At 70.3% G+C, this 56,426-nt stretch carries 49 protein-coding genes (1 of these 49 running past the window's edge); 19 read left to right on the top strand and 30 right to left on the bottom strand.

Annotated elements, in window-relative coordinates; genetic code table 11:
• From BM070_RS18670 to BM070_RS18720, 11 genes are all read right to left on the bottom strand, one after another.
• On the bottom strand, positions 1–882 hold an 882-nt coding region (locus BM070_RS18670), incomplete at its 3' end, for a protein-glutamate methylesterase/protein-glutamine glutaminase (protein WP_092940863.1).
• A gap of 59 nt (positions 883–941) precedes the next feature.
• Positions 942–1,451 (bottom strand): chemotaxis protein CheD, encoded by a 510-nt coding sequence (locus BM070_RS18675; RefSeq protein WP_245785298.1) that lies wholly within the window; start codon positions 1,449–1,451, stop codon positions 942–944.
• A gap of 65 nt (positions 1,452–1,516) precedes the next feature.
• Entirely contained in the window at positions 1,517–2,326 is an 810-nt protein-coding gene (locus tag BM070_RS18680) for a CheR family methyltransferase (RefSeq protein ID WP_092940864.1), read from the bottom strand.
• 40 nt (positions 2,327–2,366) lie between these two features.
• Entirely contained in the window at positions 2,367–3,599 is a 1,233-nt protein-coding gene (locus BM070_RS18685) for an EAL domain-containing response regulator (protein WP_092940865.1), read from the bottom strand.
• A 146-nt stretch (positions 3,600–3,745) separates the two neighbouring features.
• On the bottom strand, positions 3,746–4,294 hold the full coding sequence (locus BM070_RS18690; RefSeq protein ID WP_092940866.1) for a chemotaxis protein CheW: 549 nt from the start codon (positions 4,292–4,294) through the stop codon (positions 3,746–3,748).
• Between the two features lie 22 nt (positions 4,295–4,316).
• Positions 4,317–5,969, bottom strand: a complete 1,653-nt coding sequence (locus BM070_RS18695; RefSeq protein ID WP_092940867.1) for a methyl-accepting chemotaxis protein — start codon at positions 5,967–5,969, stop codon at positions 4,317–4,319.
• Between the two features lie 129 nt (positions 5,970–6,098).
• Entirely contained in the window at positions 6,099–7,907 is a 1,809-nt protein-coding gene (locus BM070_RS18700; RefSeq protein ID WP_092940868.1) for a methyl-accepting chemotaxis protein, read from the bottom strand.
• 45 nt (positions 7,908–7,952) lie between these two features.
• Positions 7,953–10,187 carry a chemotaxis protein CheA gene (locus tag BM070_RS18705; protein WP_092940869.1) on the bottom strand — a complete coding sequence of 745 codons (2,235 nt, stop codon included), beginning with the start codon at positions 10,185–10,187 and terminating at the stop codon, positions 7,953–7,955.
• 2 nt (positions 10,188–10,189) lie between these two features.
• Positions 10,190–10,516, bottom strand: a complete 327-nt coding sequence (locus BM070_RS18710; protein WP_092940870.1) for an STAS domain-containing protein — start codon at positions 10,514–10,516, stop codon at positions 10,190–10,192.
• On the bottom strand, positions 10,513–10,881 hold the full coding sequence (locus tag BM070_RS18715; protein ID WP_092940871.1) for a response regulator: 369 nt from the start codon (positions 10,879–10,881) through the stop codon (positions 10,513–10,515). The genes BM070_RS18710 and BM070_RS18715 overlap by 4 nt, the downstream gene beginning before the upstream one ends.
• Positions 10,882–10,918: 37 nt before the next feature.
• A complete protein-coding gene (locus tag BM070_RS18720) occupies positions 10,919–12,076 on the bottom strand; it encodes a methyl-accepting chemotaxis protein (protein ID WP_139222884.1) in 1,158 nt (385 codons plus the stop codon).
• 208 nt (positions 12,077–12,284) lie between these two features.
• Here BM070_RS18720 and BM070_RS18725 point away from each other — a divergent pair, with 208 nt between their 5' ends.
• Together BM070_RS18725 and gph are read left to right on the top strand one after the other, a co-directional pair.
• Entirely contained in the window at positions 12,285–13,523 is a 1,239-nt protein-coding gene (locus BM070_RS18725; protein ID WP_175518547.1) for an AraC family transcriptional regulator, read from the top strand.
• Positions 13,520–14,221, top strand: coding sequence for a phosphoglycolate phosphatase (gene gph, locus BM070_RS18730; protein ID WP_092940874.1), 702 nt, complete (start codon positions 13,520–13,522; stop codon positions 14,219–14,221). The genes BM070_RS18725 and gph overlap by 4 nt, the downstream gene beginning before the upstream one ends.
• Positions 14,222–14,252: 31 nt before the next feature.
• Here gph and BM070_RS18735 read toward each other — a convergent pair whose 3' ends face one another.
• Positions 14,253–14,855, bottom strand: coding sequence for a chalcone isomerase family protein (locus tag BM070_RS18735; protein ID WP_092940875.1), 603 nt, complete (start codon positions 14,853–14,855; stop codon positions 14,253–14,255).
• Between the two features lie 347 nt (positions 14,856–15,202).
• Between BM070_RS18735 and trpE the strand changes: the two genes are divergently transcribed.
• The 7 genes from trpE to BM070_RS18770 all read left to right on the top strand — a co-directional run bounded on the left by trpE (position 15,203) and on the right by BM070_RS18770 (position 21,144).
• Positions 15,203–16,702, top strand: coding sequence for an anthranilate synthase component I (trpE, locus tag BM070_RS18740; RefSeq protein WP_092940876.1), 1,500 nt, complete (start codon positions 15,203–15,205; stop codon positions 16,700–16,702).
• Entirely contained in the window at positions 16,699–17,052 is a 354-nt protein-coding gene (locus BM070_RS18745; RefSeq protein WP_092940877.1) for a chorismate mutase, read from the top strand. The genes trpE and BM070_RS18745 overlap by 4 nt, the downstream gene beginning before the upstream one ends.
• Positions 17,049–17,657, top strand: a complete 609-nt coding sequence (locus BM070_RS18750; protein ID WP_092940878.1) for an anthranilate synthase component II — start codon at positions 17,049–17,051, stop codon at positions 17,655–17,657. Before BM070_RS18745 ends, BM070_RS18750 begins: the two co-directional genes overlap by 4 nt.
• On the top strand, positions 17,654–18,328 hold the full coding sequence (locus tag BM070_RS18755; RefSeq protein ID WP_434803201.1) for a LysE family translocator: 675 nt from the start codon (positions 17,654–17,656) through the stop codon (positions 18,326–18,328). Before BM070_RS18750 ends, BM070_RS18755 begins: the two co-directional genes overlap by 4 nt.
• Positions 18,329–18,343: 15 nt before the next feature.
• Positions 18,344–19,396, top strand: a complete 1,053-nt coding sequence (gene trpD, locus BM070_RS18760; protein WP_092940879.1) for an anthranilate phosphoribosyltransferase — start codon at positions 18,344–18,346, stop codon at positions 19,394–19,396.
• 121 nt (positions 19,397–19,517) lie between these two features.
• Positions 19,518–20,318, top strand: a complete 801-nt coding sequence (trpC, locus tag BM070_RS18765; RefSeq protein WP_092940880.1) for an indole-3-glycerol phosphate synthase TrpC — start codon at positions 19,518–19,520, stop codon at positions 20,316–20,318.
• Positions 20,319–20,409: 91 nt separating this feature from the next.
• Positions 20,410–21,144, top strand: a complete 735-nt coding sequence (locus BM070_RS18770) for a uracil-DNA glycosylase (RefSeq protein ID WP_092940881.1) — start codon at positions 20,410–20,412, stop codon at positions 21,142–21,144.
• A gap of 84 nt (positions 21,145–21,228) precedes the next feature.
• On the opposite strand, the gene BM070_RS18775 is transcribed toward BM070_RS18770, so the two are convergent.
• The gene (locus tag BM070_RS18775; protein WP_092940882.1) at positions 21,229–22,140 is read right to left on the bottom strand and encodes a LysR family transcriptional regulator; all 912 of its coding nucleotides are present in this window, start codon (positions 22,138–22,140) and stop codon (positions 21,229–21,231) included.
• Positions 22,141–22,654: 514 nt separating this feature from the next.
• On the opposite strand from BM070_RS18775, the gene BM070_RS18780 reads away from it, so the two are divergent.
• Together BM070_RS18780 and BM070_RS18785 are read left to right on the top strand one after the other, a co-directional pair.
• A complete protein-coding gene (locus BM070_RS18780) occupies positions 22,655–23,629 on the top strand; it encodes a Bug family tripartite tricarboxylate transporter substrate binding protein (RefSeq protein WP_092940883.1) in 975 nt (324 codons plus the stop codon).
• 29 nt (positions 23,630–23,658) lie between these two features.
• Positions 23,659–25,281 carry a gamma-glutamyltransferase family protein gene (locus BM070_RS18785; RefSeq protein ID WP_092940884.1) on the top strand — a complete coding sequence of 541 codons (1,623 nt, stop codon included), beginning with the start codon at positions 23,659–23,661 and terminating at the stop codon, positions 25,279–25,281.
• Positions 25,282–25,346: 65 nt separating this feature from the next.
• Here the strand turns inward: BM070_RS18785 and BM070_RS18790 are convergent, their stop codons facing one another.
• The 3 genes from BM070_RS18790 to BM070_RS18800 all read right to left on the bottom strand — a co-directional run bounded on the left by BM070_RS18790 (position 25,347) and on the right by BM070_RS18800 (position 28,830).
• Entirely contained in the window at positions 25,347–26,264 is a 918-nt protein-coding gene (locus BM070_RS18790) for a DMT family transporter (protein WP_092940885.1), read from the bottom strand.
• Positions 26,261–27,415 carry a tRNA preQ1(34) S-adenosylmethionine ribosyltransferase-isomerase QueA gene (gene queA, locus BM070_RS18795; RefSeq protein WP_092940886.1) on the bottom strand — a complete coding sequence of 385 codons (1,155 nt, stop codon included), beginning with the start codon at positions 27,413–27,415 and terminating at the stop codon, positions 26,261–26,263. Before queA ends, BM070_RS18790 begins: the two co-directional genes overlap by 4 nt.
• A gap of 119 nt (positions 27,416–27,534) precedes the next feature.
• Positions 27,535–28,830, bottom strand: a complete 1,296-nt coding sequence (locus BM070_RS18800; RefSeq protein ID WP_092940887.1) for a cyclic di-GMP phosphodiesterase — start codon at positions 28,828–28,830, stop codon at positions 27,535–27,537.
• Positions 28,831–28,947: 117 nt separating this feature from the next.
• Here BM070_RS18800 and recG point away from each other — a divergent pair, with 117 nt between their 5' ends.
• The 4 genes from recG (at position 28,948) to ubiA (ending at position 33,975) form a co-directional block, all read left to right on the top strand.
• A complete protein-coding gene (recG, locus tag BM070_RS18805; protein ID WP_092940888.1) occupies positions 28,948–31,119 on the top strand; it encodes an ATP-dependent DNA helicase RecG in 2,172 nt (723 codons plus the stop codon).
• Between the two features lie 213 nt (positions 31,120–31,332).
• Entirely contained in the window at positions 31,333–32,298 is a 966-nt protein-coding gene (locus tag BM070_RS18810; protein WP_092940889.1) for a LysR substrate-binding domain-containing protein, read from the top strand.
• A 181-nt stretch (positions 32,299–32,479) separates the two neighbouring features.
• Positions 32,480–32,998 carry a Dps family protein gene (locus tag BM070_RS18815; RefSeq protein ID WP_092940890.1) on the top strand — a complete coding sequence of 173 codons (519 nt, stop codon included), beginning with the start codon at positions 32,480–32,482 and terminating at the stop codon, positions 32,996–32,998.
• An 86-nt stretch (positions 32,999–33,084) separates the two neighbouring features.
• The gene (gene ubiA, locus BM070_RS18820; protein ID WP_092940891.1) at positions 33,085–33,975 is read left to right on the top strand and encodes a 4-hydroxybenzoate octaprenyltransferase; all 891 of its coding nucleotides are present in this window, start codon (positions 33,085–33,087) and stop codon (positions 33,973–33,975) included.
• A 785-nt stretch (positions 33,976–34,760) separates the two neighbouring features.
• Here the strand turns inward: ubiA and BM070_RS18830 are convergent.
• From BM070_RS18830 to BM070_RS18860, 7 genes are all read right to left on the bottom strand, one after another.
• Positions 34,761–36,275 carry a SulP family inorganic anion transporter gene (locus tag BM070_RS18830; protein WP_092940893.1) on the bottom strand — a complete coding sequence of 505 codons (1,515 nt, stop codon included), beginning with the start codon at positions 36,273–36,275 and terminating at the stop codon, positions 34,761–34,763.
• Between the two features lie 95 nt (positions 36,276–36,370).
• Positions 36,371–37,198, bottom strand: a complete 828-nt coding sequence (locus BM070_RS18835; protein ID WP_092940985.1) for a YecA/YgfB family protein — start codon at positions 37,196–37,198, stop codon at positions 36,371–36,373.
• A gap of 258 nt (positions 37,199–37,456) precedes the next feature.
• On the bottom strand, positions 37,457–38,851 hold the full coding sequence (locus BM070_RS18840; protein WP_092940894.1) for an MFS transporter: 1,395 nt from the start codon (positions 38,849–38,851) through the stop codon (positions 37,457–37,459).
• Between the two features lie 99 nt (positions 38,852–38,950).
• Positions 38,951–40,876 carry a bifunctional sugar phosphate isomerase/epimerase/4-hydroxyphenylpyruvate dioxygenase family protein gene (locus BM070_RS18845; RefSeq protein WP_092940895.1) on the bottom strand — a complete coding sequence of 642 codons (1,926 nt, stop codon included), beginning with the start codon at positions 40,874–40,876 and terminating at the stop codon, positions 38,951–38,953.
• A 224-nt stretch (positions 40,877–41,100) separates the two neighbouring features.
• The gene (locus BM070_RS18850; protein WP_092940896.1) at positions 41,101–42,303 is read right to left on the bottom strand and encodes a lyase family protein; all 1,203 of its coding nucleotides are present in this window, start codon (positions 42,301–42,303) and stop codon (positions 41,101–41,103) included.
• A 63-nt stretch (positions 42,304–42,366) separates the two neighbouring features.
• Positions 42,367–43,200 carry a shikimate dehydrogenase family protein gene (locus tag BM070_RS18855; protein WP_092940897.1) on the bottom strand — a complete coding sequence of 278 codons (834 nt, stop codon included), beginning with the start codon at positions 43,198–43,200 and terminating at the stop codon, positions 42,367–42,369.
• 56 nt (positions 43,201–43,256) lie between these two features.
• Positions 43,257–44,180, bottom strand: coding sequence for a shikimate dehydrogenase family protein (locus BM070_RS18860; protein ID WP_092940898.1), 924 nt, complete (start codon positions 44,178–44,180; stop codon positions 43,257–43,259).
• Positions 44,181–44,392: 212 nt separating this feature from the next.
• On the opposite strand from BM070_RS18860, the gene BM070_RS18865 reads away from it, so the two are divergent.
• Positions 44,393–45,178, top strand: a complete 786-nt coding sequence (locus BM070_RS18865) for an IclR family transcriptional regulator domain-containing protein (protein ID WP_092940899.1) — start codon at positions 44,393–44,395, stop codon at positions 45,176–45,178.
• Positions 45,179–45,343: 165 nt separating this feature from the next.
• Entirely contained in the window at positions 45,344–47,320 is a 1,977-nt protein-coding gene (locus BM070_RS18870) for an ABC transporter ATP-binding protein/permease (RefSeq protein WP_092940900.1), read from the top strand.
• A 44-nt stretch (positions 47,321–47,364) separates the two neighbouring features.
• On the opposite strand, the gene BM070_RS18875 is transcribed toward BM070_RS18870, so the two are convergent.
• On the bottom strand, positions 47,365–47,880 hold the full coding sequence (locus tag BM070_RS18875) for a putative toxin-antitoxin system toxin component, PIN family (protein ID WP_092940986.1): 516 nt from the start codon (positions 47,878–47,880) through the stop codon (positions 47,365–47,367).
• Complete coding sequence (locus tag BM070_RS18880; protein WP_092940901.1) at positions 47,870–49,177, bottom strand: THUMP domain-containing class I SAM-dependent RNA methyltransferase; 1,308 nt, start codon at positions 49,175–49,177, stop codon at positions 47,870–47,872. The genes BM070_RS18875 and BM070_RS18880 overlap by 11 nt, the downstream gene beginning before the upstream one ends.
• A gap of 138 nt (positions 49,178–49,315) precedes the next feature.
• Between BM070_RS18880 and BM070_RS18885 the strand changes: the two genes are divergently transcribed.
• Together BM070_RS18885 and BM070_RS18890 are read left to right on the top strand one after the other, a co-directional pair.
• Positions 49,316–51,148 carry a methyl-accepting chemotaxis protein gene (locus tag BM070_RS18885; RefSeq protein WP_092940902.1) on the top strand — a complete coding sequence of 611 codons (1,833 nt, stop codon included), beginning with the start codon at positions 49,316–49,318 and terminating at the stop codon, positions 51,146–51,148.
• Positions 51,149–51,364: 216 nt separating this feature from the next.
• Entirely contained in the window at positions 51,365–51,886 is a 522-nt protein-coding gene (locus BM070_RS18890) for a TspO/MBR family protein (RefSeq protein ID WP_092940903.1), read from the top strand.
• Here the strand turns inward: BM070_RS18890 and BM070_RS18895 are convergent, their stop codons facing one another.
• The 5 genes from BM070_RS18895 to BM070_RS18915 all read right to left on the bottom strand — a co-directional run.
• Positions 51,887–53,461, bottom strand: a complete 1,575-nt coding sequence (locus BM070_RS18895) for an RNA polymerase factor sigma-54 (RefSeq protein ID WP_092940904.1) — start codon at positions 53,459–53,461, stop codon at positions 51,887–51,889.
• Positions 53,461–54,261, bottom strand: a complete 801-nt coding sequence (gene lptB / locus BM070_RS18900; RefSeq protein WP_434803202.1) for an LPS export ABC transporter ATP-binding protein — start codon at positions 54,259–54,261, stop codon at positions 53,461–53,463. The genes BM070_RS18895 and lptB overlap by 1 nt, the downstream gene beginning before the upstream one ends.
• A complete protein-coding gene (gene lptA, locus BM070_RS18905; protein ID WP_092940905.1) occupies positions 54,258–54,911 on the bottom strand; it encodes a lipopolysaccharide transport periplasmic protein LptA in 654 nt (217 codons plus the stop codon). Before lptA ends, lptB begins: the two co-directional genes overlap by 4 nt.
• Positions 54,912–55,230: 319 nt before the next feature.
• Positions 55,231–55,887: a thiol:disulfide interchange protein DsbA/DsbL gene (locus BM070_RS18910; RefSeq protein ID WP_092940906.1), complete on the bottom strand. Its 657-nt coding sequence runs from the start codon at positions 55,885–55,887 to the stop codon at positions 55,231–55,233.
• A 102-nt stretch (positions 55,888–55,989) separates the two neighbouring features.
• Positions 55,990–56,426: the 3' portion of an SPOR domain-containing protein gene (locus BM070_RS18915; RefSeq protein ID WP_092940988.1), read on the bottom strand. 256 nt of this gene lie beyond the right edge of the window; the window shows 437 of its 693 coding nt (coding positions 257–693); its start codon lies off the right edge, out of view — the gene reads right to left on this strand; the stop codon is at positions 55,990–55,992.

Below are 56,426 nucleotides of genomic sequence, written 5' to 3' on the forward strand. Positions count from 1 at the left end.
GATGCCCTGCGCGTTGGCCCCGGCGCTCTTGGCGACCGAACGGAACAGCACATCGACCGACGGGCGATGGCGGTTGACCAGGGGGCCATCCACCACCTCGACATGGTACTGCGCGCCGCTGCGCCGCAGCAGCATGTGGCGGCCGCCGGGCGCGATCAGGGCGCGCCCGGGCATCACGCGGTCGTTGTTCTCGGCTTCCTTCACCTCGATCTGGCACAGCTTGTCCAGCCGGCTGGCGAAGGCCGCCGTGAACTTCTCCGGCATGTGCTGCACGATGACGATGCCCGGGCACACGCGCGGCAGTGCCGTGAGCACCTGCTCCAGCGCCTGCGTGCCGCCCGTGGAGGTGCCGATCGCCACCACGCGCTCGGTGGTCTTGGCCATGGCCCGGGCCGCCCCCGGCGGCAGGATGACGTCGGCCGTGTTCTTGCCCACCGGCACGGGCGGCGGCGCATCCGCCCGCACGGCCAGCCGCCGGACGTTGGCGCGGGCCGCCGCCTTCACCGTGGCGACGAACTCTTCGGCCGACTCCGAGAGAAAGGCCTTCAGGCCGATGCGCGGCTTGGTCACGATGGCCACCGCGCCCGCCGCCATGGCTTCCATGGTGGTCCTGGCGCCCTTTTCCGTGAGCGTGGAACAGATCACCACGGGCGTGGGGCGCTCGGCCATGATCTTGCGCAGGAAGGTGATGCCGTCCATGCGCGGCATCTCCACATCCAGCAGGATCACGTCGGGCCACTCCTGCTTCATGCGCTGCATCGCGAGCAGGGGGTCGGCCGCGGCGTGCATCACCTCGATGCCTGCCACCGGGCTCAGCAGCCCCGTCAGGACCTGGCGAACGACGGCCGAGTCGTCAACGATCAGCACTTTGATGGAAGGCATGGGAAGCGGGTACCTCAGGCAAGAAAGAAAAAGAAAAGGACGGCCAAGCAGGCCGGCGCTCAGCCGCGCAGGGGCCGCCCGGGCGCACCGGACGGGATCTGCCGCACCCACACGGCGCCGCTGGCGACGTCGAACACCACCTGCCGGTGGCCCTCGCCGAACAGATGTTCGCCACGCACGGGAATGCCGCGCTCGGCCAGCAGCTGCCGCGCGGCCTCGCCATTGCGCGTGCCCACCGACTGCAGGGCCCGCAGCCGGTGGCCGGGGAACATGTCGCCCCCGCCGAAGACCTTGGCTTCGCATTCGCTGGCGCGCACGCGCTCGCGCTGCAGGCCGCGCACCATCAGTTCGAGCGCCTCGTCGCCATAGCGCGCGTCCAGCGGCTGGCCCGGGCGGCGCGGCCGGTCGGCCAGCAGGAAGTGCGACATGGCGCCGATGAAGAGACGGGGGTGCCACAGCGTGATCGCCACGCAGGAGCCGAGGATGGTGCGCACGCGCATGGTGGCGTCGGCCACGAAGTATTCCCCGGGTTGCAGGAAGAGATCTGCGGGTTGGGGCGTACCGCGCACGGCATCATCCTGGCACCCGCAGGGCACCGGTGACGCGAGCGCGATGACGAGCCGGCACCATCACATCACGCCTTGCGATAGACCGAGGGGGCGACCTGCTGCACGGCGGAGGAGATCTCGTGCAGGCTCTCGGAATGGCCGATGTACAGATGGCCGCCGGGCTTGAGCAGCGAGAGCACGCGCGCCACGACCTGGCGCTTGGTGTCGCCGCTGAAATAGATCATCACGTTGCGCAGGAAGATCACGTCGAAGTGGCCCAGATCGGGCAGCCGGTCGTTGAGATTGGCCTGCAGGAAGCGCACCTTCTGGCGCAGCTCCCGCATCACCAGCAGCGTGCCCGCCTGCTCGCCCTGGCCCTTCAGGCAAAAGCGCTTGAGGTAGTTCTGCGGGATGTGCCGGGTGCGCTGCTCGGCATAGTGCCCGGTGCGCGCCTTGGCCAGCATCCGCGTGCTGATGTCCGTGCCCACCACCTCGAAGGGCCGCTCGCCCCGGCAGTCGGCCAGCACCATGGCGATGCTGTAGGCCTCCTCGCCGCTGGAGCTGGCCGCGCTCCACACGCGCAGCGTAACGGCGGCCGGCGCGGCCAGGGCCACCGAGCGCAGCAGCTCGAAGTGCTTGGGCTCGCGGAAGAAATAGGTTTCGTTGGTGGTCAGCAGATCGATGGCGGTCTGCATTTCCTGCGGATCGCTCTCGCCCTTGATCAGGTCGAAGTAGGCGCCATAGCTCGGCAGCTGCCGTGCGTGCACGCGCTTGGCCAGGCGGCCACAGACCAGGGCCTTCTTGGCGGGCGACAGCGTGATGCCCGCCGCTTCGAAGATGAAGCGCTGGAACTGGCCGAATTCCTGGTCGGAAAGAGGTTTGAGCGTCGGGTTCATGAAAGCGTGGGGAAGACGGAAGGCAGCGCGGCAGGGCCGCTCATCTGCGCGGCAGGCGGAGCTCGGGCAGCCGCGCGCCGTGGCCCTTGTTCCAGGCGGGCAGCGCGCTGCCCGGCATGGCCTTGGCGATGAACCAGCCCTGCGCGGAGGTGCAGCCGAAGGATTGCAGCAGCCGCCAGTCCTCCAGCGTCTCCACGCCCTCGGCCACCGTGGCCAGGTTCAGGCGGCGCGCCATGTCCAGCGCGGATTCCAGGATGACCCGCAGGCTCCTGCGCCGGTGGGCGCCATGCACGAAGGAACGGTCGATCTTCAGCTCGGTGAACGGAATGCGGGACAGCTGCTGCATCGACGAGAAGCCGGTGCCGTAGTCGTCGATCGACAGCCCGAAGCCCTTGAGCCGGAAGCGCACCAGCGCGGCGTGCGCGGCGCCTTGCGATTCCACGGCCGTGCTCTCGGTGATCTCCAGCGTGATCTGCGACGGATCCAAGCCATGCTGCTGCTGCAGGGCGCAGACTTCCGCCACGAGGTCGGGCCGCGTCAGCAGCTCGGGCGAGATGTTGACGGCCATGGTCAGCCGCATGCCGCGGGACTGCCACAGCGCGCACTGCGCGAAGCTCTGGTCCACCACCGACAGCGTCAGCGCATGGATGAGCGATTCGCGCTCGGCCACGGCGATGAACTCGTCCGGGGGCACCGTGCCGCGCTCGGGGTCGTGCCACCGGGCAAGCGCCTCGACGCCGCGCAGAATGCCCGTGTTCGTGTCGATCTTGGGCTGGAAGTGGGGCACGATCTGCCGCGTGAGGATGGCCTGCTCCAGCACTTGCGCGCAGATGCTGGACGGCGGGCGGCCCCGGCCGCTCTCGGCCCCCGCCTGCGGGGCGGCCAGGCATTCGCGCAGCACGTCCCGCAGGTCGTCGCGCGCCAGCGGCTTGCGCAGGCCGCGCTTGACGCCATGGCCCAGCGACTGCACGGAATCGATCAGCGCATCGTCCCGGCTCGACAGCAGAACGACCGGGCTGCGCACGCCGCGCAGCTGCAGGGCCTCGACGAGCTCGATGCCATCCATCGCGGGCATCTCCAGGGCGATGATCAGCAGATCGGGCGGCGCGTCCAGCAGGCTCAGCTGCTCCAGCGCCGCCAGGCCATGGGCGGCCTCGACGACCTGGCCGACGCCCAGCGCCATGCACAGGCGCGCCACATGCTGCCGCTGCAGCGCGCTGTCATCCACCACCAGCACCGAGCGGCGGGACCAGGTGGACTCAGGACTCGTCATGCGCGCACTCCCCTCGCCCGCTGGCGGCATGCCGTGGAGCGCCCATGGCACGGCAGCGCCGGGGCCGCGGAGCGCCCGGGCAGTCCCGCAGGAGCGGCGGGCAACGAGGCCCGCGAAGGCGGCGCAGCATGCAATCGGGCAGTCACTCAGGCTCCAGCAGACGCATCGGCCGCGATCTCGGGCAACGCGGCCAGCTCATCGGCGGACAGGGTGTTGTCCAGGTCGAGCAGCACCACGAAGCGCCCCCGCACCTTGCCCATGCCGCGGATGAAGTCGGCCCGGATCTGGGCGCCGAAGGCCGGCGGCGGCTCGATGTCGGAGGCAGCGATGTCCAGCACCTCGTTCACCGCATCCACCACCACGCCGATCACCTGCTGCTGCTCGGACTGGGACTGGACCTCGACGATCACGATGCAGGTGCGCCGCCCGATCACGGCCGGCGGCCGGCCGAAGCGCGCCTGCAGGTCGATCACGGGCACCACGGCGCCGCGCAGGTTGATCACGCCGCGCACCGAGCGCGGCATCATGGGCACGGTCGTCAGGTCGCCGTACTCGATGATTTCCTTGATGGCCAGGATGCCGATGGCGAACATCTCGCCACCGAGCTGGAACGTCAGGTACTGGGCCGGTTCGCTGGCCGCCGCAGCCCCGGCGGCTGCGCGCGGGGCGACGGAGGGAGATTGGGCTTCGGTCATGGGGACGGCTCCAGGCTGAGGGTCAGAAGCGGGTGAACTGGGTCTCATCCATGTCGTCCGCCGACAGATTCGCCACGGCCAGCGTGGTCGCGGCCTTGCGCACGGACTTGGGCTTGGCGTGCGCTGCCGCCTTGCCGAGGCCGCGGGAGGACTGGCCGGGCAGGTTGCCGCTCAGTCTGAAGAAGCTCATGGCCTGCTGCAGCTGTTCGGCCTGGCCGCTCATCTCTTCGGCGGTGGCCGCCAGCTCTTCGGAGCTGGAGGCGTTCTGCTGCGTGGTCTGGCTCAGCTGGCCCACGGCGGAGTTGATCTGGCCCACGCCGGAAGACTGCTCTTCGCTGGCCGCGGTGATCTCCTGCACCAGGTCCGAGGTCTTCTTGATGCTGGGCACCATCTCGTCCAGCAGGTTGCCCGCGCGCTCGGCCAGCTGCACGCTGGAGCTGGCCACGTCGCCGATTTCCTGCGCCGCCACCTGGCTGCGCTCGGCCAGCTTGCGTACCTCGGCCGCCACCACAGCGAAGCCCTTGCCGTGCTCGCCGGCACGCGCCGCTTCGATGGCGGCGTTGAGCGCCAGCAGGTTCGTCTGGTAGGCGATGTCGTCGATGATGTTGATCTTCTGCGCGATCTGCTTCATGGCCACCACCGTGGCCTTCACGGCTTCGCCGCCTTCGGCGGCCTCGGACGCCGCCTTGGTGGCCATGCTGTCGGTGAGCTTGGCGTTCTCGGTGTTCTGCGAGATGGAGGCCGTCATCTGCTCCAGCGAGGCGCTGGTCTCTTCCACGCCGGCGGCCTGCTCGCTGGCCGCCTGGCTCAGCGATTGCGCCGTGGCGCTCACCTCTTCCGACGCGCCCGCCAGCGCTTCCGCGCCGCTGTTGACGTCGGTCACAACGCGCGCGAGCTTGTCCACCATGTTCTTCATCGAGGCCAGCACGCTGGTGGAGTCGCCGTTGCGGGTCGAGATCTGCAGGGTCAGGTCACCGCTCGCCACGCTGTTGGCGATCTCGGCCACGTAGGCGGGCTCGCCGCCCAGCTGCTTGACCAGGGAACGGGTGATGAGGAAGGCCAGGGCCAGGGCCAGCACGGCGCTGACCACGAGCAGGGTGATGGTCAGCGAACGTGCCTGCGCATAGGAGGCAGCGGCATCCGCGGCCGCCTTGTCCCCTCCGGCCACGTTGAGGTCGGAGAGCTGGTCGGCCAGCGCGCGCACGCTGTCGTAGGCCTTGAGGGCTTCGCCATCCAGCACCGCGCGGGCTTCGGTCGTGTTGCCCTGCTGCATGAAGGCGGCCATCCGCTCGTGCTCGGAGTACATGCGCTCCATGCCGGCCTTGCTCTGGTCGTACATGCGCTTCTCTTCAGGGCTGGCCACGAGCTTGGAATACTCATCCCACAGCTGGCGCGTGGAGGCCATGCGCTCCACGCCTTCCTTGGTGGCCGCCCGCACGGCCACGGGGTCCGGATCGCTGAGCACGCGCATCTCCAGCACCCGCAGGCGGTTGATGTTGGACTTGGCCAGCATGATGATCCGCACGCTGGGCAGCCAGTTGGTCGCCAGATCTTCGGTGGAACGGTTCACCGCGGCCATTTGCGCGATGGCATAGGTGCCGAGGCCGACCATCAGTGCCAGCACGATGAAGAAGGCCCCGAAGAGCTTGGTCGCTAGTTTCATTTGTCGGAACATGGGGCACTACTCCTACGAGGTGAGTGAAACGGTGGCTCTGAAAAGAGGGAAGAAGCAGCAGAAGCTGTGGTGGAAGCGGCGGCCGGGCCGCACGGGAAGGGCTGAGCGCAAGGGGGCACCTCGGGTCGCTCAGTAGCGGGCGAATTCGGACTCATCCACGCCTTCGGCCAGCGCTGGCTCGGCATGGGCCGGCCGGGCCACGGGCTTGCTGCGCATGGCCGCAGGCCTGATGGGCTGCCGGCTCCGCGGCGCAGGGGTTGGGGCGGCGAGCCGCCCCCGGGCGCTGCCGCCCAGGTGGAAGAAGCTCATGGCCTGCTGCAGCTGTTCGGCCTGGGCGCTCATTTCCTCGGCGGTCGCGGCGAGTTCCTCGGAGCTGGAGGCGTTCTGCTGCGTGGTCTGGCTCAGCTGGCCCACGGCGGCATTGATCTGGCCCACGCCGGAAGACTGCTCTTCGCTGGCGGCGGCGATTTCCTGCACCAGATCCGAAGTCTTCTTGATGCTCGGCACCATCTCGCCCAGCAGGTCCCCGGCACGTTCGGCCAGCTGCACGCTGGAGCTGGCCACGTCGCCGATTTCCTGCGCCGCGATCTGGCTGCGCTCGGCCAGCTTGCGCACCTCGGCCGCCACCACGGCGAAGCCCTTGCCGTGCTCGCCGGCGCGCGCCGCCTCGATGGCCGCGTTGAGCGCCAGCAGGTTCGTCTGGTAGGCGATGTCGTCGATGATGTTGATCTTCTGCGCGATCTGCTTCATGGCCACCACCGTGGCTTTCACGGCTTCGCCGCCTTCGGCGGCCTCGGACGCGGCCTTGGTGGCCATGCTGTCGGTGAGCTTGGCGTTCTCGGTGTTCTGCGAGATGGAGGCCGTCATCTGCTCCAGCGAGGCGCTGGTCTCTTCCACGCCGGCGGCCTGCTCGCTGGCGGCCTGGCTCATGGATTGCGCCGTGGCGCTCACCTCTTCCGCCGCGCCCGCCAGGGCTTCGGCGCCGCCGTTGACCTCGGCCACGATGTCCGAGAGGCTGGCCACCGTCTTGTTGACGTATTCCTTCATCTCCCCGAAGGCGCCCTGGTACGGAGCGGTGATGGTCTGGGTGAGGTCGCCCTGGGCCAGCGCCCCCATCACGCGAACCACGTCGTTGATGCTCTCGCCCGACATGCGGACCATGTCCTTGACGGTGCTCAGCATGCTGGTCTGGTCGCCGGGCCGGGTGACGACCTGCACGGTGAAGTCGCCCTTGGCGACCTGGCGCATCACCTCGGCCGCGTAGGCCGGCTCGCCGCCGAGCACGCTCTGCAGGCCACGCACGATCAAGACGGCGATGACCGCGGCCAGGGCGACGGCGAGCGCGCTGCCCGCGACGAGCACGAGCTTGGTCATGGACTGCATGGCCTCCGCCTCCTTGGAGCGCACGGCCAGCAGGTCGCCTTCCGCGCTGCGGGCCTGGGCGAGCAGGTCACGCATGCGATCCATGTGCTGCTTGCCCTTGGCCGCGCTCACGCTGGCCACCACGGCGTCCATGGATGCCTTGCCGTCGCTCACCGAGCGGCGCAGCGCGATCTCCGGCTCCAGCACGCGGGCCACCCATTCGTCGCGGGAGGCCAGCACGCGCGCCAGCCGCTCCTGCTGCTTGGGGTTGTCCTCCGTCAGCTTCTTCGCGTTGTCCAGATGGGTGTTGAAGCTGGCCAGGCCGGACTTGTAGGGCTCCAGGAAGGCGTCCTGCCCGGACAGCGCAAAGCCGCGCTCGCCGGTTTCCACATTGACCAGCGCGGTGAGCATGCCGTCCACTTCGGACATCACCTCGTAGGTGTGGACGTTCATCCGGTTCGCCTCGTTCAGCGACCCGAAGTTGACGTAGGCCACGGTGCTGAGCACGAGCAGGATGAGCAGGACGGCGGCGAAGCCGACGTACAGCCGGGTAGCGACTTTGAGGTTTTTGAACATGAAAGGCAGTCAGTGACGAGGGGTTCTGGACGCGGGTTCTTCAGTTCAGAACTGCGTGGCGCCCAGGGCTTCAAACGCCGCACCCGCCTGCTCCATGGCCCGGGCGGCCAGTGCGGGGACGTCGAGAATCAAGGCCACCTGGCCGCTGCCCAGGATGCTCGAGCCGCTGATGCCACGCAGGTGCGAGAACATCGGAGCCAGGGGCTTGATGACGGTCTGGGCCTCGCCCAGCAGGCGGTCCACGATCAGGCCGAAGCGCTGCGTGCCGTGGCGGACCACCACGATGCTCTGGCGGTTGCCCGCCGTGCCCGGCACGGAGAACAGCACGCGCAGCCGTGCGAAGGGCAGGACCTGCCCACGCAGCTCGGTGTAGTCGTGGCCCGTGTCGTCGCGGAACTCCACGCATTCCTCGATGCTTTCCAGCGGCAGCACGAAGACCGACTCGCCCACCGCGATCTGGAAGCCGTTGATGATGGCCAGCGTCAGCGGCAGCCGCACGGTGACCGTCGTGCCCACGCCGGGCTGGCTGGCCAGCGACACGCTGCCGCGCAGCGCCGTGATGTTGCGCTTGACCACGTCCATGCCCACGCCGCGACCGGACAGGTTGGTGATCTGCTCGGCCGTGGAAAAGCCGGGCTCGAAGATCAGCTGGTAGATCTCGTCGTCGCTCAGCACCTTGCCGGGATCGACCAGCCCGCGCTCCGTGGCCTTGGCCAGGATGCGGTCGCGCGAGAGGCCGCCGCCGTCGTCGCTCACCTCGATCACGATGCTGCCGGAGTCGTGATAGGCATTGAGCGTGAGCGTGCCCACCGCCGGCTTGCCGCTCTCCAGCCGCAGCGCGGCGGGCTCGATGCCGTGGTCCATGCTGTTGCGCACCAGGTGCGTGAGCGGATCGGTGATCTTCTCGACCACGGTCTTGTCCAGCTCCGTGTCCTCGCCCTGCACGACCAGCACGATGTCCTTGCCGATCTCGCGCGAGACGTCGCGCACCAGCCGCTGGAAGCGGTTGAAGGTGCCACCGATGCGCACCATGCGCAGCTGCAGCGCGCTGTCGCGTACCTCCTGCACCAGGCTGTTGAGCATGGAATGCGCCTCCTGCAGCGCCGCGCTCTGCACGCGCTGCCCGGCCTGGGTGGCCGTGGCGGTGGCGGTGATGAGCTCGCCCACCAGATCGACCAGCCGGTCGAGCTTCTCGGCGTCCACGCGCACCGACTGGCCCTCCGCCGGCCGCCCCTCGCGGGACTGCGGCGCGGTGAGCGTCTTGACCTGCTGCTGGCGCTCCAGCGCGGCCTGCACCACCGGCGGCTCGACCCGGCCCTGCTCGATCAGCAGCTCGCCGAGCGGCACGTCCTCCGGGCCCTGCCAGCGTTGCTGCTGCTGCCGCTGCAGGGCGTCCTGCAGCTCGCGGCGCGTCAGGCTGCCGCACTGCACCAGCATCTCGCCCAGCCGCAGCACGCTGCCGTCATCGGCCACGCCCAGGTTGCCGACCAGCTCGATGTACTGCGCGACCTGGCTGAAGGGCGGCAGGATGTGGACCACGCAGTCGTCGAGCACGAATTCGAACGCGCCCTCGATCTCGGCCTTGCTGGCATCGCTGCGCAGGGCGATCTCGAAACCCAGGTAGCACGACTCCGCGTCCATGGCCTCCAGCGACGGCAGGCGGTCGGTGAGCGTGACGATGCCGGTGATGGTGCCCAGCTTGTTCAGATAGCGCAGGAACGAGATCGGGTCCATGCCGTTGCGCAGCACGTCCGAGCCGAAGCGCAGCGAGATGTGCCAGTGGTCGGCGCTGCGCTGGATCTCGGCCGGCGCGGCGCTGACCAGCGAGCCGCCCGGCAGCGCTTCGCGCGGCGCGGCTTCGGCGGCCGCGGCCACCGGGGCGGCCGGGCCGTCCAGCAGCCGGTTCAGGCCTTCGAGCAGGGGGGCGGCCTCGGCCTGCAGCGGCTCGTCGGCCTCGGTGTACCCGGCCGCGGCCACGTCCACCAGGTGCCCGATGTGGTCGCGGCAGGCCAGCAGCAGGGTGATGACGTCGTCGTCGATGGCGATGCTGCCCTCGCGCACCCGGTCCAGCACGCTCTCGGCCACGTGGGCGAAGTCCACGATGAAGTCCAGCCCGAAGAGGCCTGCGGAGCCCTTGATGGTGTGGGCCGCGCGGAAGATGGCGTTGATCGCGTCGCTGGGGTCCTGCTCCTGGCGCACGCCCAGCAGGGCGAGCTCCATGTCTTCCAGCAGCTCGCGGCTTTCGGTGATGAAGGCCTGCAGGGCCTGCTCCATGTCCATGCTCATGGTGTGGCTCCGTCCAGCGCGAGGGCTGCAGGCTGCGATGCGCCGGCGAGGTGCTCGCCGCTCAGATCGAACAAATCGAACAGCTGCCGGACCTCCGCGCTCGGCTCGACGAGGCGCAGCGGCACGCCGCGGGCCTGCAGGTCGCGCCGTGCCGCCAGCAGCAGCTGTACGCCGGCGCTGTCGATCTCGCTCACGCCGCTCAGATCGATGTCCAGGCCGGCCGGGCTGTCGGAGATGGCCGCCAGCAGGACCAGGCGCAGCTCGGCCGCCCGGTAGATGTTGAGCTCGCCGTCGAGCGGCAGCAGGGTCACGGCACCGCTCATGGCAGCACCAGCTTTTCCACGGCGGACAGCAGCACGGGCGGCTGGAACGGCTTGACCACCCAGGCCTTGGCGCCTGCCAGCTGGCCTTCGCGCTTCTTGGCCTCCTGGCTTTCGGTGGTCAGCATGATGACGGGCGTGAAGCGGTAGGCCGGCAGGGCCTTCACGTTCTTCAGGAAGGTGATGCCGTCCATGTTGGGCATGTTCACGTCGCTGATGATGAGATGCACCTTCTGGCCCGTGAGCTGCGCCAGGGCGTCGCGTCCGTCGCGGCCTTCTATGACGTGGTAGCCGGCGCCGCGCAGCGCGATGCCGACGACGGAACGAACGGAGGAGGAGTCGTCAACGATCAGAATGGTCTTGGCCATGCGTGGAAGTCCCTTGGGTGGTATTGCTCGGTGGCGCTCAGAAGAAGGTCACTTCTTCGTGCGGCGCAGGCGCGCTGCCGGACGTGCCGGAGCCGGCCGTGCTGTGCAGGCTGCGCTCGCTGTCCATGGCGTAGGTGGCGGCAAGCTCGTCCAGCAGGCCCTGCGCCTGCAGCGGCTCGAGCCGGCCACTCCGGGCGTATCGGTCGCCGTGCTCCTGCACCACGGACGGAAAACGCTGGATGTTGTCGCGGACGTGGCTCAGCACCTGGCTGACCCGGTCCTGGAACTGCAGCTGCACCAGGGAGTCGTTGATCTCGTGCTGGATCTGCCGGCCTTCCTCGCGCAGGACCTGGGCGGACTGCGCCAGCCCCGACGTCAGCTGCAGGAAGGCGCCCAGCACCTGCTCGATGCGGCCTTCGGAATCGGTGATGACGTGCTGCTCCTGCTGCCGGGAGGCCTCGGCCGCCACGCGGGCCTCGCCGATGGCCAGATGGATGGCCCGCACCCTTTCGGTGATGCGCTGACCGGTCTCGCCCGACATCTTGGACAGCGACCGCACCTCCTGCGCCACCTGCGCGAAGCCCCGTCCCCGCTCGCCGGCGTGGGCAGCCTCGATGGTGGCGTTGATCGCCAGCAGGTTGGTCTGCTGCGCGATCCGCGATACGGCACCGGCCATCTCCTGCAGTTCCTCGACGAAGCGCTGCAGCTCCTCGACCTTGACCAGCATCTGGGCCTTGCCCTGCATCGCCTCGCGCAGCGAGCCGATGAGTTGCTGCAGCTGCTGCTGGCTCTGGGTATAGACCGCGTCGGCGGCCGCATCCTGCGACAGCGCCCCGGCGCCGCCCGAAGGCAGGGCCGTGCGGTCCAGCCGCTGGACGATGGCCGAGAACCGTGCGCTCAGCTCGGCGATCGCCACTTCCGTCTGCTCGCGCGAAGACTCGATATGGCGGGACCACACCGGCGCCAGCTCGGCACTGAAGGCACCGACATCGGCCATCCACTGCGCCTGCGCCTGCGCAGCGCGGCGCTCACGCAGGCGGGCCTGCCACCACGCCAGCCCGCCACCGGCCAGCAGCAACGCGGCGCACAGCATGCCCACGCCGCTGAAAGACGACAGCGCCAAAGCAAAAACGCCGCCCAGCACTGAAAGCGCGGGGGCGGCAAGAAGGTCCAGATTCAGCCGGTCTGTGGTCATCGCAAGGCCCCCGAAATCGGCTCGTTGGAGTGCTATCTATCGAGGGCTACGACACCATCGAACAAAACACGTTGTGACAGATATACGCACGAAGTTACCTGAGTTCACCACCTTTAACCGGACAGAACCGACCCCAAAGCGGTACTCAATCGGCCAACATGAGTCGATTGAGTATTCATGTTGGCGCGAGTGCCTGCATACGCAGGACATGGCCAACACACCGAAAGACAGCAAATGTTCAATGCCGGCGAAACGGCAGAGACAGGCAAGAGACGAGCACCGCGCGGACATGGCTCCCGTGCTGCTGCGCCTGCTCATCAACGAGGCGCAAGCGAACGGGCCGCGGCCCGAGCTGCTGCTGCGTGGATCGGGGCTGGAGCCCGGGGACCTGAGCTCCCCCCATCTGCGCATTTCCTACCGGCAGTACGCCGAAGTGGTGCGCCGCTTCCTGGCCGCGCGCCCGGCGCTGCACACCGGGCTGCTGCTGGCCAACCGGATCAACATCCTGGCCCTGGGCAAGGTCGCGCTGGGCATGCTGGCCAGCAAGAACCACCACGAAATGCTCGATTTCCTGGTCGAATTCCAGCGAATGGCGGGCTTTGCGATGGCGCTGTCGATGCAACGCTCCCTGCCGCTGCAGCAGATCCAGGTAGAAGTGGCGCCGCGCTTCGACGATCCTGACATCGAACCGTTCCTGACGGTCTTTACGATCGCAGCGGTCAACCAGATCACACGGCAGGTGCTGGGCTCGAATTTCCAGGCCGCGCGCATCCTGCTCGCGCTGCCGCGCCCCCCGGACGCCTACGAATACGAACTGGCCCTGGGCTGCCGGGTCAGCTTCGGCGCGCGCACCAGCATGCTGTGCCTGCCGCTGCCACCCATGGAGATCGCGGCAGCCGAGCCCAGCGTGGTGGAGCGCATGCGGGAGCTCCTCCACGCCAGCAATGCCCAGCCCGGCTTCGAGCACGGCGCCGCCGTGATGCAGATCATCCGCCGCTGCCAGGACTCGGCCCCGCCCCTGGCGCAGATCGCGGCGGAGCTGAACATCAGCGAACGCACACTGCGCCGCAAGCTGCGGGAGGAAGGGCTCACCTATCGCGGCCTGATCAACGAACACCGGCGGCAGCGCACCATCGCCCTGCTGGTGCAGTCCAGCACGCCCATGGCGGAAATCGCCTCCCAGACCGGCTATTCCAGCCCCCGCAGCCTGCGGCGCGCCGTGAACCGATGGACGGGCAGCGGCCCCAGCTCCGTCCGGCGCAACGTGTCCAACAGCTCGAAGGACGGGCCCGCGGCCACCGGCACGGCGCAGGGAGGCGGCACCGCCAAGCCCGCCGCACGCGCGCACCCGCCGGCAAGCGCGACGGCGGCGAGATCACGTAGCATCACCGCGCCTGCCTGCAGCAGGCTTGCCGCCGATCCACCGCCTTCCAGGACCCTGCCTTGACGACCACCGCACCCGCCGCCGCCTTCGATGCCACCCGCTACGACGCCGCCATCGTCGATCTGGACGGCACCATGATCGACACGCTGGGCGACTTCACCGAAGCGCTCAACCGCATGCTGCGCGATCTGGCGCTGCCGGCGATCGGCTCGCACGACATCGAGCGCATGGTGGGCAAGGGCTCGGAGCACCTGCTGCGCTCGGTGCTGCAGCACGTGCTGGGGCCGGCCGGCGCAGCGCGGGCGGAGTCGCTCTACCCCGCCGCCTGGGAAGGCTACCAGCGGCACTACCTCGAACTCAACGGCCAATACGCCAGCACCTATCCCGGCGTGCAAGCCGGCCTGCGGGCGCTGCGCGGTGCCGGGCTGCAGCTGGCCTGCCTCACCAACAAGCCCACGGCTTTCGCCGTGCCGCTGCTGCAGGCCAAGGGGCTGGACGGCTTCTTCGGCCACGTCTTCGGCGGCGACGCCTTCGAACGCAAGAAACCCGACCCGCTGCCCCTGCTCAAGACCTGCGAGGCGCTGGGCACCGTGCCCGCGCGCACGCTGATGATCGGCGACTCCAGCAACGACGCGCAGGCCGCGCGCGCTGCCGGCTGCCCGGTGGTGCTGGTCACCTACGGCTACAACCACGGCCAGCCGGCACGCAGCGTGGACGCGGACGGCTACGTGGACGCGCTGACCGAGCTGCTGCCGGGCTGACCGCACCCCGCCCACCCCGGCGCCCGCCGCCTCACGCCGGCTTGCCCAGCAGCGCGTCCTTCAGGAGCCAGTCGGCCGGGTTGGGCCCCAGCCAGACGCCCAGCAGCGCATCGAAGAATTCCGGCTCCTTGAACGGCTCGCCCTGCGGCTGCCCCTTGACGGTGATGACCATGCCGGTGCCGGGCAGCCAATCCACGTAGAAGTTGTCCCCCGCCTGCAGCTTCTTGTGGGCCGCGAAGATCTGGCCCATGCGGGCCAGCCCGGGCACCAGGCGCGAGAAGGCGGCGCGGTCCATGTTGTTTTCCACGCCCCGGTAGAAGAGCCGGCCGAGCTCGTCCGAATCGATGTCGCGCAGCATGGTGATGGTCAGCCGCTTGGGGCCCTGCATGGCGGCGATCTCTGCCGCCGACGAGGCCGGCTGGGGCAGGTAGAGCCCGGCCGCATAGACCTTGAATACCGCCTTGTAGCGGATGCCCGCGCCGTTGAGCCGCAACGCCTTGCCCTGCACCGCCACGGTGGGCTCGAAGCGCACGCCCGCCAGTTCCACGCCCGCCGCGGGCTGGGCTGCGGCCCAGCCGCCCGACAGGCCGGCCACCAGGAACACCACGCATCGAAACCAGTACGAGAGAGACATCGGACACCTCTGAAAAGAACGGTCGTTCTTTTCATTGTGACCGCCTTGCATATCCGCGCACAACAGCCGTTCGCGCAACCGGGCTTTGCTACACTTTGCGCGATGTTCATTCACCGCGTTTTCATTACAGGTTGCAGCGACCGGGGAGCCTGGCCCTGGCGCAAGCCATCCTCGTCCAACAACGCTTGAAAGCACCTGGGCCACTTCCCAGCGTGCGCCCGCGGTCCCCGCCGATCCCTCGCGCATCGGCAGGCGGCCAGACCTTAGGAATGAACTGCGGCGCTGTGCGTTCACACACGCCGACCTGCCCACCCCCTGCAGGCGCCGCATGAGCTGGGAGCTCCCCCGTGATCACTGAACTCGAATTCAAAAGCCTCGCCGGCGAAGGCTACAACCGCATCCCGCTGATGGCGGAGGCCTTCGCGGACCTGGAAACCCCCCTGTCCCTCTACCTCAAGCTGGCCCATGGCGGCGGCAGCGGCAAGCACAGCTTCCTGCTCGAATCGGTGGTGGGCGGCGAGCGCTTCGGGCGCTACAGCTTCATCGGCCTGCCGGCGCGCACCCTGCTGCGCGCCAGCGGCTTCGGCGACGCCGCCCGCACCGAGGTCGTGACCGACGGCCAGGTGGTGGAGACCGCCGCGGGCAATCCGCTGGACTTCATCGCCGCCTACCAGCAGCGCTTCAAGGTGGCGCTGCGGCCCGGCCTGCCGCGCTTCTGCGGGGGCCTGGCGGGCTACTTCGGCTACGACGCGGTGCGCTACATCGAGAAGAAGCTGGAGAACTCCTGCCCGCCCGACACCCTGGGCTGCCCCGACATCCTGCTGCTGCAGTGCGAGGAGCTGGCCGTCATCGACAACCTCTCGGGCAAGCTCTACCTCATCGTCTATGCCGACCCGGGCCAGCCCGAGGCCTATGCCCGCGCCAAGAAGCGCCTGCGCGAGCTGAAGGACCAGCTCAAGTATTCGGTCAGCGCCCCCGTGGTGCGCCCGACCGAGAGCCACCCCGCGCAGCGCAGCTTCGCCAAGGCCGACTACCTGGCCGCCGTGGAGCGCGCCAAGGAGCTCATCGCCGCGGGCGACTTCATGCAGGTGCAGGTGGGCCAGCGCATCCACAAGCGCTACACCGAGAGCCCCTTGAGCCTCTACCGCGCGCTGCGCTCGCTGAACCCGTCGCCGTACATGTACTACTACGACTTCGGCGACTTCCAGGTCGTGGGCGCCAGCCCCGAGATCCTGGTGCGGCAGGAAAGCACGCCCGAAGGGCAAAAGGTCACAATCCGCCCGCTGGCCGGCACCCGCCCGCGCGGCGCCACGCCCGAGAAGGACAAGGCCACCGAGGTCGAGCTCATCAACGACCCGAAGGAGCGCGCCGAGCACGTGATGCTGATCGACCTGGCGCGCAACGACATCGGCCGCATCGCCCGCACCGGCACCGTGAAGGTGACCGAGGCCTTCGCCGTGGAGCGCTACAGCCACGTGATGCACATCGTGAGCAACGTGGAAGGCATCCTGCATGAAGGCATGACCAACATGGACGTGCTCAAGGCCACCTTCCCCGCCGGCACGCTGACCGGCGCGCCCAAGGTGCATGCGATGGAGCTCATCGACCAGCTGGAACCCAGCAAGCGCGGCCTCTACGGCGGCGCCTGCGGCTACCTGAGCTACGCGGGCGACATGGACGTGGCCATCGCCATCCGCACCGGCATCATCAAGAACGGCACGCTCTACGTGCAGGCCGCCGCCGGCGTGGTGGCCGATTCGGTGCCCGAGATGGAATGGAAGGAAACCGAGCACAAGGCCCGCGCCCTGCTGCGCGCGGCCGAACTGGTCGAGGAGGGCCTGGAATGACCCGCGCCATCGACAAGACACGGCCCTGCGCCAGCATGGCCGAGGTGCGCGCCCAGGTGGATGCGCTGGACGACCTCCTCGTGCCGCTGCTGGTCGAGCGCGGCGGCTACATGACGCAGGCCGCGATCAACAAGCCGCAGCGCTCGCAGGTGCGCGACGAGGCCCGCATCGAGGCCATCGTGGCCCGCGTGCGCGCCCGCGCCCTGGCCGAGGGCGGCGAGCCCGACGTGATCGAGGCCATCTACCGCGCCATGATGGAGGCGTACATCGCCTACGAACACCGCGAATTCGAACGCCTGGCCGCCGACGGCCAGAAGGCAGCGCAGCAGACCCAGGAGCACACGGCATGACCACGAACCCATCGAAGAACGCCACGGCCCGCCCCCGGCTGCTGATGGTGGACAACTACGACAGCTTCACCTTCAACATCGTCCAGTACTTCGGCGAACTGGGTGCCGAGGTGGAGGTCTTCCGCAACGACGAGATCACGCTCGAAGGCATCGCCGAGCGCCGGCCCGACCGGCTGGTGATCTCGCCCGGGCCCTGCTCGCCGGCCGAGGCCGGCATCTCGGTGGCGGCGATCAAGCACTTCGCCGGCAAGCTGCCCATCCTGGGCGTATGCCTGGGCCACCAGAGCATCGGCGCGGCCTTCGGCGGCCAGATCATCCGCGCGCAGGAGCTGATGCACGGCAAGACCAGCGTCATCACCACCACGCGGCAGGGCGTGTTCGCCGGCCTGCCGGAGCAGTTCACCGTCAACCGCTACCACTCGCTGGCCATCGAGCGCGCGACCTGCCCCGACGTGCTGGCCGTGACGGCCTGGACCGACGACGGCGAGATCATGGGCGTGCGCCACAAGGAGCTGGACATCGAAGGCGTGCAGTTCCACCCGGAAAGCATCCTCACCGAGCACGGCCACGCCATGCTGAAGAACTTCCTGGAGCCGCGCGCGTGACGCTGCTCGGCATCGACGGCCACCAGCTGCTGCTGTTCGTGGCCGCGGGCTGGCTGCTCAACCTCACGCCCGGGCCGGACGTGTTCTACATCGTCACGCACGCGCTGCGCTCCGGCGCCCGCGCGGGCATCGTGGCGGGGCTGGGCATCACGGCCGGCTGCTTCGTGCACGTGGCGGCGGCGGCGCTGGGCGTGAGCGCGCTGCTGGCCACCTCGGCCGCGGCCTTCACGGCGCTCAAGTGGGCCGGCGCGGCCTATCTCGTCTATGTGGGCGTGCGCATGCTGCGCGCACGGCCGGGCCAGGGGCTGGCCGCCGTGGCGCGCAGCGCGGGCACGGCGGCGCAGGCCGCCACCACGCCGCTGGGCGAGGTGTTCAAGGGCGGCTTCTGGACCAACGTGCTCAACCCCAAGGTCGCCGTCTTCTTCCTGGCCTTCGTGCCGCAGTTCATCGCGCCGGGCACCGAGCACAAGGCGCTGGCCTTCGCGCTGCTGGGCACGCTGTTCAACCTCAACGCGATTCCGGTGAGCATCGGCTGGGCCCTGGCCGCCGCCTGGATGGCACGGCGCATCGGCGCCGTGCAGCGCGGCATGCACTGGCTGGACCGCGTGGCCGGCGCCCTGTTCGTCGCATTCGGCATCAAGCTGGCGCTCGCCGAGCCGCCGGCCCCCTGATCGGAGACCTCTTCCATGTCCATCACCCCCCAGGAAGCGCTGCAGCGCACCATCGAGCACCGCGAGATCTTCCATGACGAGATGCTGCACCTGATGCGCCTGATCATGCGCGGCGAGCTCTCGCCCGTGATGACGGCGGCCATCGTGACCGGCCTGCGCGTGAAGAAGGAAACCATCGGCGAGATCACCGCCGCCGCGCAGGTGATGCGCGAGTTCTCCCACAAGGTGCACGTGCAGGACACGCGGCACCTGGTGGACATCGTGGGCACGGGCGGCGACGGCGCCAACACCTTCAACATCTCCACCTGCGCGATGTTCGTGGCAACGGCGGCGGGCGCCAAGACGGCCAAGCACGGCGGGCGCGGCGTCTCCAGCAAGAGCGGCAGCGCCGACGTGATGGAATCGCTGGGCGTGCGCATCGACCTGCCGCCCGAGGCCATCGCCCGCAGCATCGCGGAAGTGGGCATCGGCTTCATGTTCGCGCCCAACCACCACCCGGCGATGAAGAACGTGGCGCCGGTGCGCCGCGAGCTGGGCGTGCGCACGATCTTCAACATCCTGGGCCCGCTCACCAACCCGGCCGGCGCGCCCAACATCCTGATGGGCGTGTTCCACCCCGATCTGGTCGGCATCCAGGTGCGTGCGCTGCAGCGCCTGGGCGCCGAGCACGCGCTGGTGGTCTATGGCCGCGACGGCATGGACGAGATCAGCCTGGGCGCGGCCACCATGGTGGGCGAGCTGAGAAACGGCGAGATCCGCGAATACGAGATCCACCCCGAGGACTTCGGCCTCGCCATGGCCAGCAACCGCACGCTCAAGGTCGAGACGCCCGAGCAGTCGCGCGAGATGCTGATGGGCGTGCTGCGCGGCCAGCCCGGCCCGGCGCAGGACATCGTCTGCCTGAACGCGGGCGCCGCGCTCTACGCCGCGGGCATCGCCAGCTCCATCGCCGACGGCCTGGGCCAGGCGCGCGCGGCCATCGCCAGCGGCGCGGCCCTGGCCAAGCTGGAGCAGCTGGTGGCCTGCACGCACAAGCTGGCGGATGCAACAGCCGCAGCACAACAGTAACCGGCGGGAACCCGGGCGTCCCCGCCCGGCTCCCTGCTCTGCAGGCCGGCGCGCACCGCATCCCTCCCGCCGCCGGCCGCCCACCCTCCCTCAATTTCTGCCATCCGAAGGTCACCACACCATGTCCGACATCCTGAACAAGATCGTTGCCGTCAAGCGCGAGGAAGTCGCTGCCGCGCAGAAGAAGATGCCGCTCGCCGCCATGCGCGCCGATGCCGAGAGCCGCGTGCTCACGCGCGATTTCGTCGGCGCCCTGCGCGCCAAGATCGCGAAGGGCCAGGCCGCCGTGATCGCCGAGATCAAGAAGGCCAGCCCCAGCAAGGGCGTGATCCGCGCGGATTTCGTTCCCGCCGACATCGCCCAGAGCTATGCCGACGGCGACGGCAAGGTGAGCGCGGCGTGCCTCTCGGTGCTGACCGACCGGCAGTTCTTCCAGGGCCAGCCCGACTACCTCAAGCAGGCGCGCGCCAGCTGCCAGCTGCCCGTGCTGCGCAAGGACTTCATGGTGGACCCCTACCAGATCTACGAATCGCGGGCCATGGGCGCCGACGCCATCCTGCTGATCGCCGCCTGCCTGGACGACGCGCAGATGGCCGATCTCGAAGCCATCGCCCTCGGCCTGGACATGGCCGTGCTGGTGGAGGTGCACGACCGTGCCGAGCTGGACCGGGCCCTGAAGCTCAAGACCCCGCTGGTGGGCATCAACAACCGCAACCTGCGCACCTTCGAGGTGTCGATCGCCACCACCGTCGAGCTCAAGCAGCATGTGCCGGCCGACCGCCTGCTGGTGGGCGAATCGGGCATCCTGAAACCCGACGACGTGAAGACCCTGCGCGATGCGGGCGTGAACGCCTTCCTGGTGGGCGAGGCCTTCATGCGCGCGGACGATCCGGGCCTGGCCCTGGCCCAGCTGTTCGCCTGAAACCACCGCACCTCACCCATACGCCACCCAATCGCTATCGATCCGATAGCTGACTGCGCTTGATCCACCTGGGCCAGAAGCCGATCAGACCATGAACCCCACGCACGGCACGCCATCCGCCCCCGCCACCCAGCTGCAAAGCGCCGACCCGGCCGACTGGCCGGTGGCGCCCGGCTGGCAGCCGCTGGTGGACGACTTCTTCGCCAGCGGCCGGGGGCAGGCGCTGCTCGCCTTCCTGCAATCGCGGCTGGAAGCGGGCGCGGTCATCTTCCCGCCCCGGCCGCTGCGCGCGCTGGAGCTGACGCCGCCCGAGGCCGTGCGCGTGGTGATCCTGGGGCAGGACCCCTATCACGGCCGCGGCCAGGCCGAGGGGCTGGCCTTCTCGGTGGCGCCGGGCGTGCAGCTGCCGCCCTCGCTGCGCAATATCTTCAAGGAGATGCAGCGTGACCTCGGCACGCCCTTCCCGGCCTGGCCCGAGCCGGGCGGCAGCCTGGTGAAGTGGGCGAAGAACGGCGTGCTGCTGCTCAACACCGGCCTCACCGTGGAAGAAGGCCAGGCCGCCAGCCACGCCGGCAAGGGCTGGGAGCTGCTGACCGACGCGGTGATCCGCCATGTGGCCGAGGGCGAGCGGCCGGTGGTGTTCATGCTCTGGGGCTCGCACGCGCAGTCCAAGCGCGCGCTGATCCCGCAGGACCGGGGCCATCTGGTGCTGCAGTCCAACCACCCCTCGCCGCTCTCGGCGCTGCGCCCGCCCGTGCCCTTCATCGGCAACGGGCACTTCGGGCAGGCGCGGGCCTTCAGGCTGCAGCACGAAGAGCAGGGCTGAGGCGGCCCATCGCCACCGACAGATAGCGGCGGATTCCGCCCGATCCGGCCCGATGGGGGCCGATGGATGTCTGATCCGCTGCCGCTATTGCGGCGCCGGCAGCCGCTGCGTGAGCAGTTCCAGGAACGCCTGCGCCGCCACCGGCAGGCTGCGGCCGGCCAGCGTCTGCACCTCGATGTCGCGCAGATCCATGCCCGCATCGGCCAGCGGGCGCGCCAGTACCAGGCCCTCGGCCACCATGTGGCGGGCGCTGATCTCGCTGGACACCGAGACCCCGCCGCCGTGCGCGACGAAGTTCAGCAAGGTCTTGGCATGGTTGGACTCCAGCACCGGCGCCAGCCGCAGGCCCTGGCGGCTGCAGGCGATGTCCACCATCTGCCGCACCGCCGTCTCGGGCGGCGGCAGGCCCAGCGGGTACTGCGCCATGCGCGCCAGCGTCACGCGCGGGGCGCGGGCCAGCGGATGGCCGGGCGGCAGCAGCGCCAGCACCGGCGCGCTCTGGCGGTGCGCCACCTGGATGTCCTTCTGCGGCGCCCGGCTGAAGCACAGGCCGATGTCGGCCGCGCCCGAGCGCACCGCCTCGGACACCTGTGGCGTGGGCAGCGACTGCACGCCGAAGACGATGCCGGCATGCGTGCGCTGGAACTCCACGCACAGGCGCGGCACCAGCTCGTTGGCGAAGGCGTCGGACGTGGCCAGCCGCACCTGGCCCGCGCGCAGGCCCTGCAGCGCGCCGATCTCGTCCAGCGCGCGCTCGGCGTCCAGCCCCGTGCGGCGGGCGTGGGCGGCCAGGATCTCGCCGGCCGCCGTCAGCACCATGCCGCGCGGATGGCGCTCGAAGAGCGGCGAGCCGAGCTGCGCCTCCAGCCCAGCGATCTGGCGGCTCAGGGCCGAGGCCGCGACATGCAGCCGGGCCGAGGCTTCGGTGAGCGAGCCGCTCTGCGCCACTTCGAGGAAGTAGCGCAGGGCGGTGTCCTGCAGCAGATGGCGGCGCATGGGGTGGCGGGCAGCGAGGGATGGAGTGAGGGACAGCGCAGCGGCGGCAGCCTTGCCGGGCCAGCCGCCCGAGTATCGATCGCTTTGCCGCTTCGGCAAAGCGGATTGCCCAATCGGTGGTGGTCGTGCAAGGGCGGCTTTCCTAAGATGGCACGCATCGCGCCGGGCCGCCGCCTCGCCTCGACAGAGGCCGGAGGCCGCGCACCCGCCCTGCCACCGCTTCACTCTGCTAAGAACGTGTTTACGATCTCGCAGGGGTCGCGCAGCTACGTCGGCGGGATGGGATGCAAGGCGCGGTGCGCAGTGGATAGCACGGCTATCCACAAGCGCCGCAACGCCGCAGACCGCCCGCCGACGTAGCTGCCCTTCGGGTTGGAGCGAAATCGGGCGATTGGAGGCCCCGGCTGCTTGCATGGGCACCAGCCCATGCGGCGCACCCGAGGCATCCACTCATCCCGATTGCGCTCCAACGCGATCCCCTGCGAGATCGCAAACACGTTCTGAGGCCTTTTCCATGCGACTTTCCTCTCTTTTCGCGGTCCTGCTGGCGGCCACCACCCTGGGCGCCCAGGCGCAGCAGCCCGCGGCCTGGCCGCAGCAGCCGGTGCGCGTGATCGTGCCCTTTCCTGCCAGCGGCGCGACCGACCTGGTGGCGCGCGTGGTCACGCAGCGGGTGGCGCAGGACCTGGGCCAGCAGTTCGTGGTGGACAACAAGCCAGGCGCGGGCGGCACCATCGGCACGGCCGAGGCGGCCAAGGCCAAACCCGACGGCAACACCCTGCTGCTGACCACCAGCAGCACGCACGCCATCTCGCCGCACCTGATGCCGCGCCTGGCCTACGACCCGCAGCGCGACTTCGTGCCCGTGGCGCATGTGGCCGACGCGCCCAGCGTGCTGCTGGTCACGCCCTCGCTGCCGGTGAAGACGGTGGCCGAACTCATCGCCTACGCCCGTGCGCACCCGGGCCAGCTCAACTACGCCACCAGCGGCAACGGCACCATCGTCCACCTGAACACCGCCGCCTTCGCCGCGCAGGCCGGCATCGAGATGACGCACGTGCCCTACAAGGGCACGGCGCTGGCCATTCCCGACCTGGCCGCGGGCCAGGTGCAGGTGCTGTTCGATTCGCTGCCCACCGGCATGCCGCACGTCAAGAGCGGCCGCCTGCGCGCCCTGGCCGTCACCAGCGCCCAGCGCAGTTCGCTGGCGCCGGAGCTGCCCACGCTGGCCGAATCGGGCCTGCCCGGCTTCTCGTCGGTGACCTGGTTCGGCGTCTATCTGCCGGCCGGTGCCTCGCCCGCGCTCGTCAAGCGCGTGCATGACGCCTTCGCCCGCGCCATCCAGGTGCCCGAGGTGGCCCAGAGCCTGGCCCGGCTGGGCGTGGAGCCGGCCCGCCCCAGCACGCCCGCGCAGTTCGCCGCGCTGGTGCAGGCCGACAGCGCCCGTTGGGCGAGCGTGATCCGGCAGCACAAGATCACCCTGGAATGACCAAGAATCACACGCAAGGAGACTCTTCCATGACCGCATCGACCGCCGCTTCGGCCGCCCCCCTGGACTGGGCCCTGCCCTACGCCTCCCACCGCAGCGCGGTGATGGGCCGCAACGTCGTCTCCACCTCGCAGCCGCTGGCCGCGCAGGCGGGCCTGGCCATGCTGCAGGCCGGCGGCAACGCGGTGGATGCCGCCATCGCCGCCGCCATGGCGCTCACGGTGGTCGAGCCCACCGGCTGCGGCCTGGGCAGCGACGGCTTCGCCATCGTCTGGGACGGCCAGGAACTGCACGGCCTCAACGCCTCGGGCCGCTCGCCGGCCGCGTGGACGCCGGAATACTTCGAGCGGTTGGGCGGCGCCATCCCCGAAACGGGCTGGAACGCGGTGACGGTGCCGGGCGCCGTCTCGGCCTGGGTGGCGCTCTCCAGGCGGCTGGGCAAGCTGCCCTTCGCGCAGCTGGCGCAGCCGGCCATCGGCTATGCGCGCCACGGCTTTCCGGTCTCGCCCACCATCGCGCGGCAATGGGCGCTGGGCGCGGCCAAGCTGGGCGGCCAGCCGGGCTTTGCCGAATGCTTCATGCCCGGCGGCCGGGCGCCGCGCGCGGGCGAGATCTTCCGCAGCGAGGCCCATGCCCGCACGCTGGAGCTGATCGCCGCCACCGAGGGCGCAGCCTTCTACAGCGGCGAGCTGGCCGAGCGCATGGCCGAGCATGCGCGCGCGAACGGCGGCGCGATGACGGTGGAAGACCTCGCGGCCCACCAGGCCGAATGGGTGGGCACCATCAGCCAGCGCTTCGGCGATTCGGTGATCCACGAGATTCCGCCCAACGGCCAGGGCATCGCCGCGCTGATGGCGCTGGGCATGCTGGACGCGCACGGCGTGGGCCGCCACCCGGTGGACAGCGTGGAGACCCTCCACGCCAGCATCGAGGCCATGAAGCTCGCGCTGGCCGACCTCTACCAGCACAACGCCGACGCGGCCCACATGCAGGTCGCCCCGGCCGATCTGCTGCAGGCGGACTACCTGGCCGAACGCGCCGCGCTGATCGACACGGCCCGCGCGGGCGATCCGGCCTACGGCGCGCCGCGCCCGGGCGGCACGGTGTACCTGGCGGCGGCGGATGCGTCCGGCATGATGGTGTCGTTCATCCAGTCCAACTACATGGGCTTCGGCTCGGGCGTGGTGGTGCCGGGCACCGGCATCAGCCTGCAGAACCGGGGCCACGGCTTCACGCTGCAGGCCGGCCATGCCAACCGCGTGGCGCCGTGCAAGCGGCCATCGCACACCATCATCCCGGCCTTTGCCATGCATGCCGACGGCACTCCACGACTAGCTTTCGGCGTGATGGGCGGTCCGATGCAGAGCCAGGGCCACACGCAGATGGCGCTGCGCGTGCTGCGCTACGGCCAGAACCCGCAGGCCGCGGCCGATGCACCGCGCTGGCGCGTGACGGGCGGCCGGGGCGTGGCGGTGGAGCCGCATTTCGACCGCGCCACGGTCGAGGCGCTGCGCGCCCTGGGGCATGAGGTGACGGTGGAGGAAGGCAACGGCGTCTTCGCCTTCGGCGGCGCACAGCTGGTGCTGCGCGAGGGCGGCCACTACATCGCGGGCTCGGACCCGCGCAAGGATGGGCAGGCCGTGGCGTTCTGAGCGATTGCTACCAAAACCATAGCGGGGAGCGCTTGTGTATCAAGCACTCCCCGCTCTTTTTCCATTCAACGCGTCTCGCGCACCGTGAGCCAGGCGCTGGCCGCGCCGCTGAGCACGATGGCCGCGATGCCGGCCATGGCCCAGGGGTCGGGCACATGCCGGAACACCAGCCAGCCGGCCAGCATGGCGAAGCCGATCTGGCTGTAGAGGAAGGGCGCGAGGGTGACCGGCGTAGTGCGCGCGTAGGCCTGCATCAGCAGCATGTGGCCGCTGGCGCTGAGCAGCCCCATGAGCAGCATGCCCAGCCAGAGCCACAGGTCCTGGATCGGCGCCCAGGCGAAGGGCACGGCCAGCGACACCAGCGCGGTGGCCAGCCAGCCGGTGTAGAGCTGCGTGGTCGCCGGGCTCTCGCGCCCGGCCATGCGGCTGCTGACGACCTGGTAGCCGGTGTTGGTTGCCAGCAGGCACAGCGGCCAGACCAGCGCCCAGCCGAAGGCCTGCCCGCCCGGGCGGATAATGGCCAGCGTGCCCGCCAGCCCCAGCGCCACCAGCACCCAGCGCGGCGCGCTCACGCGCTGGTGCAGCCAGAGCGCGGCCACCACCGTCACGCAAAGGGGCGTGGTGGCGACGATGGCGGTGAACTCGGCCAGCGGCATGTGCAGGATGCTCAGCAGGCCGAACAGGCTCATGGCCGCGAACAGCACGGCGCGCAGCACCTGGAAGCGCGGCTGCGTGGTGCGCAGCACGCCCGGGCCTTCGCGGTGCAGCACGAAGGCGGTGGTGAGCAGGGTGTGGAACAGGTAGCGCGCCCAGAGCATCATCACCAGCGGCACGGCGCTGCCGACCTGCTTGGTGGTGAGGTCCAGCAGCGCGAAGCAGGCGCAGGCCGCCACGGTGAGCGCGATGCCCGCCAGCGCCCCGCCCGGCCGGGCGCCGGGCGGCACGGTGGCCGAGGCGCCCCGGGCGCGGCCGTCCCCGGTCATGCCACGCGCGGCCCGCTGCGTTCGAGCAGCATGGAGTCGCCATAGCTGAAGAAGCGGTAGCGCTGGGCGATGGCGTGGCGGTACAGGCCCATGACCTGAGCGTAGCCCGCGAAGGCGCTGACCAGCATCATCAGCGTGCTCTTGGGCAGGTGGAAGTTGGTGATGAGCAGGTCCACCACGCGAAAGCCGAAGCCCGGGGTGATGAAGATGTCGGTGTCGCCCGTGGCCTGGCCCGAGCGCGCCCACGATTCCAGCGTGCGCACGGTGGTCGTGCCCACCGCCACCACGCGCCCGCCGCGCTGGCGGCAGCGCTCCAGGGCGGCCAGCGTGGCCAGGGGCACCTCGTACCACTCGCTGTGCATGCGGTGCTCGGCCAGGTTCTCGGTCTTGACGGGCTGGAAGGTGCCGGCGCCCACGTGCAGGGTGACGCTGGCGCGCTCGATGCCGCGCGCGGCCAGGTCGGCCAGCACGGCCTCGTCGAAGTGCAGCGCGGCGGTGGGCGCGGCCACGGCGCCGGGGGCGCGGGCGAAGACGGTCTGATAGCGCTGGCTGTCCTCGGCCTCGTCGGGGTCGTGCTCGGCGTTCTGCTGGCGCTCGATGTAGGGCGGCAGCGGCAGGTGGCCGTGGCGCTCCATCAGCTCCCACGGGCTTTCGCCGGCCGGGCCGTGCAGCGCGAAGCGAAACAGCGGGCCGTTGTCGTCGGGCCAGCGGCCCAGCAGGGTGGCGTCGAAACCGCCCGCGGCGCGGCCGCCGGCCATCAGCACGGTGCTGCCGGGCAGCGGCTTCTTGCTGACCTTCATGTGGGCCACGACTTCGTTGCCGGTCAGCACCCGCTCGATCAGCAGTTCGAGCTTGCCGCCGCTGGCCTTCTCGCCGAAGAGCCGGGCCTTGACCACCCGGGTGTCGTTGAACACCAACAGGTCGCCCTCGCGCAGCAGGCCGGGCAGCTCGCGGAAGATGCGGTCGGCGGGCTCGCGGCTGCGGCCGTCGAGCAGGCGCGAGCCGCTGCGCTCGGGCGCCGGGTGCTGGGCGATGAGCTCGGGCGGCAGCGCGAAGTCGAAGTCGCTGAGGGTGAAGGTGCGCGCGGGCGCGGCGGGGGCCTCGGCGCTGGGCGAGGACGAATTCGAAGGGGAGGAAAGGGGCGTCTGCATGTCACTTGAGGGCCTGACAGGCCCGTGCCAAGGAGGGGGAGAGTCGGGGAAAGGAAGGAACAGGCGAAGCGGGCGATTGGCGCCCGCTCCCTGCGCCGGATTCTCCCACGCAGCGGCCTTCAGCCTTGCGGGCCGGCCCAGAGCCCCGAGAGGTCGGTGAAGCCCCAGCTCGACGGGTCTTCGCGGGCGACGATGCGTTCGTTGCAGCCCGGCGCGGCCAGGTTCACCTGCTCGGGGGTGATGCGCAGGCCGGACTTGGTGGAGAAGAACACGTTCACGTAGGGCGCGGTCAGCGCCTGGCCGGACTGCTTCATGACCACGCCCAGGCGCCCGGAGGTCAGCCGCACCAGCGAGCCCACCGGGTAGATGCCGATGCTCTTGACGAAGGCCTGGAAGAGCCGCGGATCGAAGTGCGCCGGGCCCCACTCCGCCATGCGGCGCACGGATTCGGCCGGGTCCCAGCCGCGCTTGTAGGGGCGATCGGAGGTGATGGCGTCATAGACGTCGCAGATGGCCGCCATGCGGGCGATCAGACTGATGCCCTCGCCCTGCTGGCGGTGCGGATAGCCGGTGCCGTCCATCTTCTCGTGGTGGTGCAGGCAGGCTTCGAGCACGGGCGCGGACACGCCGCCGACCTCCTGCAGCATGGCGTGGCCTTCCACGGGGTGCTCGCGCACAACGGCGAATTCCTCGTCGGTGAGCTTGCCGGGCTTGTTCAGGATGTCCAGCGGGATCGCCGCCTTGCCCAGGTCGTGCAGCAGGCCGGCCATGCCCGCCTGGCGCACGTCGTCCTCGGGCAGCTTGACCTGCCGGGCCAGCGCCACCATCAGCGCGCAGACGGCCACCGAATGCATGTAGGTGTAGTCGTCCGCCGTCTTCAGGCGCGCCAGGCTGATGAGCGCGCTGGGGTTGCGGGTGACGGAGGCGGCGATCTCGTTGACCAGATCCTGCGCGCCGGACGCATCGACGGCGCGCCCCATGCGCGCCTCGGCGAACATGCTGGTCACGGCCTCGCGCGCGCGATTGCAGATCAGCGCGGCGGCGCGTAGTTCGGCCTCCATGGAGGTCGGTGCGGTGCTGCGCGCCGGCGCGGGAGCCGGGGCGGGCGGGGGCGGAGGCGGTGGCGGAGGCAGCGCGAAGGCCTCCTCGGCGGCTTCCGCCATCTCGGCGAACTGGCTGTCGATCTGGGAGTCGGCCTCTTCGCGGCTGACGCCGGCCACGCCGCTGGCCACGTCCAGGCCGCGCGAGGTGTCGATCCAGACCTCGCGGATGGCGGTATCGCGGATGCGGGCCAGATCCTTCGGGTCTTTCAGCACGAAGCCGGTGCGCCAGAATGGATGGTCCATCCACGAGCCGCAGAACTGGTGCAAATACATGCCCAGGGAAAGATCTCTGACGCTGATTCGCTTGAGCATGATGCCGACTGGCCCACTTGCTGCAGGCACCAATACAGGTTAGGGAAAACCAAGGGGGAGGGCCATGGTAGCCTTTTCCCCCGATGATTGATTGCAAATTATTACAAACCCATTCCCATGCCTCGTGCCCGCAGTGACAGCGCCGCGCCGCAGCCCGCCGCTGCGGTAGAAGCGCCCCCCGCAGCGGCCGCGGCGCCCCGCAAGCAGCCCAGCCCCGCTCAGAAGGCGCTGCACAAGCTCGGGCTGGTGCGCGACATCGACCTGGCCCTGCACCTGCCGCTGCGCTACGAGGACGAGACCCGCATCACGCCCATCCGCAACGCGCGCGACGGCGACACGGTGCAGATCGAGGCCACGGTGGTCTCCAGCGAGATCTCGCTGCGCCCGCGCCGCCAGCTGGTGGTGACGGTGGAAGACGACACCGGCAGCTGCGAGCTGCGCTTCTTCAGCTTCTACCCCTCGCACCAGAAGACCATGGCCGTGGGCGCGCGCCTGCGCGTGCGCGGCGAGATCAAGGGCGGCTTCTGGGGCCGGCAGATGCTGCACCCGGCCTTCCGGCTGGCGGGCGGCGAGCTGCCGGCCGCGCTCACGCCCATCTACCCCACCGTGGCGCAGCTGCCCCAGGCCTATCTGCGCCGGGCCGTGGCGGGCGCGCTGGTGCGGGTGGACCTGTCCGACACCCTGCCCCCCGGCGCCCAGCCGCCCGTGCAGATGGCCTATGGCCCGGATGGCTCGCAGCGCTTGTGGAAGCTGCGCGAGGCGCTATGGTTCCTGCACCACCCCACGCCCGACGTCGCGCTGGCCACGCTGCAGGACCACAGCCACCCCGCCTGGCAGCGGCTCAAGGCCGAGGAACTGCTGGCCCAGCAGCTGTCGCAGCAGCGCTCCAAGCGCGAACGCGACCAGCTGCGCGCCCCGGTGCTGCGCCCGCAGGCCGGCGCGGGCGCCACGCCCCTGCACGAACAGCTGCTGGCCGCCCTGCCCTTCGGCCTGACGGGCGCCCAGCACCGCGTGGGCGAGGAGATCGCCCACGACCTGGCCCGCCCCGTGCCCATGCACCGGCTGCTGCAGGGCGACGTGGGCTCGGGCAAGACCGTGGTGGCGGCTCTCGCCGCCGCCGTGTGCATGGACGCGGGCTGGCAATGCGCGCTGATGGCGCCCACCGAGATCCTGGCCGAGCAGCACTTCGCCAAGCTGGTCGGCTGGCTGGAGCCGTTGCTGGCCGCCAGCGGCCGGCGCATCGCCTGGCTGGCCGGCGGACAGAAGAAGAAGGAACGCGCCGCCATGCTGGCGCTGGCCGAAAGCGGCGAGGCCGCGCTGGTGGTGGGCACGCACGCCGTCATCCAGGAACAGGTGCGCTTCAAGAACCTGGCGCTGGCCGTGATCGACGAGCAGCACCGCTTCGGCGTGGCCCAGCGCCTGGCGCTGCGCAAGAAGCTGGAGCACCACGGCATGGAGCCGCATCTCCTGATGATGAGCGCCACGCCCATCCCGCGCACACTGGCCATGAGCTACTACGCCGACCTGGACGTCTCCACCATCGACGAGCTGCCGCCCGGGCGCACGCCCATCGTCACCAAGCTCATCGCCGACAGCCGCAAGGACGAGGTGATCGAGCGCATCGGCGCCCAGGTGGCGGGCGGGCGGCAGGTCTATTGGGTCTGCCCGCTGATCGAGGAGAGCGAGGCGCTGGACCTCTCCAACGCCACCGCCACCCATGCCGACCTCGCCGAGGCCCTGCCCGGCGTGCAGGTCGGCCTGCTGCATTCGCGCATGCCCGGCGCCGAGAAGAAGGCGGTGATGGAGCAGTTCAAGAGCGGTGCGATGGGCGTGCTCGTCTCCACCACCGTGATCGAAGTGGGCGTGGACGTGCCCAACGCTTCGCTCATGGTGATCGAGCATGCCGAACGCTTCGGCCTGAGCCAGCTGCACCAGCTGCGCGGGCGCGTGGGGCGCGGCGCGGCGGCCTCGGCCTGCGTGCTGCTCTATTCCACTGGCGACAGCGGCCGCCTGGGCGAGACCGCCCGCGACCGCCTCAAGGCCATGGCCGAGACCAACGACGGCTTCGAGATCGCCCGGCGCGACCTGGACATCCGCGGCCCCGGCGAATTCCTGGGCGCGCGCCAGTCGGGCGACGCGCTGCTGCGCTTCGCCGACCTGGCCACCGACGGCTTGCTGCTGGACTGGGCCCGCGAGCAGGCCGCGCTCATGCTGGACCGCTATCCCGAGCTGGCCGAGCGCCACGTGCAGCGCTGGCTGGGTGGGCGCTCGGACTACCTGAAGGCCTGACGGCAGGCAAGGTGCAGCCGACGACCCGGTACCTATCGCAGACGAGACAGTCACTATTGACGAGGAAAATCGGCAATAGGAATGGAAAGCGGTTACGCTTGCCCCCTTTGGATGGGCGGCCCCTGCTGTAAGCACGCTATTGCGAGCCCCTGCGCGCATCAGGGCGCGGCGTGACGCAGTGCCGATGCGCCGCCCTCTTCCGCCCCAACGCCCATGACTCTCACAGAACTCAAGTACATCGTCGCCGTCGCCCGCGAAAAGCACTTCGGCCGCGCCGCGGATGCGTGCTACGTCTCGCAACCCACGCTGTCGGTCGCCGTCAAGAAGCTGGAAGACGAGCTGGAAGTGAAGCTCTTCGAACGCAGCGCGGGCGATGTCTCGGTCACCGCGCTGGGTGAAGACATCGTGCGCCAGGCGCAGAGCGTGCTGGAACAGGCCGCCGCCATCAAGGAAATCGCCAAGCGCGGCAAGGACCCGCTGGCCGGCGTGCTGACCCTGGGCGTGATCTACACCATCGGCCCCTACCTGCTGCCCGAGCTGGTGCGCCACGCCATCGCCCGCACGCCGCAGATGCCGCTGATGCTGCAGGAGAACTTCACCGTCAAGCTGCTCGAAATGCTGCGTACCGGCGAAATCGATTGCGCCATCATCGCCGAGCCGTTTCCGGACACCGGCCTGGCCATGGCGCCGCTCTACGACGAGCCCTTCCTCGCCGCCGTGCCGAGCAGCCACCCGCTGGCCCAGCAGAAGTCCGTCTCGGCATCGCAGCTCAAGAGCGAAACCATGCTGCTGCTGGGCGCCGGCCACTGCTTCCGCGACCATGTGCTGGAGGTGTGCCCCGAATTCGCGCGCTACGCCAGCAACGCCGAAGGCATCCGCCGCACCTTCGAAGGCTCGTCGCTGGAAACCATCAAGCACATGGTCTCGGCCGGCATGGGCGTGACCCTGGTGCCGCGCCTGTCGGTGCCGCGCGACGCGCTGGCCACCGGCTCGCGCCGCCGCAAGAGCGACGACACGCACATCCGCTACCTGCCCATCGCCGAAGACGACGGCAGCGCCCCGCCCATGCGCCGGGTGGTGCTGGCCTGGCGGCGCAGCTTCACGCGCTACGAGGCCATCGCCGCGCTGCGCAACGCCGTCTATGCCTGCGAGCTGCCGGGCGTGACGCGCCTGTCCTGACGCGCCAGCGGGGCCGGGCGGCGACCCGCCATGGCCCACGGCGCCTGCGGGCAAGCCCCGCACCACGCCGCCGTCGGGCCGGGCTTGCGCTACAGTCTTTGCCGATCGTCCGCAGCGCGTGCCTGCACCGCCCCTTCGCAGCGCGCGCCCTTGCTTTTCACACCCAGGAGGTTGTTTCACCATGGCCAAAGCCCCCAGCAAGACCGCCGTCAGCAAGACCGGCGCCCCCCGCATCAACATCGGCATCAGCGACAAGGACCGCGCCGCCATCGCCCAGGGCCTGTCGCGCCTGCTGGCCGACACCTACACGCTGTACCTGACCACGCACAACTTCCACTGGAACGTGACCGGCCCCATGTTCAACACGCTGCACACCATGTTCATGGGGCAGTACACCGAGCTGTGGAACGCCGTGGACCCGGTGGCCGAGCGCATCCGCTCGCTGGGCCACCCCGCGCCGGGCTCCTACGCCCAGTTCGGCAAGCTGACCTCGCTGCCCGACGTGCCGACCGAGCCGCCCCACGCGCTGGAAATGGTCCGCATCCTGGTCGAAGGCCATGAAGCCGTGGCCCGCACCGCGCGCGAACTCTTCCCCATCGCCGACAAGGCCAGCGACGAGCCCACGGCCGACCTGCTGACCCAGCGCCTGACGGTGCACGAGCAGACCGCCTGGATGCTGCGCTCGCTGCTCGAAGAGTAAATTCGGCGCTTGCTGCGCCAAGCAGCCCACCGGACAACGCCCGCCCTCGCGGGCGTTCCCATTTCCAGTTCGGACGATTTCGCACCATGCCCTCCAACACTGCCGCTGCGCCCACGCCTCCGCGATCCCGCCTGTCGCTCTACCTCGACCTGATCCGCTGGAACCGCCCGGCCGGCTGGCTGCTGCTGCTCTGGCCCACGCTGTCGGCGCTGTGGATCGCGGCCGGGGGCTTTCCCGGCTGGCACCTGCTGGTGGTGTTCACGCTGGGCACCATCCTCATGCGCAGTGCCGGCTGCTGCGTGAACGACGTGGCCGACCGGCGCTTCGACCGCCACGTCAAGCGCACGGCCCAGCGGCCCGTGACCAGCGGCGCCGTGTCGGTGCGCGAGGCGCTGGCCGTGGGCGCCGCGCTGGCCCTGGCGGCCTTCGCCCTGGTGCTGACGACCAACGCGGCGACCATCGCCTGGTCGGTACCCGCGCTGGCCGTGACGCTGGCCTACCCCTATGCCAAGCGTTTCGTCTCCATGCCCCAGGCGGTGCTGGGCGTGGCCTTCAGCATGGGCATCCCCATGGCCTTCACGGCCGTGGGCCGCGACGTGCCCTGGCTGGCCTTCTGGCTGGTGCTGGGCAACCTGTTCTGGGTGCTGGCCTACGACACCGAATACGCCATGGTGGACCGCGACGACGACCTGAAGATCGGCATGAAGACCTCGGCCATCACGCTGGGGCGCTGGGACGTGCCGGCGGTGATGGCGTTCTACCTGCTGCTGCTGGCGATCTGGGGGGTGGTGCTGGCGCCGCTGGGGTTGGGGGTGGCCTGGTATCTGGGGCTCGGGGTGGCGCTGGCGCAGGTGGGGTGGCACTGGACGCTGATTCGCGGGAGGACGCGGGAGGGGTGTTTTGCTGCTTTCAGGGCGAATCACTGGGTCGGGTTTGCCTTGTTTGCGGGGGTGGTGCTGGGGTTTGCCTTTCGGTGATTTGCTACTTTTTTCGTAGCTTCAGGCGATTGTTCTTCCTGGGCTCTGAGCTTATTTAGGGCTTTTTTGGCGTTGCTTCCCGGGGTTCGGGATGTGCGCCCGACAGCGCACTCACTTTCTTTTGCTTCGCCAAAAGAAAGTGAGCAAAGAAAAGGCGACCCTGCTGTGCGTGTCCCTTCGCTGCGCTACGGGCAACCTGCGATGCTCGGTCGGCGGGTGCTGCCGCAGAACTCACTACGCGCTGGCGCGCTCCGTTCAAACATGCTGCGGCAAGTCAGTGCACGAAGTGCGTGTGTCCTGCGGCACACGCACGCACCCGCCGCCCTGCGCTTCTCGGCACGCACAGAAGGGAGTGGGGAACCAGTCGGGCCATCGCTGCGCTCGGCCCTCGCACGGGGAAAGCCCAGCGCAGCGCGAAGCGCGCGCGATGTGGGCCGAGCGAAGCAATGGCCCGTGTGCGGGTTTCCACCCCTGCTGGCTGCGCCTGCGGCGGGGTGCTTGCGGGGTGCGCATGCGCGTCGAAGCGCGCATGCCTCGTGCTCTGACTCGCCGCGGCTGTCCGAACGAAGCGCTGCAAGCGCGAAGTGAGTTCTGCGGCGGCACCCCGCAAGCGCCCCGCCGCAGGTCTGCCCCGTAGCGAATGCGTAGGGGTCGCAGACTGGGGGTCGCCTTTCTTTTGGGTACTTTTCTTTGGCGAAGCAAAGAAAAGTACCTCGCCCGCCGGGGCGAGACCCGGCCCCGGGAAACAACCACTCAACAAAACCCAGCAACAAGCAGAGCAGGAATCAGCCCCCAGACCCCACCCGATCCACCAACACAGCACTCGCCTCACTCAACCCCACCACCTCCACCCCACTCCCCTGCCCCCTGAACCGCTCCACCACCTTCTCAAGCGCCCCCACCGCCGTCACATCCCAGAAGTGCGCCCCAGAGACATCGATCCGCACCGCCCGCCCCCGGGCAGCCAGCACATCGAACGCCTCGATGAACGCATCCGCCGACGCGAAGAACACCTGCCCCCGCACCCGCCAGACCAGCGGATCCTTTGAAACCGCATCGAGATCGAGCTCGAGATCGGCCTCCGAAGGCCCCTGCACGTCCAGCATCCGCGACACCTTGAACGCGAAGAACACCCCGCTCAGCAGCACCCCCACGGCCACGCCGGCGGCCAGGTTGTGCGTGGCGATGGTGACCACCACGGTCGCCAGCATCACCGCGCTGGAGAGGCGCGGGTGCCGCAGCAGCTGGCCCAGCGACTTCCAGTCGAAGGTCGATGCGGACACCATCACCATGATCGCCACCAGCGCGATCACCGGCACGCGCGAGACCCAGTCCTTGAGCGCCACCATCAGCACCAGCAGGAACACGCCCGCGAACAGCGTGGACAGGCGCCCGCGGCCACCGTACTTCACGTTGCTCACCGCCTGGCCGATCATTCCGCAGCCCGCGATGCCGCCGAAGCAGCTGGCCGCCATGTTCGCCAGGCCCAGGCCGGCGCACTCGCGGTTCTTGTCGCTGGGCGTGCCGGTCAGCTCATCCACCACGGCCGCCGTCAGCACCGACTCCAGCAGGCCGACCAGCGCGATCGCCAAAGCCGGCAGCGCGATGATGCGCAGCGTCTCCCACGAAGCAGGCACGGCCGGCAGGCCGAAGAAGGGCAGGCTGTCGGGCAGCCGGCCCAGGTCGGCCACGGTGGGCAGGTGCACGCCCAGGAACGAGGCCAGCAGCGTGAGCGCCACCACGCAGATCAGCGGCGACGGAATGGCCGTGAGCGCCCGCAGCCCCAGCCGCTGGCCCAGCCAGGGCAGGCCGTAGATGATGGCCAGCCCCAGCGCCAGGAAGGCCCAGGTGGCGGGCTGCGCGTCCTTCAGGTGCGGCAGCTGGGCCGAGAAGATCAGCACGGCCAGCGCGTTGACGAAGCCCGTGCGCACCGAGCTGGAGACGAAGCGCATCAGCACGCCCAGCTTCAGCAGCCCGAACACCACCTGCACCGCCCCGGCCAGCAGGCCCGCCGCCAGCAGGTAGCCCAGGCCGTGCGCTGCCACCAGGGGCGCGGCCACCAGCGCCACCGAGCCCGCGGCGGCCGACACCATGGCCGGCCGCCCGCCCGCGAAGGCGATCACGATGCTGATGACGAACGAGGCGAACAGCCCCACCGACGGATCGACCCCGGCGACGAAGCTGAAGGCGATCACCTCGGGGATCAGCGCGAAGGTGGCGACGGCGCCGGCCAGCAGCTCGCGGGGAACGCTGGGCGCCCATTCGGTGCGCAGGCGGGAGATCAAGGCGGTGGTACTCATGGGAAGAACGGCGAAGAAAGCGAAAAAAGCAACGCGCGCCGAAGCGCGCGTGGAATCAGGGGCCAGCAGGACGCGACCGCAGGGTCGCCGTCAACTCAGTTCGCGCCGCAGCACTTCTTGTACTTCTTGCCGCTGCCGCAGCTGCACGGATCGTTGCGGCCGGGCGTGTCGGCGCGGCGCACGGCCTCGACGCGCGGGCCCATGCTCTTCCAGAGACGGCGCAGGTCATAGACGGCCCAGATGGCTTCGCCGAAGGCTTCGACGCGGGCCTGGCTGGTGCTGGGCGGGCCGTCTTCGGAATACATGCAGACCTCGGGCTTGCCGGTGTCGTCCTCGGTCAGCGCGACGATGCCGTCCAGCGCCTCGTTGAGCCAGTCGGCGGCCTCGCGGTCGCGCGGCGCGGCCCATTCCTCGGGCCAGTTCTCCACGGCGAACATGAAGCCCAGCGCCCAGACCTGGCCGAAGGACGGGATCTCCTGGCCTTCCATGTCGGCGCGCTCTTCCTCGGGCAGGCTGGCGATGGCGCCGCGCATGTCCATGGCCTCGGGCTGGAAGGCGTCGTCTTCGTCGAGCGACTGCACATCGGCGTCGAGCTGGCTCACCACCTCGTTCCAGCGCAGCGTCCACAGCTCCAGGAAGCGCGCCTGCTGGGCCGCATCGGCGAACGCCGGCAGCAGGGGCAGAGGTGCGCCCTCGGCCACGTCAAGCTCGCCGCCGTCGCCCAGCAGCATGGGCAGCCATTCGGCCACGGGCACGGGCCGGCGGGTGCAGGCCAGGGCGGTGAGGAAGCCGTCGCAGAACTCCCACTGCGGGATCTCTTCGGCGCGCGAGCGCAGATCGTCCAGCAGGGTGTCGAGTTCGTCGAGCTGGTCGGCGCCGAGCGCGGCGGAGGGCTCCTGGGAGGTATCGGGAGTTTGGGACATGGTGGTGGCCAGGCGTGTGGGGTTGAAGACGTGAGGAGGAAGCAGAAAGAGAAAGGGGCGGAAGGCGCCGCCACCGGCCGGCATGGGCCGGCGGGGCCACCCGCAGGCGGCGCTGCTGCGCCACCGGGAAAGGCCGGCAGTTTAGCCGGCCTGCCCCTGCCCCGCTGCGGCGGGGCCTCGTCGTCCGTCATCCAGCGCAGCCACCGGCCCCGGCGGCTGCCGCGGGCCGGCGGGGTGGGCGAAGGGCTGAACCGCCCTTCAGGCCTGGTGGGCCGCCAGCGCCTGGGCGCGCTGCTGGTCGTATTCCTGCGCGCTCACCGGCTTGGCATCGCGCTCGCCCAGCTGGTTCATGGGCACGCGGAAGGTTTCGCGCGCGGTGAAGGCCGCCACGGCGGAGATCACGGTGACGCCGAAGGCGATGGCGCCCACGGTGAACCAGATGTTGGCCGCGCCGGGGGGCGCCACGGCGGTGAACAGCGCCGGCAGCATGGCGGTGATGGCCGTGCCCACGTTCTGCGAGATGGCCATGGCCGACACGCGGGTGCGGGTGGGGAACAGCTCGGGGTAGAACGAGGGGAACACGGCGTTGTAGCCCTGATAGACCAGGCCCCACATCAGCAGCGACATGCAGATGGCCAGCGGGATGTTGCGGATGCTGATGGCGTAGAGGTAGCCGAAGGCCAGCAAGCCCGAGAGCAGCGCGCCGATGATGATGGGCGGGCGGCGGCCGATCTTGTCGGAGAGGTTGCCCACCATGGGGATGACCAGCACGGCCAGGATGTTGCCCAGCACGGGGATCCACAGGTAGATGTCCTTGGCGAAGCCGATGCCGTAGGCCGGCTGCACCGCGTAGGCGGCGCCGAAGATGGTGGCGACCACGGGGATCACGTTCATCAGCGACATGCACACCACGCGCAGCATGTCGGGCAGGTTGTACTTGAAGGCATCGACCACGGGCGAGCGCACGCGCTGCTTCTGTGCCGTCTTGTCGCTGAAGGCCGGGGTTTCGGCCACTTCGCGGCGGATGATCCAGCCGGCGATGATGACGATGAAGCTCAGCAGGAAGGGAATGCGCCAGCCCCAGCTGTTGAAGTGCTCGGTCGGCATGTAGTGCGCCAGCGGCAGGAACACGGCGGCGGCCAGGATCTGGCCGGCCTGCACGCCCTGCAGCGTGAAGCTGGCGAAGAAGCCGCGCCGCCCGAAGGGCGCGTGCTCCAGGATCATCGAGCTGGCGCCCGAGATCTCGCCGGCCACGGCGAAGCCCTGGATCAGGCGCATCAGCACCAGCAGCGCGGGCGCCCACAGGCCGATCTGGTCATAGGTGGGCAGCAGGCCCACGGCGATGGTGGAAAAGCCCATCAGGAACATGCACCACACCAGCACCTTCTTGCGGCCGTGCGTGTCGCCGATGTGGCCCAGCACGAAAGCGCCGATGGGGCGCGCCACGTAGCCCACGCCGTAGGTGGCGAGCGACGCGATGATGGCGATCGCCGGATCGCCCTTGGGGAAGAAGATCTGCGGAAAGATCAGCGCCGCCGCGGTGGCGTAGATGAAGAAGTCGTAGTACTCCAGCGCGGAACCGATCCAGCCGCTGGCTGCGGCTTTCTTCGACTGGTGCCGGCCTTGCGGCTCGGTAGCGGGTGCATGGGCCATGGTGATGTCTCCAGTGTTGGCGGGAAAAGCGGAAAGCTCGTTGTTATGGGGGAGGGGAACAGAAGCAGGTGCCGGCAGGTCTTGAGCGCCCGGGTTGATTCAGCGCTGGGCCAGCGAGGCCAGCCGCGCCGCGGCGTTGGCCGCGCCCCAGCCGTCGTAGCCGCCCACGCGCTGCGCGATCTCGAAGAACAGGCCGCCGGGCAGGCCTTCGGTATAGGCGTGCAGGTAGTCGCCGGCGGGGGAGCGGTCGAACAGCACGCCGGCCGCACGCAGGCGCTCCAGCAGGCCGGGCGCGAGGTCCAGGCGGGCCTGCAGGTCGTCGTAGTAGTTGCCGGAGACGGGCTCGAAGCGCACGCCGCGCGCGCGCAGTGCGGCCACCGCCGCGAAGATGTCGTCGCAGCCGAAGGTGATGTGGTGGACCGCGCCCGCGCCGGTCACGCCCAGCTGGCGCGCCGTGGCCGTGCGCTGGCTCAGCGGCACGTTGAGCACCAGGCGCAGGCTGCGCTCGGCATTCGCCACGCCCTGGCTGCGCACCAGGCCGAAGGGGTCGGCCAGGTCCAGGCTCTCCATGCAGTCCAGCCCCAGCACGGCGCGGGTGAAGAGCGCCCAGGTATCGCGCTGGTCCTGGCCCAGGCCCAGCGTCAGGTGATCGACGCTCTGCAGGCCGGGCGTCGGGCCGGCGTCGGCCTGCGCGGCGGCGTCCAGCACGAAGTCGGCCTCGAACAGGCCGTCAGTGCCCAGCGCGGCCGGCACGAAGTGGATCAGGTTGCCGCCCGGCGCCACGGTGGCGGGCACGCGCTGCTCCTGCGGGCCCAGCGGGCTGTCGTAGGGCTGCGAGCGCATGGCCTTGGCGCGGCCCAGCGCGCCGATGGCGTCGTCGCAGCGCAGGCCCAGCGCGCAGACGGAGGTGCCGTGCAGCGCGAAGCGGCTGCGCGCGAACGAATCGGGCTGGGCGTTGACGATGAGGTGGATGCCGCCCTGGCGGTAGAGCGTGGCGGCCTTGGAGCGGTGCTGTCCCACCCGCGCGAAGCCCAGGCCGCGCAGCACGCCGTCGAGCGCCTCCGCCGCGGCTTCGTCGGCCGCGAATTCGATGAACGACACGCCCTGGAAGGTGGGCGCGGGCGGCGGGTTGAAGAGCTCCACGCGCAGGGGCGGTGCAGAGGCCGTGGCGGGCGCGGCGGCGTCCAGCGAGGCAGCCTGGGGGATGGCCAGGCGCTGGCGCGCCTCGCTTTCCAGATACAGCAGCGAGCGCATGGCGTCCACCGCCGTGCGGCGGTTGGGCGTCTCACGGAACAGGTCGTTGAAGATCTCCAGCGACAGCGGCCCGGTGTAGCCGGCGCGCAGCACCTGCTCGAAGAAGCCGATCACGTCGAAATCGCCCTGGCCCGGGAACACCCGGTAGTGGCGCGCCCACTGCAGCACGTCCAGCGACATGAGCGGCGCATCGGCCATCTGCACGAAGAAGATGCGGTCGCCCGGAATGGCCGCGATGGGCGCCGGGTCGTCGCGCAGCGAGAGGGTGTGGAAGCTGTCCAGGATCAGGCCCAGGTGCGGGTGGTCGGCCCGCCGCACGATGTCCCAGGCCTGGCCGAAGCGCGAGGTGTGGCGGCCCCAGGCCAGCGCCTCGTAGCCCACGCGCAGGTTGCGGCGGGCGGCGCGCTCGGCCAGCGTGTGCAGCTGGGCGGCGGCCAGGTCCGGGTCGTCGATGGAATGCGCCAGCGTGTTGGAGCAGCACAGCACCAGGGGCGCGCCCAGCTCCTGCATCAGGTCGAATTTGCGCTCGGCGCGCTCCAGGGCGCGGGCGAAGGCGGCATCGGGCAGGCCTTCCATGTCGCGCAGGGGCTGGTAGAGGTCGATCGACAGGCCCAGGTCCGCCGCGATGCGGCGCAGCTCGGCCGCCGAGCCCTGGAAATGGATGAAGTCGGCTTCGAACAGCTCGATGCCGTCGAAGCCGGCGGCCGCGACGGCCTCCAGCTTCTGGCGCAGGGTGCCGCTGAGCGAGACGGTGGCAATGGAACGGTGCATGGAAGGAGCCGCCATGGCGGTCAGGCAAGCGCGCCGCGCACGCTGCAGGTACCGGCCGGCACGATGCCGGCGGCGGCCTGGAAGCAGCAGAAAAGTGCGCGAGTGGAAAACATGGCGGGACTGTAGGAGCCCGCCTGCGGCCGAACAACGGTCGGCACGCCACGAGCGATCGATGATCGATCAAATGCGTTCGATATTCGCGCGGAATACGGGATTGACCTAGGTCATTGCGGGGGCTGCCATTCTCGCAGCGCCCGCACCTGTTCCAGCGCGATGCGGCCCGCGCCTTCGGCGAGCGCCGGGCTGAACCATTCGTCCGCCACCGCGCGCGGCAGCCCCGTGCTCGCGCTGGCGATGTGCCCGGCCATGCGCTCAGGGCGCACCTGCAGGCCCGGCAGCGCCACGGCCAGGGCGCGCGCGCCGGCATGCGCGCAGCGCAGCAGCTGCGGCCATTCGGCCAGCTCGGCCTGCATGCTGCCCAGGCCGCGCTCGTGCTGCTGCACCATGGCCGCGAGCAGGGCGGCCACGCGCTGCGGTGCGCGCTGGGCGGCCGCCAGGGCCACCATGGAGGCGACCGGGTTGCGCTTGTGCGGCATGGTGGTGGCAACGCCGCGCCCGGGCTCGTGCGGCTCGGCCACCTCGCCCACCTCGTGCTGGCCCAGCAGGGCGATGTCGCCCGCGATCTTGCCCAGGCTGCCCGCGATCACGCCCAGCTCGCAGCCCAGCGCCACCCATTCGTCGCGCTGGGTGTGCCAGCTGCCGCCGGGATCGGCCAGGCCCAGCTCCTGCGCCATGCGGCGGCGCACGGCGGCGCCCTGCGCGGGCGGCATCTGCGCCAGGGTGCCCACGGGCCCGCCCAGCTGCAGCTGCAGCGCCCGGCCGGCCGCCGCGTGCAGGCGGCTGCGCCCGCGCACCAGCGGTGCGGCCCAGCCGGCGCATTTCAGGCCGAAGCTGGTGACCGAGGCCGGCTGCATCAGCGTGCGCGCCAGCATGGGGGTGGCGGCATGGCGCTCGGCCAGCGCCAGCAGGGCCTGCACGGCGCGCGCGAGATCGGCGTCCAGCAGGGCGACGGCTTCGCGCGTGGCCAGGGCCATGGCGGTGTCCACCACGTCCTGGCTGGTGCTGGCGTGATGCACGTGGCGCGCCGCGTCGGCGTTGAAGAGCGCCACCGCCTCGGTGAGCGCGCGCACCAGCGGAATGGCGATGCTGCCGGCGCAGGCGCTGTCGCGCACGATCTTGGCCACGTCGAACAGCTCGACGCGGCAGCTCGCGGCGATGGAGCGGGCCGCATCCGGCGGAATCAGCCCCTCGGCGGCCTGGGCGCGGGCCAGCGCGGCCTCGAAGCGCAGCATGCCGGCGACGATGGCCTGGTCGCCGAAGGCCTCGAGCGTTTCGGGTGCGGAGAGAAAGCCTTCGAAGATGCTCATGCGCGCAGCGGCTGCCAGCGGGTCCGCGAAATGCGTGGTCTCACGGGCGTGCGAAAGCCCGGTTCAGTACTGCAGCCGGGCCACGGCGCGCAGCTCTTCGGGCGTGGCGGTGCCGAAACCGAAGAATTCCAGGTAGGCCGGGATCATCTCGAACAGCATGTCGGTGCCGACCTGCACCGCGCAGCCGCGGGCGCGCGCGGCCTGCAGCAGCGGCGTGTATTCGGCCTTCATGACCACCTCGCCCACGAAGGTGGACGGCGCGATGCGCTCCACGTCGAAGGGCAGCGGATCGCCCTCGCGCATGCCCAGCGGCGTGGCGTTGACCACCACGTCGTAGCCGGCCGGGTCGTTGGAGCCGGTCCGGACCACGAGCTGCGGGTAGTGCTCGCGCAGCCGTGCGGCCAGGGCCTCGGCCGAGGCGTTGTTCATGTCGAACAGCATCAGCTCGGCCGCGCCGGCCGCCGCGATGGAGGCGGCGATGGCCGAGCCCACGCCCCCGGTGCCCGAAACCAGCACCCGCGTGCCGGCGAAGGGCCGGCCCTTGCGCTCCACGCCGCGCACGAAGCCGGCGCCGTCGAACTGGTCGCCCAGCAGCGTGCCGTCGGGCCGCAGCAGCACGGCGTTGCAGGCGCCCGCGATGCGCGCGGTGGGCGTGACCTCATCGACCAGCTCCATGGTCGCGACCTTGTGCGGCATGGTGATGAGCGCGCCGCGCAGGTTGGTGAAGCGGAAGATCTGGCGCAGCGAGGCGGCGTAGTCCTCGGGCTTGACGCCCATGGGCACCACCACGGCGTCGATGCCCCGGCTGTCGAACCAGGGGTTGTAGATCATCGGGGCCTTGAAGGTCTCGGTGGGGTAGCCGATGTGGGCGATGAGCGTGGTTTTGCCGGAGATCATGGGGAAAAGCGTTCAGAAGCGGAAAGGAAGAAGGAACAAGCCGCAGGCGCCGCCCTTCAGGCGACGTTGGCCGAGCGGTAGCGGATGGGCGCGGCGATCTCGGCGCGCATCGCGGGCGGGTAGATGATTTCGCGCAGGAAGGTCATGTCCTCGCACAGCGCGTCGGCCACCTCGGGGTAGCCGAAATAGCGGAAGTAGTGCGGCATCTGCTGGATCAGCATCTCGAAGCCGGCCTGGGCATGCAGGCCGCGCGCGCGGGCGGCGCGCACCAGCGGCGTGGGCTGGTTGCGCAGCAGGATGTCGAAGAGCGCGGCATGGGCGTCCATGCGCTGCACGTCCACGGGGCTGGCGTCGGCGTCCTGCAGGCCCAGCGGCGTGGCGTTGATGACGAGGTCGTAGCCCTCGGGCGCGTTGCTGTCCACGGCCACGATGGTGGCGTCGAAGAAGGCGTCGAGCTGGGCCGCCACGCCGGCCGCCTTGCCAGAGACGGTGTCGTGGAAGGCGATGTATTCGGCGCCGTTGACGGTGCCGCCCTCGACCAGCGCCAGCCCGATGGCCGCGGCGCTCACGCCCGCGCCCAGGATCAGCACCCGCTTGCCGCGGAACGGGATGCCGTAGTGGTCCAGCGCGTCCAGCAGGCCGTCGCCGTCGAACAGATCGCCTTCGAGCTGGCCGTCGTCGGTGCGGCGCACCACGTTGACCGATTCGGCCACGCGCGCGCAGAGGCCGCAGCTGTCGAGCAGATCGACCACGCGGGGCTTGTGCGGCGGCGCGATGACCATGCCGCGCAGGTTGTGCGCCAGGAACGAGGCGCGGAAATGCACGGCGAAGTCGCGCACCGGCACCTGCACCGGCACCATCACGGCGTCGATGCCGAAGCGCGCGAAGACGGCATTGAACATGCGCGGCAGCCGCACGTTGCGCACGGGGTCGCCGGGCAGCAGATAGACCTGGGTATCACCGGTGATGGGTTGGCTCATGGGGGCAGGCACTCCGAGGGTCCGAACGCAGTTCGCCCACCGGGGCGGCTGCACTCCCGGTTTATAGCCCGGGCCCCGCCCTGCATGGCGGCTTCGACCCCGAGAACGATCGTTTAACGCACAATAACGTTCGACAATCGAACAGAACCAGGGTTTTCGCCAGGAGGCCCCGGCCCCCTTCCCTCCCACGGTACGAGGCACACTCCCAGCCCATGCTTGAAGAAGAATCCGCAGCCCCCGCGGGGCTGGACAAGCGCGACTGGATCGCCGGCCTGGAGCGCGGCGTGAGCATCATCGAGGCCTTCGACGACGCCCACCCGCGCATGACCGCCAGCCAGGCCGGCCAGCGCACCGGCATGACCCGCACCGCCGCCCGGCGCTACCTGCTGACGCTGCAGCACATGGGCTACGTCGCCAGCGACGGCAAGCTGTTCTGGCTGACGCCGCGCGTGCTGCGGCTGGGGCGCTCCTACCTCGAATCGGCGCGGCTGCCGCGCGTGGTGCAGCCCTTCCTGCAGCGGGTGGCGGCCGGCACCAGCGAGATCGCCTACCTGAGCGTGATGGACGGCGACGAGGTGGTCTATATCGCCCGCAACGGCCCCAACCGCAGCATGAGCACCGGCTACGTGCTGGGCGCGCGCGTGCCCGCCCAGGTGACCGCCGCCGGCATGCTGATGCTGGCCATGCGCAGCGATGCCGAGCTGGCCCAGTGGCTGGCCAGCCGCCCGCTGCAGGTGTTCACGCCCTACACCATCGCCAGCCTGGAGCGCATGCAGCTGGAGCTGGCACGCATCCGCGCCCAGGGCTGGTCGCTTTCCGAGCAGCAGCTGGACCTCAACTCGCGCGGCATCGCCGTGCCGCTGCGCGACCGCCACGGCACCCTGGTGGGCGCGCTCAACATCACCATGCCGATGGGCCACGAAAGCTCGGACGATGCGGTGGCGCGCGTACTGCCCGTGCTGCGCGAGACGGCCCAGGCCATGCGCAACCTGATCTGAAAGCCGCGCTCGGACTTCGCTGAAGGAAAGACGCACGGACAGGCCCACCCGGCGGCGATCGCGGACGTTTCCGTAGCGCCGCGTGGGCCGTGTCCGACAGCCGCATGCGGCGCTGCAACATATCGTCTCACTCAGCGCTCCCGCCTCGTTCAGCACCGTTCCCGCATGCCTTCCTCAGCCACCGCCGCCGCAGACCCTCTGCCCGAGGCTGCCGCATCACCTCCTGAGGCCACGGACCCCGCGCGGCACACGCCCTCGCTGTCGATGGCCGCCTGGCGGCAGTTCATGACCGTGGCCAAGCCCTACTGGCTGGGCGACAAGCGCTTCGCGGCCTGGTCGCTGATGGGCCTGCTGGTGCTGCTGATGCTGCTGGAAACCCAGCTGGCCGTGATGCTGGTCGATAGCTCCGGCGAGATGACCTCGGCCCTGGCCGCCCGCGAGCGCGAGCGCTTCTGGGACGCCGTCCACACCTGCCTGATCGTGCTGGCCTTCGCGGTGCCGGTCTATGCCTTCTACTACTATATGCGCGACGCCTTCGCCAACCACTGGCGGCGCTGGCTCACGCATCGCTTCCTTGACGGCTACCTGAACGGCAGGCGCTACTACGAGCTCAACGCCCAGGGCACGATCGACAACCCCGACCAGCGCATCAGCGAAGACATCAACAGCTTCACCGGCCGCTCCACGCACTTCCTGCTGATCTTCATCGGCGCGGGCATGCAGCTGGTGGCCTTCAGCGCCGTGCTGTGGTCGATCTCGCACGTGCTGGTGGCCTTTCTCGCGGTGTATGCGCTGGTGGGCACGGTGGTGGCGCTCTACGTCTTCGGGGCGCCGCTGATCCGGCTGAACTTCTGGCAGCTGCGGCGCGAGGCCGACTTCCGCTTCGGCCTGATGCGCCTGCGCGAGAACGCCGAATCCATCGCCTTCTACCGCGGCGAGGCGCAGGAGCGCGCCCAGCTGGACCACAGCTTCCAGGCGGTGTTCAACAACTACGCGCGGCTCATCAAGCGCCAGCGCTCGCTCAACCTCTTCCAGCGCGCCTTCAGCCAGCTCACGATGGTGATCCCCAGCATCATCCTGGCCGACGCCGTGCTCTCGGGCGACATGGAAGTGGGCCGCGCCATCCAGGCCGCCGGCGCCTTCGCGGCGGTGCTGGCCTCGGTCTCGCTGATCGTGGACAACTTCGAGAGCCTGAGCCGCTTCGTCGCCGGCATCGGGCGGCTGGATACCCTGCACCAGGCCCTGCTGGGCGCGCCCGAGCGCCACGAGCCGCCCGAGCCCGAAGCCGTGACGGCCGCACGCCGCGCGCGCCGGCAGGAGCTGCGCGAGCGGCGCCAGGCCCGCCGCCAGCAATGGGCCGACGCAGCGCATGCCACGCCCGCCGGCCCGCAGCATGCCGCCGCGCCGGTGGCATCGCTCTCGCCCAGGCCCACACGCCCCCTGCACGGCGCACCGCGCCCGGGCCGCGAGATCGAGGCCCGCCCCGGCGAGCGCTTCGCCATCGAGGCGCTGACGCTCTACACCCCGGGCTACGCCCGCCTGCTGGTGCGCGATCTCACGCTGGAGATGCAGCCCGGCGACGCACTGCTCATCACCGGCGCCAGCGGCTGCGGCAAGAGCTCGCTGCTGCGCGCCATCGCCGGGCTCTGGCGCACGGGCGAGGGCGTGGTGCACCACCCGCCGATGGAGGACGTGTTCTTCCTGCCCCAGCGCCCCTACATGCAGCCCGGCTCGCTGCGCAGCCAGATGATCTATCCGGCGCAGTCCACGCCGCGCTCCGATGCCGAGCTGCTGCAGATCCTGCACGACGTGCAGCTGCCCGACCTGGCCGAGCGCGTGGGCGGGCTGGACGCGCAGCGCGACTGGGAAAAGCAGCTGTCCATGGGCGAGCAGCAGCGCCTGGCCTTCGCCCGCGTGCTGGTGCGCCGGCCGCGCGTGGTGATCCTGGACGAGGCCACCAGCGCGCTCGACAGCGCCAACGAGGCGCGGCTCTACCGCAGCCTGCGCGAGAGCGGCGCCACGCTGATCAGCATCGCCCACCGGGCCGCCGTGCTGGCGCACCACACGCACGTGCTGCGCCTGACGGGCGACGGCGGCTGGTCGCTGCACCCGGCGGACGGGTTCCGCTTCGAGGGGGATTGAACGGAAAGGAGCGGCAAGCAGCGCCGCTCTGCGCCGCGAGGCGCTCAGGCCGCCGTTGCGGTTGCCGCGGCCTCGGAGGCTGCCGCTGCGGCTGCCGCGTCTTCCAGCACCAGCGCGGTGGCGATGTCCGCGCCGAGCAGCATCAGCCGCTTGCGCATGCAGAGCACGGCCTTGTCCTTGCTGAGCAGGATGGCGGCGTGCGCGGCGGCCAGGTCGATGAACTTCTGGTCGTCCGCGTCCTTGCAGACGTAGGCCACGCGGGGCGCCACGTCGCGTAGGCGGGCCTGGGCGTCGAAGGCGGCCAGCACCTGGGCGGCGCTCACGCGGTAGAACTCCATGCGCGCCACGATGTGCGGATAGGCCAGCACGCGCTCCAGCTCGTCGCGCATGACCTGGGTGGCGATCCACTCCAGCCGGCCCTCGGCCAGCGCCTGGCGCAGCGGGGCGGTGCGCGGGTCCGAGAAGATCAGCAGATCGAGGGCGACGTTGGTGTCCACCACCACGGGGCGCACCGCCTCGCCCTCGCCCGGCGCGGCGGGCAGGCGGAACTCAACCGGCATCGGCAGCACCACCCGCGGCGCCGTCGGCCGCCGGTGCAGCAGAAGCGGCCTTGGACCCGCGCTCGCGCACCGCGCCCTTGATCATGTCGAAGCGGAACAGCCGGCATTCGATGGGGCCGTTCCACATCGGCACGCGGCGCGATTCCTTCAGCCGCATCTGGCTGGGCAGCTTCAGGTCGGGCGTGAGCATCCAGGCGGTCCAGCCGCTGTAGTTCTTCTTCCAGTGCGAGGCGAGCTGGCTGAAGAATTCGCTGCCGTCCTCGGTCTGAGCGGTTTCGCGGCCGGCGCGGTCCAGCTGGCTCATGCGCTCGGCCGCATTGCGGCCGAAGGTGCCGGCGGCGGCGATGCGCTCGCCATAGGGCGGGTTCAGCAGCAGCACGCCGGGCTGCTCGGTGGGCGGCATGCGCTGCAGCGCGTCGCCGCCGCGCAGCTGCACGGCCTGGGCCACGCCCGCGCGCTCGGCGTTGCGCTGGGCGAAGTCCACCATGCGGTGCGACACGTCGCTGCCGAAAACCGGCGCAGCCGGCGCGATGATGGCGCCTTCCGCTTCGTTCTTGATGGCAGACCAGACGTGCGCCTGGAAGGGCAGCAGCTTTTCGAACGCGAAGCGCCGCTGCATGCCGGGCGGAATGCGGCAGGCGATCTGCGCGGCCTCGATGGCGATGGTGCCGCTGCCGCAGCAGGGGTCGTAGAGCGGCACCGGCGCATCGCCCAGCGGGTCCCAGCCGCTGGCGGCGATCATGGCGGCGGCCAGCGTTTCCTTGAGCGGCGCGTCGCCCTTGTCCTCGCGCCAGCCGCGCTTGAAGAGCGCCTCGCCCGAGGTGTCGATGTAGATCGTGGCCTCGTCGGTGGTCAGGTGCAGGTGGATGCGCACGTCGGGCCACTGCGTGTTCACGTCGGGGCGGGCGCCGCCCTTGGCGCGGAAGCGGTCGGCGACGGCGTCCTTCACCTTGAGCGCGGCGAAGTTCAGGCTGTTGAGCGGGCTGTGCTGGGCGGTGACTTCGATCTTGAAGCTCTGGCGCGTGGTGAACCAGATTTCCCAGGCCACGCCGCTGGCGAGGCCGTAGAGGTCGCCCTCGTTGCGGTAGGGGCGGTGGGCCAGCTGCACCAGCACACGCTGGGCCAGCCGGCTGTGCAGGTTCAGGCGCATGGCGTCGCGCCACGAGGCGCGCACCAGCACGCCGCCGCGGCCGGTGAGCAGGTCGTGCCCGGTCAGGCCGGTGATGGCGTGGACTTCGTCCGCCAGATAGCCCTCGACGCCGGCGGCGCAGGGCAGGAAGAGTTGCAATTGATTCATAGAGAGGCGCCAAGGATACGCGGAGTGTGCCCGCAGGCCGGCGGGCGGGCTGCCGGCGCCCCTTGCCGCCAGGGTGCGGAAAGCGCCGGCAGCGCTGTACGATATTCCGCACCTCCACCCGCTCGACCCGCCCTTCCCATGCTCAACACCCTGCGCGCCCGGCTGATCGGCATTTGCGTGGCCATCACCGTCCTGTCCCTCTTCGCACTGGCCCTGGCGACGTTCCTGGTCGTGCGCAAGAACACGCTGGAGGGGCTGGACGAGCGCATCGGGCAGCTCACCCGCACCCATGCGGCGGAGCTGGCCGAGTGGGTGCGCGACAAGCAGCGCATCACCGGCTCCCTCAAGGCGGCCGTGGGCCAGGCCGAGCCCGTGCCCTTCCTGCTCGCCGCCAAGCAGGCCGGCGCGTTCGACGACGCCTACTTCGTCTATGCCGACAAGCGCAACATCTTCGCCCACCCCATGCCGGCGGGCTACGACGGCACCGCGCGCCCCTGGTACAAGCAGGCCGTCCAGGCGGGCGGCCCGGCGCTCACGCCGGCCTATGTGGACGCCAGCACCGGCAAGCTCACCATCAGCTTCGTGGAGCCCGTGGGCCCGGCCGGCCAGCCCACGGCGGTGGTGGGCACCGACATGCATCTGGACACGGTGACCCGCAAGGTCAACGCCATCCACCCCATCCCCAAGAGCTTCGCCTTCCTGCTGGACGGCGACGGCAACATCCTGTCGTACGCCAAGGCGGACCTGGCGCTCAAGCCCGTGGCCGCGATCGCCCAGGAGCTGGACGCCGCGCAGCTGCGCGAGCTGGCCGAGCGGGGCGGTCATGCCGACGCGGTGATCGACGGCGCCGACCAGCTGCTCTACGCCGCCAAGGTCGAGGGCACGCCCTGGACCCTGGCCGTCGCCATCGACCGCGCGCAGGCCACGCAGTCGGTGCAGACGCTGCTGCAGGTGGCCGCCGGCATCACCGCGCTGTGCGTGCTGATGGCGGTGGCGCTGGTGACCGTGGGGGTGAGCCGCCAGCTGCGCCGCCTGGCGCTGGTGCGCGACGCGCTGGAGGACATCGCCTCCGGAGAGGGCGATCTGACGCGCCGCCTCGCCACCCACGGCAACGACGAGCTGACGCAGATCGCCAGCGCCTTCAACCGCTTCGTGGACAAGATCGCCGCCGTGCTGATCCGCATCCGCGAGTCGTCCGAATCGGTGCGCGTGGCGACCAGCGAGATCGCCAGCGGCAACCAGGATCTCTCCGCCCGCACCGAGCAGCAGGCCAGCTCGCTGGAGGAAACCGCCGCCGCCATGGAGCAGCTGACGGCCACCGTCAAGCAGAACGCCGACAACGCGCGCCAGGCCCGGCAGCTGGCCGACCAGGCCTCGGAAATCGCCGTGCACGGCGGCGGCGTGGTGGGCCAGGTGGTGACGACCATGGGCGGCATCGAGGCCTCGGCCCGCAAGATCGTGGACATCATCGGCGTGATCGACGGCATCGCCTTCCAGACCAACATCCTGGCGCTCAACGCCGCCGTCGAGGCCGCCCGTGCGGGCGAGCAGGGCCGGGGCTTCGCCGTCGTCGCCAGCGAAGTGCGCATCCTGGCCCAGCGCAGCGCCACCGCCGCCAAGGAGATCAAGGCCCTCATCGATGGCTCGGTCGCCCAGGTCAATGCCGGCAGCCGCTTGGTGCAGGACGCCGGAGGCACCATGGACCAGGTGGTGGACAGCGTGCGCCGCGTGACCGCCATCGTGGCCGAGATCAGCGCCGCCACCCAGGAGCAGAGCACCGGCATCGCCGAAGTCGGCGGCGCCGTGAGCCAGATGGACCAGGCCACGCAGCAGAACGCCGCCCTGGTGGAAGAAGCCACCGCCGCCGCGCAGTCGCTGCAGCAGCAGGCGGCGCAGCTGGCCGATGCGGTGGCGGGCTTCAAGCTGGCGGCGGGCGGCGACGCCGCGCTGCCGGCGCTGCCGCGGCACTGAGTGCGCGGAGCGGTTTATCCGGGCACCAGGCGCCGGGCGCCACATCAGGCACTTTTCGGGCTGCAGCGCTTGATCCACCTGGGCATATAGCTATTAATTCAATAGCAAAACCAACCACGGGGAGGGCCGTAGCGCAGCGAGATCGGCCTGCCGTCCTACAAACACCGGCATGCGCCCGCCCGTACCAGCAGCCTCCGCCCCCCCTACATTGCAGCCATGTCCCGTCACGCAGCCCCCCTCCCCCGCTCCACCGCCCACACCTGGCTGGCCCTGGCCGGCTGGCTGGTGCTGGCCTTCGCCACGGCCGCCATCGGCGGCGTGGCCTCGGTGCAGGCACCGGCGTTCTACGCGCAGCTCACGCAGCCTTCCTGGTCGCCGCCGCCCGGCGTCTTCGGGCCGGTCTGGACGGTGCTCTATGCGCTGATGGCCATCGCCGCCTGGCTGGTGTGGCGCGAGCCCGCCGGCAGCGGCGACGGGCGCCGCCGGGCGCTGACGCTCTTTTGCGTGCAGCTGTTACTCAACGGGCTCTGGAGCTGGCTGTTCTTCGCCTGGCATCTGGGCGCCTGGGCGCTGGCCGACATCGCTCTGCTGTGGCTGACGGTGGCCGCCACGCTGGCGGGCTTCTGGCGCATCAAGCCGCTGGCCAGTGCGCTGCTGGTGCCCTATCTGGCCTGGATCAGCTTCGCCGCGGCGCTCAACTTCACGCTCTGGCGCATGAACCCGCAGCTGCTGGGCTGATCACAGCGCCTTGCGCAGGTTGGCCGGGGCGATGCGCAGCGCCTCGCGGTACTTGGCCACCGTGCGGCGGGCGCATTCGATGCCCTGCTCCTTGAGCATTTCGGCGATCTGGCTGTCCGAGAGCGGCTTGGCCGGGCTCTCGGCCGACACGAACTGCTTGATGAGCGCCCGCACCGCCGTGCTGGAGGCATTGCCGCCGGTCTCGGTGCCCAGGCCCGAGCCGAAGAAGTACTTCAGCTCGTAGGTGCCCTGGGGCGTGGCCATGTACTTGGCCGTGGTCACGCGGCTGATGGTCGATTCGTGCAGGCCGAGCTCGTCGGCGATGTCGCGCAGCACCAGCGGCCGCATGGCCAGCTCGCCATGCACGAAGAAGTTGCGCTGCCGGTCCACGATGGCGCGCGATACGCGCAGGATGGTGTCGAAGCGCTGCTGGATGTTCTTGATGAACCAGCGCGCCTCCTGCAGCCGCTGCTGCATGGCCTGGTGGCCCTCGCCGCCCCGGTTGCCGCGCAGCGCGCCGGCATAGACGTCGTGCACGCGCAGGCGCGGCATCACGTCGGGGTTGAGCTGCACGCTGAAGTTCTGCTGCGCGCCGCGCCCGGTCTTCTTGACGATGACGTCGGGCACGATGATGTTGCGCTCCACCTCGACGAAGCGCCGGCCGGGCCGGGGCTCCAGCCGCGCGATCAGCGCCATGGCGGCGCGGGTGCGCTCTTCGCTGCCGCCGCCGCACAGCGGCGTGAGCCGGCGCACGTCGCGCTTGGCCAGCATCTCCAGCGGCTGCTCGCAGATGCGCAGCGCGACCTGCAGCACGTCGGCATCGGCCTCGCGGGCTTCGGCCAGGGCGCGCAGCTGCAGCGTCAGGCATTCGGCCAGGCCGCGCGCGCCCACGCCGGTGGGCTCCAGGCTCTGCAGCAGGCGCAGGGCCACGGTGAAGCGGTGGACCAGCTCTTCGAGCTGTTCGAGGTCGGCGTCGCCCGCCAGGCTCTGCGCCAGCGATTCGAGGGGCTCGTCCAGGTAGCCGTCGTCGTTGAGCGATTCGATGAGAAAGCGCAGCGCGGCCGTGTCCAGCGGCGAGAGGCGCAGCGACAGCGCCTGGCGGTGCAGGAAGGCGGTGAGCGATTCGCCGCTGCGGGCGAGTTCGGTGGCATCGGCCTGGCCGTCGTCGTCGCCGGTGCGGTTGCGCGCGGGGGCGTCGCCGCCCCATTCGCTGTCGTCGGGCGAGAAGTCCACCGTGCCGTCGCCTTCCCAGTCGGGCGCTTCGGTGACGGCGTCGGGGCCGGCGGGCACATCGGCATCGCCCCCGCTCTCGGCGGCCGTGGCGGTGGTGGCGCTGGCCGAGGCGGCGCCGTAGAGCGAGTCGTCCTCCGCCACGGGCGTGTCGGCCTGGGGCAGGCCGAACTCCTCGCGCGGGGCGTCTTCGAGGTTGCGCTCCAGGAAGGGGTTGTCGTCGAGCATCTGCTCGACTTCCTGCGACAGCTCCAGCGTGGAGAGCTGCAGCAGCCGGATCGATTGCTGCAGCTGGGGGGTGAGCGCGAGGTGTTGGGAGACCCGCAGGGAAAGGCCGGGTTTCATCACATCCGGAAATGCTCGCCCAGGTACACGCGGCGCACCTCGGCGTTGTCCACGATGTCGGCGGGCGTGCCCTGCGCCAGCACGGTGCCGTCGCTGATGATGAAGGCGTGGTCGCAGATGCCCAGCGTCTCGCGCACGTTGTGGTCGGTGATGAGCACGCCGATGCCGCGCTCCTTCAGGAAGCCGATGATGCGCTGGATCTCGATCACGGCGATGGGGTCGATGCCGGCGAAGGGCTCGTCCAGCAGGATGAAGCGCGGCTGCGTGGCCAGGGCCCGGGCGATCTCCACGCGGCGGCGCTCGCCGCCCGAGAGGGCCAGCGCGGGCGAGGCGCGCAGGTGCTCCACGCGCAGCTCCTGCAGCAGCGCGGTCAGGCGCTCCTCGATCTCGGCGCGGGAAAGCGGCTTGCCGTCAGCGTCCTTCTGCAGCTCCAGCACGGCACGCACGTTCTCTTCCACGTTCAGCTTGCGGAAGATGGACGCTTCCTGCGGCAGGTACGACAGCCCCAGGCGCGAGCGCCGGTGGATGGGCATGTTGGCGACCGACTGGCCGTCGATGACGATGTCGCCGCCGTCGCTGCGCACCAGCCCGACGATCATGTAGAACGACGTGGTCTTGCCCGCGCCGTTGGGGCCCAGCAGGCCGACGACTTCGCCCTTCTGCACGGTGAGCGACACGTCCTTGACCACCTTGCGGCTGCCGTAGGACTTCTGCAGGTGCCGCGCCTCCAGGCGGCTGCCCGGGGCTGCAGCGCTGGCGGCCGCGGACGTGGAAATGGGGGAGGAAAGGGATTCGCTCACTTGCTCGCACCGCTCTTCATGTCGGTACTGGGCCGCAGGGTGGGTGCGGGCGTGGCAGGCGTTGGCGTCGCCGCCGGCGCTGCGGGAGCGGACTCCTTGGGCGCCAGCACCGCGCGCACGCGGCCGCCGGGGGTGCCCGAGGGCGTGCCCGCAGGCGCCGTGCGCTGGCCATCGACGGTCAGCACATCGGTCACGCTGTTGTAGAAGATGACCGCACCGGCCATCTCGTCGGAGAGCGCACCGCCGCGGTAGCGGCGCATTTCGGCGCGGCCGATGAGCTTGACCGTGTCGGCACGGCCGTCGTATTCGATGGTCTGGGCCTCGCCTTCGACGAATTCATCGGGCGCGCCGGCCACGGTGTCGCGCTTCTGGCGGAAGAAGGCGCGCTTGCCGGGCTCGGCCGTCACCACGCCGTACTGGAAGCCTTCCGGGTCCTGCCGCACATCGACCCGCGCGCCGCGCAGCACCATGGTGCCCTTGGTCAGCACGACGCGGCCGGTGAACACGCTGGTCTGCTGCAGCTCATCGTGGCGCAGGGAGTCCGCCTCGATGTTCATGGGCTTGTTGCGATCGGCCTTTTCGGCGCGGGCGCCCCACGAGGCACAGGCCAGCGCGCAGAGCAGAAGGAGCGGGAGCAGTCTTGTTCTCATAGGGCACGAATCTTGCAGACATTGTACTGACCTGATGCTTCAGGTCCGCAGAAAGCGCTTGCCAGGGCCGGGGTTGCCAGAGGGCCACGCCAGGCGACAAGCCCAGCATCATGCACGGCCTGCGCGGCCCGGGTAAGAAGCCTGCATGAATTCCCCGTTCGGCACGGTCAGCGCCACCGCCGCGGCAGGCAGGCGGCCGGCGGACCGGCCCCACGCCTCAATGCCGGGAGCGCCCCGGCATCCCGGAAAGAAAAAGCGCGCCAGAGGCGCGCTTGGAATGTCTTGGTGGCGAGCCGGGGCAGCCCCCCAGCTCCTTGCCTCAGCCCTTGCGGGCCTGGGCCGCCAGGTAGTCCACCACCTGCAGCACGCCGGTCATGCTGCCGGCCATGGTGCCGTCGGTGTAGTAGCGGCCGGCCACGCCCATCGAGGGCACGCCTTCCACGCCGTAGGCTTCCTGCAGCTGGGCAGCCTTGCGCACCTGGTTGGAGACGGAGAAGGAGTTGTAGGCTTCCTTGAACTTGGCCACGTCCACGCCCTGCTTGCCGATCCAGTCGAAGATCAGGTCGTCCTTGTTGAGCGGCAGGCGCTCGACGTGGATGGCGCGGAACACCTTGACGTGCAGCTCGGGCACCTTGCCCATGCTCTCCAGCGCGAAGTAGAGCTTCTGCTGCGGCACGAAGCTGGCGTTGAAGGCCACGGGAACGCGGCGGATCAGCAACTCCTTGGGCGCGGCCTTGATCCAGGCTTCCAGCTCGGGCTCGAAGGCATTGCAGTGCGGGCAGCTGTACCAGAAGAACTCGATCACCTCGACCTTGCCGGCGGGCGCATCGGTCTGCACCGGCTTGGCCAGCCGCACATAGTCCTTGCCTTCCTTGAACTGGCGCGGCTGCGCCAGGGCGGGGGTGGCCACCGGCAGGGCGACGGCAGCAGCGGCCAGCGCCGAGGCGGTGGACAGGGAAAACTCGCGGCGTTTCATCAAGAGATCACTCCTTGTTCATGACAGAACATTTGAGCGGCCAGAGGCCGCAAAGTTTCGCAGGGCGGCCCAGGCGCAGGCCAGGCGGCCCGCGCCGGAGGCTCAGCGCTGCACGCGCACCAGGGCGGATTCGACGCCAGCGCCGTCCAGCTTGCCCTTGAGCGCGTCGGCATCGTCGCGCTTGGCGAAGGGGCCCACGCGCACGCGATAGACGGTGCGGCCGTTCTGCTCGCGCTCGCTCACGCGTGCCTCCCAGCCCAGCATGGCGAGCTTGGCGCGCTGCGCATCGGCGTCGGCCTGGGTGCGGAAGGCACCAGCCTGCACGAAGTAGTCGAAAGGATCGGCACCGGAGGCCGCAGCCGGCGCCGCCGGGCCCGGGCTGGCCGCCGAGCGGGCCTTGGCCAGGTCGCCCAGCGGGTCGGCGCTGGCCGTGGCCGGCTTGCTGGCGGCCGCGCGCGGTGCGGAGGCGGTGGCGGCCACGGGCGGCGCCGTCACCGGGCCGGCTGCGGGCGCCGCCGGCGTGGCGGGCGTGACGGCCC

It is taken from the genome of Paracidovorax wautersii (genome assembly GCF_900113035.1).
In the GTDB taxonomy this organism is placed as follows: Bacteria; Pseudomonadota; Gammaproteobacteria; order Burkholderiales; family Burkholderiaceae_C; genus Paracidovorax; species Paracidovorax wautersii.

What these genes read in the sequence shown, in the direction of transcription:
- BM070_RS18680 (WP_092940864.1), bottom strand. Translation starts at nt 2,326, where the DNA reads ATGAACCCGACGCTCAAACCTCTTTCCGACCAGGAATTCGGCCAGTTC.
- BM070_RS18685 (WP_092940865.1), bottom strand. Translation starts at nt 3,599, where the DNA reads ATGACGAGTCCTGAGTCCACCTGGTCCCGCCGCTCGGTGCTGGTGGTG.
- BM070_RS18690 (WP_092940866.1), bottom strand. Translation starts at nt 4,294, where the DNA reads ATGACCGAAGCCCAATCTCCCTCCGTCGCCCCGCGCGCAGCCGCCGGG.
- BM070_RS18695 (WP_092940867.1), bottom strand. Translation starts at nt 5,969, where the DNA reads ATGTTCCGACAAATGAAACTAGCGACCAAGCTCTTCGGGGCCTTCTTC.
- BM070_RS18700 (WP_092940868.1), bottom strand. Translation starts at nt 7,907, where the DNA reads ATGTTCAAAAACCTCAAAGTCGCTACCCGGCTGTACGTCGGCTTCGCC.
- BM070_RS18705 (WP_092940869.1), bottom strand. Translation starts at nt 10,187, where the DNA reads ATGGACATGGAGCAGGCCCTGCAGGCCTTCATCACCGAAAGCCGCGAG.
- BM070_RS18710 (WP_092940870.1), bottom strand. Translation starts at nt 10,516, where the DNA reads ATGAGCGGTGCCGTGACCCTGCTGCCGCTCGACGGCGAGCTCAACATC.
- BM070_RS18715 (WP_092940871.1), bottom strand. Translation starts at nt 10,881, where the DNA reads ATGGCCAAGACCATTCTGATCGTTGACGACTCCTCCTCCGTTCGTTCC.
- BM070_RS18720 (WP_139222884.1), bottom strand. Translation starts at nt 12,076, where the DNA reads ATGACCACAGACCGGCTGAATCTGGACCTTCTTGCCGCCCCCGCGCTT.
- BM070_RS18725 (WP_175518547.1), top strand. Translation starts at nt 12,285, where the DNA reads ATGGCCAACACACCGAAAGACAGCAAATGTTCAATGCCGGCGAAACGG.
- BM070_RS18735 (WP_092940875.1), bottom strand. Translation starts at nt 14,855, where the DNA reads ATGTCTCTCTCGTACTGGTTTCGATGCGTGGTGTTCCTGGTGGCCGGC.
- BM070_RS18745 (WP_092940877.1), top strand. Translation starts at nt 16,699, where the DNA reads ATGACCCGCGCCATCGACAAGACACGGCCCTGCGCCAGCATGGCCGAG.
- BM070_RS18750 (WP_092940878.1), top strand. Translation starts at nt 17,049, where the DNA reads ATGACCACGAACCCATCGAAGAACGCCACGGCCCGCCCCCGGCTGCTG.
- trpD (WP_092940879.1), top strand. Translation starts at nt 18,344, where the DNA reads ATGTCCATCACCCCCCAGGAAGCGCTGCAGCGCACCATCGAGCACCGC.
- trpC (WP_092940880.1), top strand. Translation starts at nt 19,518, where the DNA reads ATGTCCGACATCCTGAACAAGATCGTTGCCGTCAAGCGCGAGGAAGTC.
- BM070_RS18770 (WP_092940881.1), top strand. Translation starts at nt 20,410, where the DNA reads ATGAACCCCACGCACGGCACGCCATCCGCCCCCGCCACCCAGCTGCAA.
- BM070_RS18775 (WP_092940882.1), bottom strand. Translation starts at nt 22,140, where the DNA reads ATGCGCCGCCATCTGCTGCAGGACACCGCCCTGCGCTACTTCCTCGAA.
- BM070_RS18780 (WP_092940883.1), top strand. Translation starts at nt 22,655, where the DNA reads ATGCGACTTTCCTCTCTTTTCGCGGTCCTGCTGGCGGCCACCACCCTG.
- BM070_RS18785 (WP_092940884.1), top strand. Translation starts at nt 23,659, where the DNA reads ATGACCGCATCGACCGCCGCTTCGGCCGCCCCCCTGGACTGGGCCCTG.
- BM070_RS18790 (WP_092940885.1), bottom strand. Translation starts at nt 26,264, where the DNA reads ATGACCGGGGACGGCCGCGCCCGGGGCGCCTCGGCCACCGTGCCGCCC.
- queA (WP_092940886.1), bottom strand. Translation starts at nt 27,415, where the DNA reads ATGCAGACGCCCCTTTCCTCCCCTTCGAATTCGTCCTCGCCCAGCGCC.
- BM070_RS18800 (WP_092940887.1), bottom strand. Translation starts at nt 28,830, where the DNA reads ATGCTCAAGCGAATCAGCGTCAGAGATCTTTCCCTGGGCATGTATTTG.
- recG (WP_092940888.1), top strand. Translation starts at nt 28,948, where the DNA reads ATGCCTCGTGCCCGCAGTGACAGCGCCGCGCCGCAGCCCGCCGCTGCG.
- BM070_RS18810 (WP_092940889.1), top strand. Translation starts at nt 31,333, where the DNA reads ATGACTCTCACAGAACTCAAGTACATCGTCGCCGTCGCCCGCGAAAAG.
- BM070_RS18815 (WP_092940890.1), top strand. Translation starts at nt 32,480, where the DNA reads ATGGCCAAAGCCCCCAGCAAGACCGCCGTCAGCAAGACCGGCGCCCCC.
- ubiA (WP_092940891.1), top strand. Translation starts at nt 33,085, where the DNA reads ATGCCCTCCAACACTGCCGCTGCGCCCACGCCTCCGCGATCCCGCCTG.
- BM070_RS18830 (WP_092940893.1), bottom strand. Translation starts at nt 36,275, where the DNA reads ATGAGTACCACCGCCTTGATCTCCCGCCTGCGCACCGAATGGGCGCCC.
- BM070_RS18835 (WP_092940985.1), bottom strand. Translation starts at nt 37,198, where the DNA reads ATGTCCCAAACTCCCGATACCTCCCAGGAGCCCTCCGCCGCGCTCGGC.
- BM070_RS18840 (WP_092940894.1), bottom strand. Translation starts at nt 38,851, where the DNA reads ATGGCCCATGCACCCGCTACCGAGCCGCAAGGCCGGCACCAGTCGAAG.
- BM070_RS18845 (WP_092940895.1), bottom strand. Translation starts at nt 40,876, where the DNA reads ATGCACCGTTCCATTGCCACCGTCTCGCTCAGCGGCACCCTGCGCCAG.
- BM070_RS18850 (WP_092940896.1), bottom strand. Translation starts at nt 42,303, where the DNA reads ATGAGCATCTTCGAAGGCTTTCTCTCCGCACCCGAAACGCTCGAGGCC.
- BM070_RS18855 (WP_092940897.1), bottom strand. Translation starts at nt 43,200, where the DNA reads ATGATCTCCGGCAAAACCACGCTCATCGCCCACATCGGCTACCCCACC.
- BM070_RS18860 (WP_092940898.1), bottom strand. Translation starts at nt 44,180, where the DNA reads ATGAGCCAACCCATCACCGGTGATACCCAGGTCTATCTGCTGCCCGGC.
- BM070_RS18865 (WP_092940899.1), top strand. Translation starts at nt 44,393, where the DNA reads ATGCTTGAAGAAGAATCCGCAGCCCCCGCGGGGCTGGACAAGCGCGAC.
- BM070_RS18870 (WP_092940900.1), top strand. Translation starts at nt 45,344, where the DNA reads ATGCCTTCCTCAGCCACCGCCGCCGCAGACCCTCTGCCCGAGGCTGCC.
- BM070_RS18875 (WP_092940986.1), bottom strand. Translation starts at nt 47,880, where the DNA reads ATGCCGGTTGAGTTCCGCCTGCCCGCCGCGCCGGGCGAGGGCGAGGCG.
- BM070_RS18880 (WP_092940901.1), bottom strand. Translation starts at nt 49,177, where the DNA reads ATGAATCAATTGCAACTCTTCCTGCCCTGCGCCGCCGGCGTCGAGGGC.
- BM070_RS18885 (WP_092940902.1), top strand. Translation starts at nt 49,316, where the DNA reads ATGCTCAACACCCTGCGCGCCCGGCTGATCGGCATTTGCGTGGCCATC.
- BM070_RS18890 (WP_092940903.1), top strand. Translation starts at nt 51,365, where the DNA reads ATGTCCCGTCACGCAGCCCCCCTCCCCCGCTCCACCGCCCACACCTGG.
- BM070_RS18895 (WP_092940904.1), bottom strand. Translation starts at nt 53,461, where the DNA reads ATGAAACCCGGCCTTTCCCTGCGGGTCTCCCAACACCTCGCGCTCACC.
- lptA (WP_092940905.1), bottom strand. Translation starts at nt 54,911, where the DNA reads ATGAGAACAAGACTGCTCCCGCTCCTTCTGCTCTGCGCGCTGGCCTGT.
- BM070_RS18910 (WP_092940906.1), bottom strand. Translation starts at nt 55,887, where the DNA reads ATGAAACGCCGCGAGTTTTCCCTGTCCACCGCCTCGGCGCTGGCCGCT.